At 64.9% G+C, this 41,184-nt stretch carries 39 protein-coding genes and 3 pseudogenes; 28 read left to right on the forward strand and 14 right to left on the reverse strand.

Annotation, left to right across the window (positions count from 1 at the left end; genetic code table 11):
* On the reverse strand, positions 1-1,087 hold a 1,087-nt coding region (locus GEV05_16690), incomplete at its 3' end, for an amidohydrolase family protein (protein MPZ44999.1).
* Here GEV05_16690 and GEV05_16695 point away from each other — a divergent pair.
* The 5 genes from GEV05_16695 (at position 1,032) to GEV05_16715 (ending at position 5,295) form a co-directional block, all read left to right on the forward strand.
* A complete protein-coding gene (locus GEV05_16695) occupies positions 1,032-1,523 on the forward strand; it encodes a cupin domain-containing protein (protein ID MPZ45000.1) in 492 nt (163 codons plus the stop codon). The genes GEV05_16690 and GEV05_16695 overlap by 56 nt on opposite strands.
* A 141-nt stretch (positions 1,524-1,664) precedes the next feature.
* On the forward strand, positions 1,665-2,486 hold the full coding sequence (locus tag GEV05_16700; GenBank protein MPZ45001.1) for a DUF1684 domain-containing protein: 822 nt from the start codon (positions 1,665-1,667) through the stop codon (positions 2,484-2,486).
* Between the two features lie 78 nt (positions 2,487-2,564).
* A complete protein-coding gene (locus GEV05_16705; GenBank protein MPZ45002.1) occupies positions 2,565-3,482 on the forward strand; it encodes an alpha/beta hydrolase fold domain-containing protein in 918 nt (305 codons plus the stop codon).
* A 117-nt stretch (positions 3,483-3,599) separates the two neighbouring features.
* Entirely contained in the window at positions 3,600-4,733 is a 1,134-nt protein-coding gene (locus GEV05_16710; protein MPZ45003.1) for a hypothetical protein, read from the forward strand.
* Positions 4,504-5,295 (forward strand): hypothetical protein, encoded by a 792-nt coding sequence (locus GEV05_16715; GenBank protein MPZ45004.1) that lies wholly within the window; start codon positions 4,504-4,506, stop codon positions 5,293-5,295. The genes GEV05_16710 and GEV05_16715 overlap by 230 nt, the downstream gene beginning before the upstream one ends.
* Before the next feature lie 68 nt (positions 5,296-5,363).
* On the opposite strand, the gene GEV05_16720 is transcribed toward GEV05_16715, so the two are convergent.
* A complete protein-coding gene (locus GEV05_16720) occupies positions 5,364-6,779 on the reverse strand; it encodes a hypothetical protein (protein MPZ45005.1) in 1,416 nt (471 codons plus the stop codon).
* A 52-nt stretch (positions 6,780-6,831) separates the two neighbouring features.
* Between GEV05_16720 and GEV05_16725 the strand changes: the two genes are divergently transcribed.
* From GEV05_16725 to GEV05_16750, 6 genes are all read left to right on the forward strand, one after another.
* Positions 6,832-7,305, forward strand: a complete 474-nt coding sequence (locus tag GEV05_16725) for a hypothetical protein (GenBank protein ID MPZ45006.1) — start codon at positions 6,832-6,834, stop codon at positions 7,303-7,305.
* A 304-nt stretch (positions 7,306-7,609) separates the two neighbouring features.
* Entirely contained in the window at positions 7,610-7,987 is a 378-nt protein-coding gene (locus tag GEV05_16730; protein MPZ45007.1) for a hypothetical protein, read from the forward strand.
* Positions 7,988-8,281: 294 nt separating this feature from the next.
* Entirely contained in the window at positions 8,282-8,533 is a 252-nt protein-coding gene (locus GEV05_16735; GenBank protein MPZ45008.1) for a hypothetical protein, read from the forward strand.
* Between the two features lie 30 nt (positions 8,534-8,563).
* Positions 8,564-8,839: a hypothetical protein gene (locus GEV05_16740; protein MPZ45009.1), complete on the forward strand. Its 276-nt coding sequence runs from the start codon at positions 8,564-8,566 to the stop codon at positions 8,837-8,839.
* A 13-nt stretch (positions 8,840-8,852) separates the two neighbouring features.
* Complete coding sequence (locus tag GEV05_16745) at positions 8,853-10,010, forward strand: hypothetical protein (GenBank protein ID MPZ45010.1); 1,158 nt, start codon at positions 8,853-8,855, stop codon at positions 10,008-10,010.
* 79 nt (positions 10,011-10,089) lie between these two features.
* Positions 10,090-10,995, forward strand: a complete 906-nt coding sequence (locus tag GEV05_16750) for an SMP-30/gluconolactonase/LRE family protein (protein MPZ45011.1) — start codon at positions 10,090-10,092, stop codon at positions 10,993-10,995.
* A 125-nt stretch (positions 10,996-11,120) separates the two neighbouring features.
* On the opposite strand, the gene GEV05_16755 is transcribed toward GEV05_16750, so the two are convergent.
* The 3 genes from GEV05_16755 to GEV05_16765 all read right to left on the reverse strand — a co-directional run bounded on the left by GEV05_16755 (position 11,121) and on the right by GEV05_16765 (position 14,922).
* On the reverse strand, positions 11,121-11,975 hold the full coding sequence (locus GEV05_16755; protein ID MPZ45012.1) for a TIR domain-containing protein: 855 nt from the start codon (positions 11,973-11,975) through the stop codon (positions 11,121-11,123).
* 3 nt (positions 11,976-11,978) lie between these two features.
* Complete coding sequence (locus GEV05_16760; GenBank protein ID MPZ45013.1) at positions 11,979-13,076, reverse strand: D-2-hydroxyacid dehydrogenase; 1,098 nt, start codon at positions 13,074-13,076, stop codon at positions 11,979-11,981.
* Positions 13,077-13,428: 352 nt separating this feature from the next.
* Positions 13,429-14,922: a phospholipase D family protein gene (locus GEV05_16765; protein MPZ45014.1), complete on the reverse strand. Its 1,494-nt coding sequence runs from the start codon at positions 14,920-14,922 to the stop codon at positions 13,429-13,431.
* A gap of 241 nt (positions 14,923-15,163) precedes the next feature.
* On the opposite strand from GEV05_16765, the gene GEV05_16770 reads away from it, so the two are divergent.
* Positions 15,164-16,405, forward strand: coding sequence for an MFS transporter (locus GEV05_16770; GenBank protein MPZ45015.1), 1,242 nt, complete (start codon positions 15,164-15,166; stop codon positions 16,403-16,405).
* Here GEV05_16770 and GEV05_16775 read toward each other — a convergent pair.
* Complete coding sequence (locus GEV05_16775) at positions 16,394-16,723, reverse strand: hypothetical protein (protein MPZ45016.1); 330 nt, start codon at positions 16,721-16,723, stop codon at positions 16,394-16,396. The genes GEV05_16770 and GEV05_16775 overlap by 12 nt on opposite strands.
* Positions 16,724-16,784: 61 nt before the next feature.
* Here GEV05_16775 and GEV05_16780 point away from each other — a divergent pair.
* From GEV05_16780 to GEV05_16795, 4 genes and pseudogenes are all read left to right on the forward strand, one after another.
* Positions 16,785-17,174, forward strand: a pseudogene (locus GEV05_16780) (LysR family transcriptional regulator).
* Entirely contained in the window at positions 17,092-17,592 is a 501-nt protein-coding gene (locus GEV05_16785; protein ID MPZ45017.1) for a hypothetical protein, read from the forward strand. The pseudogene GEV05_16780 and the gene GEV05_16785 overlap by 83 nt, the downstream one beginning before the upstream one ends.
* A 149-nt stretch (positions 17,593-17,741) precedes the next feature.
* Positions 17,742-18,302: an NADPH-dependent FMN reductase gene (locus GEV05_16790; protein ID MPZ45018.1), complete on the forward strand. Its 561-nt coding sequence runs from the start codon at positions 17,742-17,744 to the stop codon at positions 18,300-18,302.
* Between the two features lie 78 nt (positions 18,303-18,380).
* Positions 18,381-19,388: pseudogene (locus GEV05_16795) on the forward strand (catalase).
* A 189-nt stretch (positions 19,389-19,577) separates the two neighbouring features.
* Here GEV05_16795 and GEV05_16800 read toward each other — a convergent pair.
* From GEV05_16800 to GEV05_16810, 3 genes are all read right to left on the reverse strand, one after another.
* Positions 19,578-20,102: an SDR family NAD(P)-dependent oxidoreductase gene (locus tag GEV05_16800; GenBank protein ID MPZ45019.1), complete on the reverse strand. Its 525-nt coding sequence runs from the start codon at positions 20,100-20,102 to the stop codon at positions 19,578-19,580.
* Positions 20,103-20,214: 112 nt separating this feature from the next.
* Positions 20,215-21,450, reverse strand: a complete 1,236-nt coding sequence (locus tag GEV05_16805) for a tripartite tricarboxylate transporter substrate binding protein (protein ID MPZ45020.1) — start codon at positions 21,448-21,450, stop codon at positions 20,215-20,217.
* Positions 21,428-23,413 (reverse strand): NAD(P)-binding protein, encoded by a 1,986-nt coding sequence (locus tag GEV05_16810; GenBank protein ID MPZ45021.1) that lies wholly within the window; start codon positions 23,411-23,413, stop codon positions 21,428-21,430. The genes GEV05_16805 and GEV05_16810 overlap by 23 nt, the downstream gene beginning before the upstream one ends.
* A gap of 225 nt (positions 23,414-23,638) precedes the next feature.
* On the opposite strand from GEV05_16810, the gene GEV05_16815 reads away from it, so the two are divergent.
* The 9 genes and pseudogenes from GEV05_16815 to GEV05_16855 all read left to right on the forward strand — a co-directional run bounded on the left by GEV05_16815 (position 23,639) and on the right by GEV05_16855 (position 31,373).
* On the forward strand, positions 23,639-24,610 hold the full coding sequence (locus tag GEV05_16815; GenBank protein MPZ45022.1) for a hypothetical protein: 972 nt from the start codon (positions 23,639-23,641) through the stop codon (positions 24,608-24,610).
* An 87-nt stretch (positions 24,611-24,697) separates the two neighbouring features.
* Positions 24,698-25,558 (forward strand): branched-chain amino acid ABC transporter permease, encoded by an 861-nt coding sequence (locus GEV05_16820; GenBank protein MPZ45023.1) that lies wholly within the window; start codon positions 24,698-24,700, stop codon positions 25,556-25,558.
* Between the two features lies 1 nt (position 25,559).
* The gene (locus GEV05_16825) at positions 25,560-26,516 is read left to right on the forward strand and encodes a branched-chain amino acid ABC transporter permease (protein MPZ45024.1); all 957 of its coding nucleotides are present in this window, start codon (positions 25,560-25,562) and stop codon (positions 26,514-26,516) included.
* Positions 26,513-27,757 (forward strand): ABC transporter substrate-binding protein, encoded by a 1,245-nt coding sequence (locus GEV05_16830; GenBank protein MPZ45025.1) that lies wholly within the window; start codon positions 26,513-26,515, stop codon positions 27,755-27,757. Before GEV05_16825 ends, GEV05_16830 begins: the two co-directional genes overlap by 4 nt.
* Positions 27,754-28,500, forward strand: coding sequence for an ATP-binding cassette domain-containing protein (locus tag GEV05_16835; protein ID MPZ45026.1), 747 nt, complete (start codon positions 27,754-27,756; stop codon positions 28,498-28,500). The genes GEV05_16830 and GEV05_16835 overlap by 4 nt, the downstream gene beginning before the upstream one ends.
* A complete protein-coding gene (locus GEV05_16840) occupies positions 28,497-29,201 on the forward strand; it encodes an ATP-binding cassette domain-containing protein (protein MPZ45027.1) in 705 nt (234 codons plus the stop codon). Before GEV05_16835 ends, GEV05_16840 begins: the two co-directional genes overlap by 4 nt.
* Positions 29,202-29,309: 108 nt before the next feature.
* Positions 29,310-29,564 (forward strand): AbrB/MazE/SpoVT family DNA-binding domain-containing protein, encoded by a 255-nt coding sequence (locus tag GEV05_16845; GenBank protein MPZ45028.1) that lies wholly within the window; start codon positions 29,310-29,312, stop codon positions 29,562-29,564.
* A gap of 11 nt (positions 29,565-29,575) precedes the next feature.
* Positions 29,576-30,089 (forward strand): annotated as a pseudogene (locus GEV05_16850) (PIN domain-containing protein).
* Positions 30,090-30,362: 273 nt separating this feature from the next.
* The gene (locus tag GEV05_16855; GenBank protein MPZ45029.1) at positions 30,363-31,373 is read left to right on the forward strand and encodes a tripartite tricarboxylate transporter substrate binding protein; all 1,011 of its coding nucleotides are present in this window, start codon (positions 30,363-30,365) and stop codon (positions 31,371-31,373) included.
* Here the strand turns inward: GEV05_16855 and GEV05_16860 are convergent.
* The 3 genes from GEV05_16860 to GEV05_16870 all read right to left on the reverse strand — a co-directional run bounded on the left by GEV05_16860 (position 31,312) and on the right by GEV05_16870 (position 35,267).
* Positions 31,312-32,616 carry a hypothetical protein gene (locus tag GEV05_16860; GenBank protein ID MPZ45030.1) on the reverse strand — a complete coding sequence of 435 codons (1,305 nt, stop codon included), beginning with the start codon at positions 32,614-32,616 and terminating at the stop codon, positions 31,312-31,314. The genes GEV05_16855 and GEV05_16860 overlap by 62 nt on opposite strands.
* A gap of 157 nt (positions 32,617-32,773) precedes the next feature.
* Positions 32,774-33,772 carry a tripartite tricarboxylate transporter substrate binding protein gene (locus tag GEV05_16865; protein ID MPZ45031.1) on the reverse strand — a complete coding sequence of 333 codons (999 nt, stop codon included), beginning with the start codon at positions 33,770-33,772 and terminating at the stop codon, positions 32,774-32,776.
* A gap of 328 nt (positions 33,773-34,100) precedes the next feature.
* Positions 34,101-35,267, reverse strand: a complete 1,167-nt coding sequence (locus tag GEV05_16870; GenBank protein ID MPZ45032.1) for an MBL fold metallo-hydrolase — start codon at positions 35,265-35,267, stop codon at positions 34,101-34,103.
* A 327-nt stretch (positions 35,268-35,594) separates the two neighbouring features.
* On the opposite strand from GEV05_16870, the gene GEV05_16875 reads away from it, so the two are divergent.
* The 3 genes from GEV05_16875 (at position 35,595) to GEV05_16885 (ending at position 38,794) form a co-directional block, all read left to right on the forward strand.
* Positions 35,595-36,557 (forward strand): SDR family NAD(P)-dependent oxidoreductase, encoded by a 963-nt coding sequence (locus GEV05_16875; protein MPZ45033.1) that lies wholly within the window; start codon positions 35,595-35,597, stop codon positions 36,555-36,557.
* Between the two features lie 136 nt (positions 36,558-36,693).
* Positions 36,694-37,521 (forward strand): alpha/beta fold hydrolase, encoded by an 828-nt coding sequence (locus GEV05_16880; protein ID MPZ45034.1) that lies wholly within the window; start codon positions 36,694-36,696, stop codon positions 37,519-37,521.
* A gap of 40 nt (positions 37,522-37,561) precedes the next feature.
* On the forward strand, positions 37,562-38,794 hold the full coding sequence (locus GEV05_16885) for an LLM class flavin-dependent oxidoreductase (GenBank protein ID MPZ45035.1): 1,233 nt from the start codon (positions 37,562-37,564) through the stop codon (positions 38,792-38,794).
* 29 nt (positions 38,795-38,823) lie between these two features.
* Here the strand turns inward: GEV05_16885 and GEV05_16890 are convergent, their stop codons facing one another.
* Together GEV05_16890 and GEV05_16895 are read right to left on the reverse strand one after the other, a co-directional pair.
* Positions 38,824-39,825, reverse strand: a complete 1,002-nt coding sequence (locus tag GEV05_16890) for a tripartite tricarboxylate transporter substrate binding protein (protein MPZ45036.1) — start codon at positions 39,823-39,825, stop codon at positions 38,824-38,826.
* A gap of 223 nt (positions 39,826-40,048) precedes the next feature.
* Entirely contained in the window at positions 40,049-41,002 is a 954-nt protein-coding gene (locus GEV05_16895) for a tripartite tricarboxylate transporter substrate binding protein (protein ID MPZ45037.1), read from the reverse strand.
* Positions 41,003-41,184 lie beyond the last annotated feature (182 nt).

The raw sequence follows: 41,184 nt of genomic DNA on the forward strand, positions 1-41,184 counted from the left end.
GAGTCGTAGTGGAAGCGGCGTATGTAGTCGCGGAACGGATGTGCGAGCTCGACCGCCGCCGCGCCCTTGGCGATACTGTGGTCGATCCGCCCTGCGATGTAGGGAAAGCAGCCGCCGGAATGCGGCAGCACGATGTCGAGCGCAGGCAAGCGGTCGAGCACGCCGTAGAGGATGAACTTGGCGGCGGTGGTCGCGGTCTCGAACGGGAAGCCGAGCGTGTTGTAGATGAACAGCGGCCCTGCGAGGCGCTCCTGGCCACCGTAGTGGTTCTCCACTGCGTCGAGCGGATGGAACAGCAGGGGGTGTAGCGCAGCTCCTCGCAGCGCGCGAGCAGTGGCGCGTAAGCGGGCTCGAAGATGTAGTCACGCCCTTCGATGGAGTTGGGCAGATGCACCGCGCGCATGCCCGGCGCGCCCGCGACTCGGTCGAGCTCCTTCAGTGCCGCCGCGGGATCGCGGATCGGGAGCGCGGCGCCAGCCACGAAACGGTCCGGATACGCCTTGTGCGCTTCGATTGCGGCATCGTTGACGATGCGCGCCAGCCGGTTCGCCGCGTCCTGCGGCGCCCACTGCCACGGCATGCCGCCCGACAGCGTCAGCACGTGCATCTTCACCCCGTGGCCGTCCATCCATTTCAGGCGCGCTTCGAGGTCGAAATTGAGCGGGGAGAGCGGCCCGCTGGTCGCGTTGCGCCCGAGCTCGCCGATGTAGCGGACATAGGCTTCGGGCGTCCAGTGTGCGTGCGCGTCGATCGATCCGGTCCGGATAGCTGGCGTCATGGGGCAGGGTATCGGGCTCAAGGATGAGGGACGAAGGATGAGCCAAGTCGGCGATTTACTCCAGCCCCCGGCCGTGGAATCTTTGCCTCGCCTCCGAACCTGCCACGGTGGCGCAACCGGCAAGCTGTCGGCGGGTGGCGTCGATTCGCCTTGCGCCCGGCCTTGACCGTCGTACCCAAATGCCAGACGATCCACCGAGTCGCGGGCCAGCCTCGATTGTCCGGCCATCTCGCAGCGAACGGCGCCTGGCGACATGAATCTGCCATCACGGAGGACCGCCATGGAATTCGAATCGACGCTGCGGATCATCGACCAGTCACAGGTCAGGAAGCTGCCGGGCGTGGTCCAGGGCCAGACGGTGCAGCCTCTGGTTGGCGTGCCGGAGTCTCCGAGCGAGCGGGTGCGGGTGGCGGTCGCCACGTTCCAGCCGGGCGTGCACGAGGAATTGCACTGGCACCCGATCGAGGTCTTCTATTACGTGATCCGGGGCAGCGCGATCGTCCGCGATTATCACGGCAAGGAGTATCCGGTCGGCCCCGGAAACGCGATCTACGCGCCCGCGGGCATCGCCGGCTCGCACGAGTGGCAGGTCGGAAGCGATGGCCTGCAGCTGCTGTCCGTCCGGGCTGCGCTCGAAGGGCACAAGCGCATGCAGTTCACGGTCGACCGCGAGACGCGGCGCTCGTACATCGAGCTCGACGAGCTCATGAAGATGGAAGGCGTGAACTTCGACTCCCACTATTAGCATCCGCGTGCCGGGTGCGGCATTCGCCCCGAGCGGTACGTCCCTGCGGTAAAAGGGGACGCACACAGTTTCCTGTGCAGCCGCCGGGGCGAAAATTGCAGGGCGGAAATTGTGTGCGTCCCCTTTACCCAGGAGGTCCAGATGACCGAGAGCAATGATTCGCGCGCGAAGCACCGCGAGCATATTCAGCAACGAACCGAATCCGTCAGGGGAAAGCGCGGACCCGTCTCGTTCGTCTGGGGAAACCATGTGGCGAAACCGGGACAGCGTGTGCCGGGCGCTCCGGGGCTCTGGTCACCACTGCCCGAGGGGGAAGCCGGTCTCCTGGTCGAGGCGAGTGCCCGCGATGGGATCGTGATCGACGGCCGCACGGTCGACGGCAGCGCGAAACTGGTGTTCGGACCGGATCATCCCGATTCGGTCGCTTATTTTCCCAATGGCGCCGAGGGGATCGTTTTCAGCTACGACAAGAAGAGATTCGCCCTCCAGGTCTGGAACCCGGAGAGTGTCTGGGCACAGCAGTTCAGTCATATCCAGGCGTACGACTGGTCGACCGAGTGGATCGTCGAGGCACGTGTCGAGAAAGTCACCGACGGAAGGACAATCGCGATCTCCCATCACCGCAACCCGATCCCGGTGGAGAGGCCGGTGGCAGCGAAGGTGACGTTCGCCATCGATGGCGCGGAACAGACGCTCTACGGGACGCGCTACGGGGACACCTACATGTTCCACTTCACCGATGCGACCAGCGGCCATGCGAGCTACGGTTCCGGCCGCGCCGTGCACACACCAATGGATCGGTCCGGAGCCGTGAGCATCGACTTCAACTACGCGCGACTCCTTCCCTGCTCGTTCAGCAGAGCCTGGAATTGTCCGATCCCGTCGCTCGAAAACCGGTTGCGCGTACCCATCGAGGCCGGCGAGCGCTTCGCCGTCGACCACGATGGCGTGCCGATGCTCTAATGACCCGTCCAGGCCATTGCTGACGCACGCCGACGGATTGCGCTACACCTTGCTTCCACCCGGGTTGGCGGTGCCATAATGCCGCTTCCCCACAGCCGGCCGGCTGCACGGACAACCACTGGAGGAGCGACCATGACGACGAGCTACAACCCGTCCGCAAACTACGAGCTCAAGGTCCGGGACGTGGAATTCAGGAGCGCCCCGAAGCGCCAGTTGATGGCGCGGGTCTATGAGCCGCAAGGTGCGGGGCCCTTTCCCGTGCTGCTCGACGTGCACGGCGGCGCCTGGCACGACAAGGACCGTCTGGCCAACGTGCCGATGTGCGAAGCGGCCGCGAGGAGCGGAATCCTGGTCGTGGCGATCGACACGACCCTCTCTCACGAAGCCTCCTACCCCGCATCGGTGCAGGACGTGCACTACGGCGTCCGGTGGCTCAAGCACCGCGCGCCGGAATGGAAGGGCGATGCCTCCACGATCGGTGTGCTCGGCAGCTCCAGCGGCGGCCACGTCGCGGAGCTCGTCGCGATGCGCCCGCGCGATGCGCGTTACGGCGCATTGCCGCTTGCGGAGGCGCCGGGAATCGACGCGACGGTGAACTACGTCGCGACCCGCTCGCCGATCAGCGACTGCCATGCGCGCTACGAGCACATGGTGAAGACCGACCGCCCCGAGATGATCAAGAAGACCAAGCTGTACTTCGACCCGTGGGAGTCGATCTTCGAGGCCAATCCCGCGAAGATCCTCGAGCGTGGCGAGAAGGTCGTGCTGCCGCCGCTGCTCATCATGCAGGGCGAGCTCGATTCCAACGTGCCGTGGCAGATCCAGGAGAAGTTCGCGCAGGCCTGGCGCGCCGCGGGCGGCGAGTGCGAGCTGGAGATATTCGAGGGCTGCGAGCACATGTGGATCCAGGAGCCCGGCCCGCAGACCGACCGCGCGCACGAGGTGCTGAAGGCGTTCATCGCGCGCCAGTTGCGGGCGTTGAGGAAGGCCGCTTGACCCTCCAGAATCAGTCACCCCCGCGAAGGCGGGGCTCCAGGAAACTACGTTCTGGATCCCCGCTTTCGCGGGGATGACGAATCACTAGCGCAAGCTGACGCAGGACACCAGCACTCGATGAGCACCCGCGCCCCGATGCACGCCGGCGAGGCTGTCGCGGAGGCTTTGCGCGAGGAAGGCGTGGAGCGCGTCTACAGCGTTCCCGGCTCGCACATCCATCCGATCTACGACGGGCTTTCGCGCGTCAAGTCGCTCCGCTTCGTCACGTGCAAGCAGGAGCCCAACGTGTCGCTCATGGCGGACGCATATGGGCGCCTGACGGGCAAGCCCGGCGTCTGCCTCGTGACGGCGGGCCCGGGCGGCCTCAATTCGATGGCGGGCGTGGCGCAGGCCTACGGCGCAGCCTCGCCGATGATCCATATCGGCGGCGCGGTGCCGCTGCAGGCCGACAAGGAGGCCTTCCACGGCGTCGACGATCCGGCGTTCGTGCACGAGATGTTCGGCAAGATCACCAAGTGGAGCGCGCGCGTCGAGCGCATCCAGGACATTCCCGAGGTCATGGCGCAGGCGTTCCACATCGCCCGCAGCGGGCGTCCCGGCCCCGTGCACGTCGAGCTGCCGCGCGTGTCGGACTACAGCGAGCACATCCTGCAGGAGGCGCCCGCGGTGCTGCCCGCCTACCGGCCGGTGCCGACCGTGTGCACCCGGCCGGATCCCGCGTTCGTCGAGCGCTTCGCCGAAGCCGTGATGGCGGCACGCACACCGGTGATCGCCGCCGGCAAGGGCATCATCCGCCAGCACGCCATGGCGGAGCTGGCCGCGCTGGCGGTCAAGCTGCAGGCCCCGGTCGTGTTCGCGCAGGATGCGATCGGCGTCATTCCGGAGTCGCATCCCTTCTTCGCGGGCCACTTCCAGCAGTATCGCAGCCACCCCCTGTGCATCGAGGCGCTGAAGCGCACCGATCTCATCTTCGGCATCGGCCTCAGGGCCGGCACTGCCGAGCTGGCGGCTCTGCGGGCGAATGCGCCCGAGCGCAACCTCCTGCTCGTCGGCTTCGACGACAGGCCGGACGCGGCGAACGGCAACGAGGACGAGTGCGTCGCCGATCCCAAGCTCTTTCTCGCGGCGCTCCTCGAGCGGCTCGGAGCCTACGAGCGCCCCCGCGACGAGGCGGCTACGAACCGGATGGCCGCGGCAAAGGCGGCGCTGCGCGCAAGTCTCGCTGCGCAGGCGGAGCCGCACCGCAACTGACCAGCCGATCCATCCGGGCGTGCTCATGGAGTCGATGAACACGGTGCTCGGCGACGAAGCTGTCGTCGCGAGCGACGTCGGCAACTGCCAGATGTGGGCGCGCAGCTGGCGGCGCATCGCCACGCCGGAGTCCTTCATGCAGTCGGGCGTCTGGAACGCGATGAGCTACGCCCTGCCGACGGCCATGGTGGCGAAGATGGAGTTTCCGCAGCGCGACGTCGTGGCGCTCGCGGGCGACGGGGCGTTCCTCATGACGATCGGCGACCTGCCGACCGCCACCGAGTACGGCGCGAACGTGCTCTGCGTCGTCATGAACAACAACTGCTTCGGCCAGACCACCATGCAGCAGCAGACGATCTACGGGCACGTCTACGGGACGCTGTTTCAGAGCCCCGACTTCGCCGACATGGCAAGAGCTTGCGGTGCCGAGGGTATCCGGGTGAGCGATCCGAAGCACATCGAGGAAGCGCTCCGCCAGGGACTCGCGGCGACGAAGCGCTCGCCGGCGCTGGTCGAGGTGATGGTGCAGGACCATCCCTACCCGAAGCTCTCGATGGGGTGAGCAGCGATCGGGGCTAGGGCCGCAAGTCGCGATGCGTGATTCGCGATCAGCGGCCGGACCTGAGCACGTCACTTCTTTCGACTGAGCGTGAGCCCGACGAGCTTGTCTGCGCGCGCCTCGCGGTCGAGATTGCTGCAGGTCGCGATCATCTCCTCGAACTGCTCGGGCGGCATCGGAAGCAGCGGGACAACGCCACGTATGCGCCGCGCCTCTTCGTCGAAATCCCAGATGAACTCGCGGCCGGTCCCCTGTCTGGTGTGCACCTTGCCGTCCTTCATGTAGATCGTGATGCGCGGCCCGAACAGCGTCATCGTGTGCGACGGGATGAGCGTCGTCCGCTGCATGAGATCGAGAACCTCCGGGGCGACGTCGGAAACCGCCGGCGGCCCGCCGCTCATGCTCCAGGTCTGCGTGATCGGGAAGCCGCGGTTCACGATGGCGTAGGCCGTGAAGTAGGGCGTCATGCCCGGCTGCGGCGGCTGCGCGTCCTCGCGCCGGGCCGGAAAAGCCGGACTCGGGTACTGCGTCTCGAGCCAGTTCACCACGGCCTCTACGCGCTCCACGTCCTGGTGCCTGATGTCGTGCTCCTTGCAAAGCGCTGCGGTAACGTCGATGTGCGCGATGTTGTAGCCCGAAATGGAGTAGATGCGATACAGCGTTTCGAGAAAGATCCAGTCCTTGCCGAGGTTCTCCGCGATCTTCGGAATGCTCGTCTTCGTCAGGCCCTCGAAGTTGTACGTGAGCCGGCCCGTGTTACTGCCGGCAAACGCGTGGTAGAAACCGGCGTCGCCTTCGAGCACCGTTTCACCGCCGGCATGGCCGGCCTGGGCGAGCGCCACCGCGAGCATGGCGTTGCGCACCGCGGCGCCCTCGCGCAAGGCCTTGCCGCCGCTGCGCGCCGCTTCCGGATTGCCGCCCGCGAGACTCGCACAGAGCGCGATCGTGCTGTTGAGCTGCTCCGCGTCGAGGCCCATGATCTTCGCCGCAGCGATGGCTGCGCCGAAGAGGCCGAATACGGGTCCGGGATGGAAGCCGCGCGCCATCAGGGTCGCGATGAAGTCCGCGCTCATGCGCTCCGAGACTTCATAGCCCGCCACCACGCCCGTCATGAAGTCCCTGCCCGAGGCGCCGGAGACCTCCGCCGCTGCCAGCGCGCTCGGAATGATGCTCGTGCCTGGATGCGTGAGCATGCGGAAGGTGTCCCACTTGCCGCCCGCGAAGCCCATTTCGGAATTCGCGAACGCCGCGCCGCCTTTCGTCACCTTCGTGCCGTCGACCATGATGGTCGCGCCTTGCTCGACGCCGCGCTCCTCGTCCGCGATGAACTTGACGGCCTGCCGACCCGCCGGGGTTTGTGAGCCGACGAGCACGGACGCGAGGCAGTGCAGCGTGACGCCCTTGGCGCGATCGACGACGGCGGGAGGAAGATCCTCGTAGCGCAGCGCGCCGACCCACCGCGCCAGCTCACGGCTCAACGATGCCATGTGTTTTCTCCTGAAGACCACGATGTAGAGCGCACCGCGGACGCCGCGCGCCGTGGCATTATGGCACGCGCTCGACGCTGTGGCTGATCATCCTGATGGCGTTTCACACGAGAATGCGAACGAGCGCGGCGGCAGCATCTCATGGCGTCGGCGAGACCCGCGTCGCTCCAGCAAGGAAGAGACCATGACCACGCAAACACGTCCAAACTACGACCGCCCCCTCTTCAACTTTCACAACGTATCCGGCACACCTGTGATCATCGAGTGGAACTACAAGTACGCCGGGTCGGCATTCTGGATGACGGTCGCATGGGCCGAGGCGGCTGTCCTGGACCTCCTCGGCAAAGCCACCGGCAAATCGATCGGCGACCTGCTCGGCGGGCGAAAGCGCGATCAGGTGCCGGTCTACGTCTCCAGCCTCATTCGCGAAACAACGCCGGAAGAAGAAGTCGAGTGCTCTACAACGGCGGCTTCATCCGCAACCACCGCACGAACATCATCGCCCGGCACTACGGATTGCCGCTGACGCCGCATAGTCCTTACCTGGGTCCACGTCAGGCACTCTCGACGCACTTCTGCGCAACACTGTCCGAGCTGCCCATCGAGATGCGAGTACGCCGCCGCCCTGCCGGAGCACCCGATGGACTGGTACAGCCCTCAGATTGAGGTGAAGGACGGACTGGTTGCGGTGCCAACGGGGCCAGGCCTCGGCATCGAGTTTGCACCCGAAGTCGTGAACGGGCTACAGATTGCCGACTAGCATCGGATATGATCGGCAAGTCGGGTCCACTTCGTGACTGCTAGCCACCCTGAAATGACGGACTGAGGACATGCCGAGTAAAGAACCAGGTTTCGTGGAACGCCTGCAAACGGCGGCCAAGGCGAAGAAGGCCCAGCTCGAAAAGATGCGCGCGACGGCGCCGGCCGGCGGCGCACAGTCTTCCGAGCGGCAGGCCGCCCTGGTGGAAGCCGCAGCAGCCCGCAAGATCCGCACGGCGGACCGGAAGTACTCCGACCGGGTCGGAGCCCAAGAGAGAGAGGCGCAACGCGCGGCTGAGAAGGCCAGGCAAGCGCAGGCTGCCATCGAACAAGTCGCGCGCAAGGATGCCGAACGCGTCGCTCGAGCCGAGGCCGATGCAGCGCTCAAGGAGGACCAGAAGGCCGCGCGCGACGCCAAGTACGCCGCGCGCAAAGCCCGGCAGAGATGAGCCGTGGCACGCCCTGGAGCAGTGATGCCCAGGTGAGTCCGCTGAGGGTCGATTGCGGTTTCGTCAACTGAAGTCGCTGACCGGCCATTAGCGGTCCCTCGCAATTCGAGCGACCGCCAATGGCCGCATGCGGGTCATGCCTTTGGCGCGGTAGTCTTCGACGAATACCGGCAGCGCCTCGAAGTATGATTTTCTCGCCGACGGCAACCGTCAAAGCGCAGCGGCGCGCGAAAGGGGTCGCGGCGGTGGTGCTACCATGCACGCTTCCTTCCAACGCACCCACAGGAGCGATCCATGGACAAGCCGCTCGACGGTAGCAATCTGCCCAGCGAAATCGGCCAGCGCATCATCGACAAGCCCGAGCTGCCCGCGCAGGGCGTGCAGACCGACAACGAGGTGTATACGGAGGTCGTCTCGGGCGAGATGCATCTCAAGCGTGGCGTGTTCGGCAAGTTCGAAGTGTTCAGTGACGAGGCCGCGCGCATCGGCGGCACCGACAAGTACCCATCGCCGATGACCTACATGGCGATGGGTGTGGGCTTTTGATTGCTCACCCAGGTTGCGCGGTACGCGCACATGATGAAGCTCACGGTCGCAAGCGCGAGCTGCAAGGTCCGGTTCCGGAAACTCCTCGGCGGCTCGGTCATCAAGGGCACGGTCTTCAACCGCTGGGACGGCGTCGACACGCATCTCTCGATCGCAGCCGACGCGCCGGCGGAGAAGATCGCGCATCTGCTGAAGAACGCGAAGGCGGGCTGCTTCGCCGAAGGTCTGATCACGCAGCAGGTGCCGCTCGTGAGCACGCTCGAGGTTAATGGCAAGCCGTTCGAGCTCGAAGGCGTGACGAAATGAGGGGAGGGGAAGCATGGCAATGACACCGATCCGGCGCGTCGTCACCGGCAACGACGACCAGGGCCGCTCCATGGTGGTCCGGGACGGTCCCTCGCCGGGCGTGCACGAAGCGCAACTGCCCGGCGTTCAGGATGCGAAGATCGAAGGCCGCGGCCACACCGATTTCTGGGTATGGCGCGAGACGCCGCCGCCGCTCAATGGCAAGGAAGACGCCGGCACATGGAACGACGAGTTTCCGTGTCCCGTCGGCGGTGGACACCAACGCGTCGTGCACTGGCTGCCGAAGACGCCGCAATCGCCGCCGAACGCGCCCTACAAGGCGCCCGAGCAGCACGGCCGCACCTGGGATCGCGGCGGCGGCAATCACTACAACCGCTCGTACATGCACAAGACAAGATCGCTCGACTACGGGATCATGATCTCGGGCAGCCGCACGATGGAGCTCGACGACACGAAGCTGACGCTCTATCCCGGCGACGTGGTGATCGACGTCGGTGCGTGGCACCTGTGGGACAGCTCGGCGCAAGGCTGCCTGATGGCGTTCGACATGTTCGACTGCGAGTTCGCCGATGAATTCGGCACCGTGGTCGGAGATGACAAACCGATGCGGCCGCCGGAGAAGCAGAAGCTCCCACCCGGAGTAAGACCGCAGCGGCGCGTGGTCGCGATCGACCGCGAGGCCGGCAAGTCGAGCCTCGTCGGCGATACGTCGTCGCCCGACGTGCGCTTCGATCCCGCGCGTCCGGGCTTCGTGCTCCACCGCATGTGGGTCGTCAAGGATTTTCCGGCGAAGCTCGTGTGCGAGACGCTGCATCTGCCGAACGTGCTGATTCCACCGCCCAAGGGCTCGGTGCTGAACGTCTTCACGTTCCCGCCCGACGACGGGTGGCAGGGGAAAGTCGGCGAGCGCGAGGTGAGGGCTTATTTCGAAGCGGTGGGTGCGCCGCACGCGTGCACGTATTCAGCGGATGCGCCGCATCCTTACATGCAGAAGACGCGCACGCTGGACATCTGCATCGTGCTCGAAGGCCAGATCGTGCTCGTGCTCGACAAGGAGGAGGTGCTGCTCGAGCAGGGACAGTTCGTGATCAACCGCGGCGTGAATCACGCCTGGAGCAATCGCTCGGCCAAACCGGCGGTGGTGTCGGTCGCCTCCCACGACGGCAAGTAGCCGCGGTTAAGGGCTCGCCAGCACGAAGACGGCGCGGCTCGACCCTCGAGTAGGCGGCGTGACAAAGGAGTCAAAGGAAATGGCCTGGAAATTCGAACTGCTGCTCAAGCCCGGCACCGAAGAGCTCATCACCGAAGGCCCGGTATGGGACGGCGAGTACATCTACATCACGCAGATCCGCCAGAACCGCATCCTGCGCTACGACCCGCGCTCGAACGCGATCGAGCAATGGCGCACCGGCACCAACCGCACCAACGGTCTGGCATTCGACGAGAACGGCCGTCTCTTCGGCTGTTGCGCGGGCGGACGGGCGATCGTGCGCCTCGATCCCGACGGCAGGAATGTGGTCGTGGCCGATCGCCTCGACGGAAAAAGGCTTTCCACGCCGAACGATCTTGCCATCGATCGCAAGGGCCGCATCTGGTTCACCAATCCGGTCAACGAGGGTAACTGGGACAAGACGGAGGTCGAAGAGCTCGATCACCGTTCGGTCCTGCGCGCCGATCCGCAGAAGGATGGGAAGTACACGGTCACGCGCGTCACTTTCGATACCACGCAGCCGAACGGCATCCTGGTTTCGCGCGACCAAAAGACGCTGTACGTCGCGGAGAGCGGCTCGACCCGCGGCATCCCGAGGCAGTTGCGCGCCTACCCGATCAGGGAAGACGGCAGCCTGGGGCCGTACGACGCCCTCTTCACCTGGGGCGAGGATGCGCGCGGCGTACATCGCGGCATCGACGGCATGTGCCTGGACGCCGAGGACAACATCGTCGCCACAGCCGGCTACTACACCGCCGGCTCGGGCCCGATGCTTTATGTGTTCTCGCCGGCCGGGCGCGTGCTGGAGACGCACCCGGTGCCCGCCAACCGTCCCACGAACTGCTGTTTCGGCGGCCCGGACCTGACCACGATATTCGCAACCAGCACGAACGGACACTTCTTCAAGGCGCAGACCGATCGCGTCGGCTGGGCGATGTTTCCCTGACCGTCAGGCGCCAGGGGCCAGGCGTCAGGCGTAACTCGTCAGGTCTACGCTCGTCGTCCAGCTCCACGGCCATTGCCGTCGTGGCGGATGAGCATTCGCATGAGCCGCAGAACGATCTTGGCTCGTTAACGCGCCCGCGTCAGCGCCAGTGCGGCGCCGCGTTCGGCGTTCGCCTCGCGTACCACGCCACTCATGGAGCGCGTATCAGACCCCACGTTCAACGTTCCTTCGTAGCGGTGGGGCGAGCCGTATATCGTTTCGAGAAAAAATTCGACGCGCCGTCCATCCACCGTGCCGGCCCCGCGCTTCCACACCTGTTTCGAATCGTAGTGCGTTTCCTCTATGGTCAGCCGGCGGCCGTCTTGCAGCACGACCCAGAAGCTGCCATTCGGCAGCATCCATTGCCCGGATAGCTGAAGCGGTTGGTCATAGACGAGGTAGCCGGCGGCGCCGGCGATGGCGGCAAGCACGATGGCTGCGCCGGCGAGCATATAGGTGCGCCTGCGCACCAGCCGTCCTCCGGTCCACGCGCGCATGACCTTTGCGAGCCGTTCGACGTCATAGTCCCAGCGCGTATCGGACAGCTCTAATCCTTGCAGGCGTACGAGCGGCTTGAGATCGTCGGGCAAGGCGCTTTCCGAGGGCATTTTGGCGCCTTTGACCAGCACCGGTATGACGCGGATGCCGGAGCGCAGTCCGGCCGCTACTTCCAGTCGCACGAAATCGCTCGGGTCGCTAAGTCTCGGGCTGCCTCCCGCACCGCGCTCGGTGAGCCACGTGTCGCCGATGAGTACTACCAGCACCTCGCAGCGCGCGATCGCGGCGTCGATTGCGTGTACGAAGTTGCTGCCGGGAGCGATGGCCTCGACGTCCTGGAACACGCTGCCCTCGCCGAAGTGCTTTTCGAGGGAATCGGCAAGCCGTCCCGCGTAGCCGCTGGTATTGATACGGCGATAACTGAGAAAGATGGCAGTCACGATCTATCAGTAGCCAGCCCGCCGGTCCACCACTCCCAACAGCGGCTGGTTCTCGGCAAATCGACGCAGATTTTCGCACCAGAAATCCACCACTGCGTCGCTCATTTTTACCGACTCGGTGGCAATGTGCGGTGTGATGATGGTGTTAGGCAAGTCCCATAACGGGCTTTCCCTGGGGATAGGGTCCGCGGTCGTGACGTCGAGGCCCGCGCCGGCGATCCTGCCCGCCCGCATCGCCGCGATCAGGGCCTCCTCATCGATCAACGCGCCGCGCGACACGTTGATCAGACAGGCCGTGGGCTTCATGGCGTCAAACGCGGCTGCATTGATGATGAGCCGCGTTTCCGGTGTATGCGGGAGACACAGCACGACAAAATCGGCTTCGGGCAGCACGCTGAGCAATCCGCTTTTGTCGAAGGCGCGGTCGAGATGCGGAATTTCGCGCGGCGTGCGGGTCATGCCCAGAACCGTCATGCCGAAACCGATCTTGCATATGCGAGCGAGATTACCGCCGCCGCTGCCGACGCCCAGAATGGCGGTGGTCTGGCCATGCAGCGGCAACCAGTCCTGCCCTTCGCGCCGCCAGAGATGCAGTTGCTGATTTTTCAGATACACAGGCAAATTGCGCGACAGCGCCAGCATCAACAGCACCGCATGCTCGGCCATTAGCGGCCCCGGCGGGCCCTTGATGCAGGTGAGCGTTACGTGCTCGGCCGCAAGCAAGTCCGGCGGCACCGCTTGATCCACCCCCACCGTGGTGGTCTGCACCCAACGCAGCCGTGCGCCGGGCTTCGCCGCCTCGGCAGATAATTTCAGATAGGGACGACTGCCGATCACGGCGTCCGCTTGTGTGACCTGTCGGGAAAACTCGGCCTGATCATGAACGATGCGCACCTGCACGCGCGGATGCGCCTGATGCAATCGCTGAAACGCCGGCCCACCCAGGCGGCAATTTTCCGGCACCCCTACTATTGATCGTTCCGTATTGGACGACAGTCCAATACGGACGCGACGCTCCCCTCTCCCCCCGGGAGAGGGGTTGGGGGTGAGGGACGAGCGTGTCATGGAATAGGGAACGCTCGATAGAAGCAACAATGCGTCCATGAACGTCTCCTCCGGAAGCCTATGCGGAGCACGTCCACGCCCTTCGCCTTGACGATTTCCGCGATCGCCGGGGTCTTTGGATCCCAGCCTGCGCCGGGATGACGATAATATACGTAACGTTTCAGCTCGCGCTGGAACAGCTCAGTCAGCGGGGCGCGATCGAGCTGGTGCTGTTCCTGGGGAATTACGCTTCGCTCGCGCTGCTCGTCAATTCGTTCGACGGCGACCTGCCGCCGGAGAGGAAGGAACCGCTGTTGCCGGTGTGAGACCGTCGTTTACTCTTCGACTCCTTGACCCGCTTCGCGTCGGACCGCACCATGTGTGAAGCGACAGGCACGATGTACCTCCTTCATCATAGAAGCCATTCGATCGGTAGTAGCGAGATCAAATAGACTCCTGCCCGTTTCCAGACGCTCGTACCCGGCTCCGTTTCATGGCGTATCGACTTCCCCGCGTGCTGTTCCGTCCAGTACAACTCGTTCGTGTGCGACACGTGCACCTGATACGAATTCTGCGGAACTCTGGTATCGAACACCGTGCTGATCCTCTGTGCCAACGCAGGGCTGTCGATGATGAATCCGAGCTCCGTGTTGAGCTTCGCCGAGCGCGGATCGAAATTGAACGAGCCGATGAAAACGCGTGAACGATCCACCGCAAACGTCTTCGAGTGCAGGCTCGAGCCGGAACTACCCATAGCGCCTGCACTCTTGTTCCTGTCGATTTTCGGCGACAAACGACGCAGCTCGTACAAGGTGATGCCTGCATCGAGCAGTTGCTTGCGTCGCTTCGCGTAGCCAGCGTGAACCGGAGGCACATCGGTCGCTTCGAGCGAATTGGTCAGAATGCGAATGTTCACCTTGCGTTGCGCCAGCGCAGCGAGTGCATCGGCGCCCGCCTCGGTGGGTACGAAGTAGGCGGAGACGAGATCCACGTGCTGCGCGGAGCTACCGATGATGCTCCTCAGCCGCTCCGAGACGAGCGTCTCAGGCTCGGCTGAACCGAGCCCCTTGGCGGGGTCATCGCTGAGCATGTGCGTCACGGCCCATTCGAATGACAATTTGCCGTCGATCAGGTCACGGGCAAAAACAGAATCACGTACCGCGGCCACATACGATCCGGCCGCTGGGTCGCGCTCGACCACCGATGCAGCCGACGCGATTGCAGCGATCCGTGCGGGATCGGCTGGCGGCAGCAATCGATCGACCGGGTATGACGAACCACTAGCCCAATAGCGGTCGAAATCCTTCGACACTTCTCTCACCACCGGCCCGATCGCCATCACATCGAGATCGACGAACAGCACACCCTCGGTCGCCCCGAAATACTCATCGCCGACGTTGCGGCCGACGATGATCGTCGCCTGATTGTCCACGGTGAACGACTTATTGTGCATCCGCCGATTGAGGCGAAAGAAGTCGGTCAGATAACCGATCACCCGAGGGCTTCGGATCACGAACGGGTTGAACAAACGCACCTCGATGTTCGGGTGAGCGTCGAGCACGGCGAGCGTGTCGTCCAAGCCCTGGGTATTGTTGTCGTCGAGCAATAATCGCACTCGTACTCCGCGCTCCGCAGCGGCGTACAAAGCTTCGAGCAGCAACGTCCCTGTCAGATCGTGGTGCCAGATGTAATACTGAATATCGAGCGTGCGTTCGGCAGCGCGCGCCAGCAGCACTCGCGCAGCAAACGCGTCGCGAGCATTCGCCAGCAAATAGATTCCGGATTGTTTCGGATGCGCACTCACGAGCGGGGTGATCGCCCGTCCCAGTCGCGTTGCCGCGGTGTCGAGTACGACAGTCGAGGTCGTGCGGTTCTCCAGCGATGGCAAAGTGCAGCCGGAGAGCAGACCTGCGCTTACACAGGCAACGACAAGGCAGGTGGTTAGGTTCAAGGGGCGAGCAACGGTTCCGCAATACGCGTTGTAGCTGCGGCGTGCTGAGCGAGCGCATTGGCTGGCCAATCTTTCGGACGCTCTCAATGGACAACTCAACGACCGGCGCAAGGGTCCGATTCCTTACCCTGATTAGGCCTCTTCCAGAGAAATTTCACGTCTTCGCGCAAGCGGATGTACTTATCCTATACCAAGAATGCTAATGTGCTCCACAGGCTCTTTCCGAACCTGCCCTGTTATGAATTTAGTAAAGATGCAGAGGCAACACCGCAACGTTCTCGTGCTATCGGGTTGCCAAGCGACCCTGCAAGCCAGCAACGTGACGATGACCGTGGTGACCGGGCTCGCTGGTTTTGCGCTCGCGAGCGACAAATCCCTCGCTACCGTTCCGCTCACTTGTTATGTCATCGGATCGGCCATTGCCACCGTGCCCGCGTCGCTGCTCATGAACGACATCGGCAGGCGCGGAGGGTTTCAGGTCGGAACGATCATAGGCATGGGCGGCGCGGCGCTGTGCAGTCTCGCAATGTATCTGGCGCATTTCTGGGTGCTCTGCGCCGGGATGGCGGTGATGGGTATGTACTCGGCGTTCGGAAAATACTATCGCTTCGCCGCGGCCGACGCGGCCAAAACGGAATTCAGAGCCAAAGCGATTTCGCTCACGCTCGCCGGCGGCCTCGTCGGCGGGATCGTCGGTCCCGAAGTGGCGAAGCACACGACCGGACTTTTTGCGGGGCAGCCTTATCTCGGCCCGTATCTTTCCCTCATTTTCGTGTGCGCGATCGCCACGCTGCTGCTCACTCGCCTGGACATCCCGAAGCCATCGGCGCAGGAGCGTCAGGAGTCGAGGCGGCCGCTCATGCAGATCATGTCGCAACCGGTCTTCATCGTGGCGGCTCTCGCGTCGATGCTTTCCTACGGCATCATGAATCTGTTCATGACGTCGACGCCGCTTGCAATGCGTGCGCATGATCATCATTTCAACGATGCCGCATTCGTTTTGCAGTGGCATATGATCGCCATGTTCGGCCCTTCTTTTTTCACGGGCTCCCTTATCAACCGGCTCGGCGTGCTTAACGTGATCCTCGTCGGCTGCTTGCTGCTTTTGCTTTGTATCGTCGCCGCGCTGGCCGGCACCACGCTGATCAATTTCTGGGTGGCTCTTTTTCTTCTCGGAATCGGGTGGAACTTCATGTACGTCGCGGGCTCTGCGCTGCTGACGGAATGTCACACCCCCGCTGAGCGCGCCAAGACCCAGGCCGCCAACGATTTCATGGTCTTCCTGACGATGGCGATTTCGTCGACGGCTTCGGGCGTGTTGCTTCATAAGAGCGGCTGGGATGCTGTCAACTACGGCTCCATTCCCTTCCTTGTGCTTGCGGTAGCAGCGACGGTATGGCTCATCTGGCAGCGGCGCGCTGCCAAGTCACTCGCGTAACGGGTATGGCTCCGCAAGTGTAAACTCGGCGCCCGCTCTCGCCACCTCGCTGCCGAACCGATAGCTCGACACCGCCACGCCGCCGAAGAACGCGTGTTCGTGATAGATGCGATGTGCGGTTTCGCTCTCGGCCGCTCCCGCCGCCACCATGAGCGGAATGAGATGGTCTTCGTGCGGATGCGCGATGCGCGCGGCCGGCGCGCGCTGCCACGAGATCAGCCGCTCCTCCCTTGCCTGCGGATCGGATTCGGCCAGGGCGGCGCGGAAAGGAATGTTCGTGCAACCGAATGCATAATGCGGCATGGACCTCGACGACATCGCGGTGTTCGTGAAAGTGGTGCAGGCCGGCAGTTTCAGCAAGGCCGCGCGCCTGCTCGGTATGCCCAACACGACCGTGAGCGCGAAGGTCGCGCGCCTCGAGAAGCGTCTGGGCGTCACCGTCATCCGGCGCACGACCCGAAAACTGCACGTCACGTCCGCCGGCCAAGCCTACTTCGAGAGGTGCATGCGGGGCCTCGCCGAGATCGAGACCGCGGAGGCGGAGCTCAGCTCGAGCTCCGTCGAACCGCGCGGTGTTTTGCGGATCACGGCGCCAGGCGACGTGGCGCATGGCCTCCTGCCGCCGATTGCAGCGCGTTACGTCGAGGCGTATCCGCACGTGAGCCTGGAGATCATCGTCGCCAACCGTGTCGTGGACCTGGTCGGCGAAGGCGTCGATCTCGCGATCCGTGCTGCCCGGCTCAAGGATTCGAGCCTCGTCGCGCGCAAGCAAATGGCTGTCCTTCACCGGCGGCCTGTGGGCAAGCCGCGAGTACCTGTCCCGACGCGGTACGCCGAAGGCGCCTGTCGACCTCGAGAGCCACGAATACCTGATTCTCTCCAGGGTCGCGCGGCACGCCCTGCGGCTGAGCGACGGCCACCGGAAGATCGAAGTTTCGGTGAAGGGGCGCATGGTCACCGACGATCTCGACACGGTGCTGGCGCTTGCTCGCCAGGGTAGTGGCATCGCCGGCTTGCCGGACTTCCTGGCGCGCCGATACGCCGACGACGGCACGCTCGTGGGCGTGCTCCCGCAATGGAGCTGGATCACCGGCTCGCTCTCTTTCGTTTACCCCAGCCAGCCGTTTCTCCCCGCGAAGGTGCGTGCTTTCATCGATCTCGCGCTCGCTTCGTCGCGGCACGCGTAGGTGCAGTACGGCTGAGTGTGGCGCCGCTGGCCCGGCAGCAGGCCCCCGATTGTGCAGCGGGCTGCACAGACTTTCCTTCTTGCACCCGCTAATCAAAAGGACTTGCGCTCGGTATATTCGACTCGAAACCATTCATGAGGAGAGTCGAGATGATCAGAGTCGCCATCGTTACCGGAAGCACGCGCCCGGGACGTAACAACGAAGCGGTCGTCCGCTGGGTGCACGACATCGCAGGAAAGCGCAGCGACGCCGAGTTCGAGCTCGTCGATATCGCAGCCTACAACCTGCCGCTGCTCGACGAAGCGGTCCCGCCGAGCATGGGCCAGTACAGCCACGCACATACCAAGGCGTGGGCCGAAAAGATCGGCTCGTTCGATGCGTATGTGTTCGTCACGCCCGAGTACAACCACGGCACGTCCGGCGCGCTCAAGAACGCCATCGACTATCTGTTCCGTGAGTGGAGCAACAAAGCGGCCGGGTTCGTGAGCTACGGCAGCGCCGGCGGTGCACGCGCAGTGGAGCAGCTGCGGCTCGTCATGGGCGAGCTCATGGTCGCCGACGTGCGCGCTCAGGTGATGCTGTCGCTCTTCACCGATTTCGAGAATTTCTCGAAATTCAAGCCCGATCCCCGGCACGTAGCCGAGGTAAACACGATGCTGGATCAGGTCATCGCCTGGGGCCGCGCGCTGAAAACCGTGCGATCGAAGTAAGATTTTCGAAGGGTCTTTGCGGATCCACCGCGACCAAGCTGCAAGCACGGCGCGCAGCATCCACCGCGCGAGGTGCGCATGCAGTGGGATTTCTGGACCAACAATCCCGAGAGCGCGCACCAGGTGACTTATCTGATGGGCGAGCGAGGCCTGCCGCGCACGTGGCGCCACATGAACGGCTACGGCTCGCACACCTACATGTGGGTCAACGCGGCCGGCGAGAAATTCTGGGTGAAATACCACTTCCACACCCGCCAGGGCATGGCGTTCTTCAGCAACGCCGAAGCCGCCATCATGGCCGGGCGGGATGCCGACCACCACCGGCGCGACCTGTTCGAGGCCATCGCCCGCGGCGAGCACCCGAGCTGGCTGCTGTCGGTGCAGGTCATGCCATATACCGAGGCGAAGAGCTATCGCTTCAACCCGTTCGACCTGACCAAGACCTGGTCGCACAAGGACTACCCGCTGATCCCCGTGGGTACCATGACGCTGAACCGCAATCCCGAAAACTTCTTCGCCCAGATCGAGCAGGCGGCGTTCTCTCCGGGCAATACGGTGCCGGGCATCGGCCTGTCGCCGGACAAGATGCTGCTGGGCCGCGCCTTCGCGTACAACGACGCACAGCGCAACCGCATCGGCGCCAACTTCCACCAGCTGCCGGTGAACCAGCCCAAGGTGCCCGTCAACACCTACATGTTCGATGGCCCGATGGCCTACCATCACAGCGGTGCCGCCCCGGTCTACGCGGCCAACAGCGCCGGGCGTCCCTGGTCGGATGTCACCGGTCCCGCGGCCGAAGACTGGGAGGCCGACGGTGCGATGGTGCGCAGCGCCTACACGCTGCACAAGGAAGACGACGACTTCGGCCAGGCCGGCACGCTGGTGCGCGAGGTCTTCAACGACCCGCAGCGCGCGGCGCTGGTGGACCAGGTCGCGGGCAGCCTGCTCGGCGGCGTGCGCAGCCCGGTGCTGGAACGCGCCTTCGACTATTGGAAGAAGGTGGACGGCGACGTGGGCCAGCGCATCGAGCAGAAGGTGCGCGCCGGCAGCGCCACGAAGCCCGCGGAAGGCATGGGAAAAGGCTGACGGAAGCTTCAGCCTGCGCCAGGGTGACCGGAGCAGAAAGACAGAGCCGCAGCCTGCCGGATTGACGCGGCTTACTCGGCGCTACGTGCTCGGTGCCACCAAGCTGCACACCGACGATCACTGTCAGTGGCTGAATCTTGGCGCTGCTGCGCAAATGGCTCGAGTGCGATACATAGGAGATTTCTACCGTCAGGCGATGCGTTCAGGTTCCTTCGGCAGGCTCTTGCCCGGATCCCACGCGGCGGGCGCCCCCGCATCCCTTGCCGCCTCCACGGGAGGCAGAGACGGATTCCAGTGAGAAGCCAGGAAGCGCCTGCCGGTGACTTCGGACGCAGCGTCGGAAATGAGCCACCGCAACGGTGGCCCCATGACTTCGGGCTGAATCATTTTGGATCGGTCGAACGGTGCGCCCGGATTGGCCGACGTATTGGTGAGACCGCCGGGCGTGAGCACGTTGACCGTGACGCCAGTTCCTTTCAGTTCTTCGGCCATGATGCGAGTGAGCGATTCGGCGGCCGCCTTCGAAGCGCCGTAGGGACCGAATCCTGCGCGCAGCATCGAACCCAGGCTCGTGGTGACGTTGATGATTCGACCCCAGCGGTTCCTTGTCGCGGTCGACGGCAACCACGTCGACGCCATTTTGCAGCAGACCGATGACCATCGCACGTCCCAGCCCACGGCCTGCGCCGGTGACGATGGCCACCTTTCTTTCATCGCTCATATGCGCCTCCTCGTGTTATCGACGCGAAGCCCATCCGCCCATGCGACGTATTCCCTTGGGGTTGCAACGAAATTGCCGGACGTCAGGAGGCACCAGGCCTGCCGCCTACTTGCCCAGATCGAGCTTGTTCTCTCTGATCAGATCCGATCGCTTCTTCGTTTCGGCGTTGATGAAGCGCCCGAACTCTGCACGGCTCAGGTGCAGCGTCCGTCCGCCGAGCGGAGCGATCCGCTGCTTGAATTCGGGCGTCTGAACCGATGCCTGAACGGCCTTGAACAAAGTATCGACGATCTCGTCCGGTGTGCCGGCCGGCGCGAACACGCCGAACCAGTTTCCGGCTGCGAAGCCGGGAATGCCGCTTTCCGCTACCGTCGGCACTTCAGGAAGCAGCTCCATGCGATCGGGGCCGGTGACGGCGAGCGCCTTCAGCCGGCCGGCCTTCACGAAAGGCAGCGCAGTGTTGGCGTCGCCGGTCATCATTTCTATCTGACCGCTGACGACGTCGGTGATCGCCGGCGCGGCGCCCTTGTAGGGAACATGCTGCAGCTTGATGTTCGCGCGCGCCATCAGCAGTTCGCTTGTCAGATGCGGCGCCCCGCCCGTGCCGGAGGACGCAAAATTGATCTTGCCCGGCGCGCGCTTGGCCAGAGCGATCAGCTCACGGATATTGTTCGGTGGGAAACTGGGATTGGCGAAGACGACGAAGTAGATCGCGACCACGGGCGCCACGGCGATCATGTCGGTCGCCGGGTTGTACGGAAGCTTCTCTTGCACCGGATCGACTGAAACCGTGCCCGATGTTCCGAGCCCCAGCGTATAGCCATCCGGGCGCGCTGCGATCAACGTCTTCATCCCGATGGTTCCGGCTGCACCCGGCCGGTTGTCGATCACGACCGGTTGCCCGAGGCGCTTGGACATCTCCGAACCGAGCTGGCGCCCGATGAGGTCGGTCGCCCCGCCGGGCGTATACGGCACGATCAGATGGATCGGGCTGCGCGGATACGGTTGCGCGTGGGCGATGACACTGGCGGCCGCCGCACACGCGGCGAACAGTGCTGCGGCGGCGGACCGCAATGCCGGACGCCGCGACGCGCGCGGCTGCGTACACCTAGTCTTGATCTCGTTCATGTTCAGCCTTCTCTGTGTGATCGGGTTCGAAACGTTCCTAATGTACGGCCCCAGCGGAATGCCACCGTCGTTTTCTCTTAAGGACTTTTTGAACACGTCGTTCCCGCGGAAACGGGAACCCAGGAGCGTATTGAGTTTCCTGGGCCCCCGCCTGCGCGGGAGCGACGAGGTGGAGTCGATCAGATCTTCCTTACACGGCATGGCCTGCCGCATGTCCTTCGGCGGTGGCGGCCATGACGTTGCGCGCCATGACACAATCGCCGATCAGGCGTGTCTCGATGCCCGCCGCACGCAGCGCCGGCAGCAAGCGCTGATCGGGAAGCCGAGGCGTCGAATAGGCGAGAAAGGCGAGCGGTTCGAGAACGATCCGCTCTGCCGTGTAAACCTGCTCGATCTCCAGCGCGCCGCTTTCCATCCGTTGCGTCCAGCGCGGTTCGGACAGATGGGCGATCCGGATGCCTTCACGGCTGAGCCGGCGCAAGATGCCCTGGCGCGTGACCAGCGACGTCTCGTCCGCGATCGAGTGACGCGGCGTCACGATCCAGGTCTCGTCGAAGATTTCGCGCAGCCGCTGCGCCGAGGCATAGGTCCCCTCGGTGTGGTCCATGTCGAAGATCACCGCCACGCCGGGCTGACGAGCGCGCGCCCTGACGAGTCCGGCCATGGCCGAGCGCAGGTCGAGCACCCAGCCTTCGGCGCGCACCTCGTCGGGCAGCCAGCGCGGTGCGATCATGGTCGATCCGGCTGCAAGGATCACGCTCTCGGCGCCCGCGCGAAGGATGGCCTCGATGTCCGCTTCGATGCCGAGCTCGAACTTCGCGCCCGAGCGCTGGGCCGCTGCGTATTGATAATCGAAGACGCTGCTTAGCGCTTCGCCGCCAGGCAGGAGCGAGCGCAGCCGCACCTTCCCCCCGACATCACCCGAACGTCCGAAGACCGTCACCTGATGCCCGCGCTCGGCAGCGACCCACGCCGCTTCGAGACCGGCCACACCTGTCCCCACCACGACGACGCGCCGGCGCTTCGATGCTTTGGCCGGCCGGTAGTCGACTTCGTCGGGGAGCGCGACGCGCGGATTGTTGTCGCATGCGATCGGCGCCCCCGACACGTTGAGCCCCCAGCACGAATTGCAGGAGACGCAATACCGGATGTCGTGCGCGCGGTCTGCAGCCGCCTTGTTGACCCAGGCCGCATCCGTCACCAGCGGACGGCCCAGGCCGATCAGCTCGGCTTCGCCCCGTGCCAGGATGCCCTCGGCTTCGGCCGGATCGGTGATCCGCCCAAGGGCGACGACGGGAATCGGCGGGAGCGTCGGTCGCAACTGCTTAAGAAGCGGCATGTAAGGCGCGCGCGGGCTGTGCCCGTCGGGCACGTGCATTTCGAGCGAGCGGGCATGGCTGCCCTGGGCGAAGCACAGATACTCCAGCGTGCGTCCGCGCGCGAGCTCGCAGCCGATCGCCGCTGCCTCGGTGGGGCCGATGCTGCCGGGCACACCATCGTCGCCCGGCAGCTTCAGGCCGATGATGAAATCGGAGCCGCATGCCGAGCGAATGGCATCGACGATCTGCGCCACGAAGCGCGTGCGGCCCGCGCGGTCACCCCCGTATTCGTCGTCGCGCAGGTTGGACCACGGCGAGAGGAACTGATGAAACAAGTGACCGTGACCGCATGAGATCTCGACGCCGCTGAACCCGCAGCGCTGCACGCGCGCCGACGATTCCGCAAACTCCTCCACCATATTGCGAATCTCGTCTGCCGCCAGGACCCTCGGCACGCCCCAGCTCAGGTCGTCCGGCTGCGTCGTGGGCGAGATCGGATCGGAAACCCGTCCGGGCGTGTGGCGTCCCCGGCCGGGGTCCTGCAACTGTGCGAGCAGGCGGCAGTCGCGTGACTCCGCCGCGTCGGCCATGCGCTCGAGCCCCTCGACGTTCGCATCGTCGTACGCACGGATCTTGTAGTTCACATCCTGGTGCCTCGCCATGCTGAGCGGCTCCGTGACCATCAGGGCCGCCCCGCCCGCCGCTCGATTGGCGTAATACTGGATCAGCCGGTCCGTGACGCGCGTATCGATGCCCAGCCGCGTGGTCATCGACGCATGCACGACGCGGTTGCGCAGCCGCTTGCCGGCCATCGTCATGGGAGCAAGCAGGTGGGGATAGGCAGGATGTTCTTGCATCGGTGAGTTCCCAGCGAAGGTGTTGAACTATATCAGCCCTGCGCGCGCAGCCGGCCTCTCACTACCCTGGTAACTATGGTTGACCGCGTGCCAGACCGACGCTAGAGTTGAAACCGAAGGGGCCGCAACTCAGAATTCCTTTGCTCCGAAGATCTTGTCGTGCGGTCCGCAGTGCCCGCCATAGCAAGGATAGCGGCGGCCAGACCAAAGGGAGGGAACGACCCGATGACAAACCTAGATCGCTGCTACAACATCTTCGATCTGCGCGAGGCGGCGATGCGCCGCCTGCCCAGAGGGATCTTCGAATACGTCGACAAGGGCACCGAGGACGGGATCTCGCTCGAGGAAAACCGGGCGGCGCTTCAGCGCATCAAACTGCGCACGTGCTTTCTCAACGATTGGTCGAAGCGCGACCTGGGCTGGGAAGCTCTGGTGGTAACGATCGACCACGCGCCGGGCCGCGGGCGCGAGCACAACGAGCGCAACGGCTTCTCCTTCCCGTTCACACCCAACATGACGGCGGCGGTGGACATGGCGATGCATCCGGGCTGGATGTGGCGCGTGATGCGCAAGTACCTCACCCATGAAGGCATGCCCACGAACGCCAACTATCCCGAGCGCTACCGCTTCTCGGTGATCGACGGTAAGACGCGCGTGCGCCCGCAGCGATTCGAGGCGATGACCTGGGAACACATCCGGAAATTCAGCGACTTCTGGCCGCGCAAGCTCATCGTCAAGAGCATCTTGTGTGGTGATCAGGCGAGGGCAGCGGTCGATGCGGGCGCGGATGCTGTCGTGGTGTCGAATCACGGCGGACGCGCCTTCGACAGCGCCATAGCGACCATCGACATCCTGCCGGAGGTCGTGGAGGCGGTCGGGGATCGCTGCACCGTCATACTCGACAGCGGCATCCGCCGCGGCAGCGACATCCTCAAGGCGTTGGCCCTCGGCGCCAAGATGGTTCTGGTCGGCAGGGCAACGCTGTACGGCACGGCTTGCGGCGGGCAGGCAGGCGCCGCGCGGGCGATCAAGATCCTTTCGGACGAAATGGAGCGGGCCTTCGGCTACGTGGGTGTGCGGCGGATTTCCGAGATCGGTCCGCACATCTTCGCGCATCGCGATCTCGGGGTGGGAAGCTCCGCCCAGGCAACGACGCGTCCTCACGCCATTCCCGAACCGATCAGCAAATCGGCATAGTGATAGGGGGCGGACCGACCCCCTCACTCGGCCGCAGCGACGAATCGACGACCATCGCCGTGTAGAATCGTTGCAGGAGGAGGGCGATTGGATACGCATTTCTGGTTGATCCAGATATTCAACGGCGTTTCCTACGGCGCGCTGCTGTTCCTGCTCGCGAGCGGTCTCACGCTGATCTTCGGCGTGATGCGCATCGTGAACCTGGCGCACGGCGCGTACTTCCTGCTCGGCGGCTACGTGGCGCTGTCGGTGATCTCGAGCACGGGCTCGTGGCTGCTCGCGCTGCCGGTGGCCGCACTCGCCATCGCTTTGCTCGGGCTCGTCATGGAGCGTGTGTTCCTGCGCCCGCTCGGCTTCGATCCGCTGCGCCAGGTGCTGCTCACGGTCGGCTTCGCTTTCCTTTTCCAGCAGGCTGCGCTCGACATCTGGGGTGGCGACAACCTCATCATCGATCCGCCCGAGGTGCTCAACGGCAGCTGGGTGGTGGGCGGCCTGTACCTGCCGGTGTATCGCGTGTTCATGATCGCCTTAGCGGTGGCCATCGGCCTCGCGCTGTGGCTCGCCCTGGAGCGCACGCGCATCGGCGCGATGGTGCGCGCTGCGGTGGACGACGCCCAGATGGCGCGCGGCGTGGGCATCGATACTTCCAAGGTGTCGATGTTCATATTCGCCCTCGGCGCGTTTCTCGCCGCGCTCGGCGGAGTGGTCGGCGGCGCCTTCCTCGGCGTCTACCCGGGGCTCGACTTCGAGGTGCTGCCGATCGCCTTTGCGGTGGTGATCATCGGCGGCATGGGCAGCCTCGCCGGCGCCGCAGTGGGCAGCCTGCTGGTCGGCCTCGCCGACAACTTCGGCAAAGCGCTGCTTCCCGAGCTCGCCTACTTCAGCCTGTACGCGCCGATGGTGTTGATCCTCGCCATCAAGCCCACCGGCCTGCTGGGCAGGGAATGACATGAGTTCGGCCTACAAGATCCTTCTGGTGATTCTAGGCATCGTCGCGCTGGGGGCGCTCGCGCCCTTCGTCAACTCCTACATCCTGATCCTGCTCACCCAGGCGCTGGTGCTGGGCATCATCGCCATGAGTGTCGACCTGCTGCTCGGCTATACCGGGCTGCCCTCGCTCGGCCAAGCGGCCTACCTCGGCGTCGGCGCCTACCTCACCGCGATCCTCGCCAGCAAGCACGGCTTCGGCCTGGAGTGGGGCTTCTGGGTGGTGGCGGTGCTCGGCGTGCTCGCCGGCGCCGCCCTTGCGGCGCTGTTCGGCCTGTTCGCCATCCGCGCGAGCGGGGTGTACTTCCTGATGATCACGCTGGCGCTGGGCATGTGCATGTGGGGCCTCGCCTACCGCTGGAATTCGCTCACCGGCGGCGACAACGGCATGAACATGCCGGGGCGGCCGTCGTTCGGCATCGACCTTGCCGACGACCTGAATTACTTCTATCTGGTGCTGGGGTTCTTTACCGCCTCGCTCGCCGCGCTGTACGTGCTGGTGCGCTCGCCCTTCGGCCGCAGCCTGGTGGGAATCCGCGAGCGCGAGCTGCGCATGCGCGTCCTCGGTTACAACACCTGGCTGCACAAGTACATCGCCTTCATCATCGCCGGCGCCTTCGGCGGCCTCGCCGGGGTGCTGTGGGCCCACCTCACCGGTATCGTCAGTCCCGGCGACGTGATCCTCACCACCTCGGTAGACGTGCTGTTGATGGTGGTGCTCGGCGGGTCCGGCACGCTGGTCGGAGGGGCGATCGGCGCCGCGGTGGTGGTGTTCCTGCGCGAGTATCTCGCCACCATCGTGCCCTGGTGGCAGTACGTGCTCGGCGCGGTCTACGTGCTGACGATTCTCTATCTGCCGGGCGGCCTGATGGGTATCCCGGCGCACATCGGAAACTCGTCGAGGAGGGGCGGATCATGAGTTACACGCGGATGGTTGGAGCAATCGGTTTCGGCCTGGCGCTCGCCGCGAGCGCGCCGGCCACTGCGGAGGAGCTGCGTATCGGGTTTCTCGCGCCGATGACCGGCATCTTCGCCCAGATCGGCAAGGACATGGCCAACGGCTTCGAGCTGTACCTCGAGGAGCACAACGGCCAGCTCGGCGGGGCCAAGGTGCAGTTGATCGTCGAGGACACGGAGGGCAAGCCGCCGGTGGCGGTGCGCAAAGCCGAGAAGCTCGCGCGCCAGGATAAGGTGCACCTGCTGATCGGCGGGCTGCTCGCCTCGACCGGCTACGCGCTCGCGCCGGTCAGCACCCGCCTGAAGACCTTGTACCTGCTGTCGATCCCGGCGGCCGATGACCTCACGCAGCGCGACCTCCCCAAGTACCCCTACATCTTCCGCACGGGCTGGACCAGCTCGCAGCCGCACCATCCGCTCGGCCAGTGGGCCTGCGACCAGGGCTACAAGCGCATCGCCACGGTCGGCGCCGACTACGCCTTCGGCCACGAGGTGGTGGGCGGATTTCAGCGCGTGTTCGAGGAATGCGGCGGCAAGGTGGTGCAGAAGATCTGGCCGCCGCTGGGCACCAAGGATTTCGGGCCCTACATCCCGACCATCAAGCGAGACGTCGACGCGATCTTCTCGCTGATGGTCGGCCCGATGGCGCTGCAGTTCCCCAAGCAGCTGCAGGCCAACGGCATCAAGAAGCCGCTGATCGGCGGGGGCACCAGCTACGACGAGTTCGTCCTGCCCGCCATGGGCGACGAGGTGCTCGGCCACGTCTCCGCGCTGCAATACAGCGCGGCGATCGATACGCCGAAGAACCAGGCCTTCGTCAAGAAGTACCGCGAGAAGTACGGCAAGGTGCCCTCCTACTACTCGGAGAGCAACTACGCCACCGCGCAGATGATCGACGCAGTGATGAAGCTCGACAAGGGCAAGTGGCCGGGGCCGCAGCAGTTCATCAAGCAGATGTCCGCCCTCAAGATCGAGGTGCCGCGCGGCCCGGTGCACTTCGACGACATGCGCAACCCGGTGCAGAACATCTACATCAAGAAAGTGGAGAAGAAGGCGATGTTCGGCTACCCGAACCAGGAGCTGTGGAACACGGTCATCAAGACCTACCCGGATGTCAGCCAGTTCTGGAAGTACGACAAGAAGGAATACCTCAAGACGCCCCTGTACAGCCGCGACTACCCGCCCTGCAAGCATTGTGAATGAGCGCGGCTGCGCTTGAGCTGAGCGCGCTGTCGAAGAGCTTCGGCGGCCTCACCGCGGTGCGCGGGGTGACGCTGCGCGTGGAGCGCGGCGAGCGCAAGGCGATCATCGGCCCGAACGGCGCCGGCAAGACGACGCTGTTCAACCTGATCACCGGGGTGCTGCCCTCGAGCAGCGGGCGCATCCTGCTCTTCGGCCGCAACGTCACCGGCTGGCCGAGCCATCGGCGCACCGCGCTGGGCATGGCGCGTACCTTCCAGATCACCAGCCTCTTTCCCCGGCTGTCGGTGCTCGACAACGTGCTGCTCGGCATCGGTGGCGTGCGGCGCACCAAGTTCGTGATGTGGCGCTCGGCTGCCGGCGACCGGGAATCGCACGACAAGGCGCGCCGCCTGCTGGAGGAGGCGGGCTTCTGGGAGCGGCGCGATGCCGAGGTGCGCAACCTCTCGCACGGCGAGCAGCGCCAGATCGAGATCCTGCTCGCCCTGGCGAGCGATCCGCAGCTGCTGCTGCTCGACGAGCCCGCCGCGGGACTCGCCTCGGGCGAGTCGCGCGAGATGGCCGAATTCCTCAAGCGCCTCGATCCGGGCCTCGCAATCCTGCTCATCGAGCACGACATGGACGTGGTGTTCGACGTCGTCTCGCACATCTCGGTACTGCACTTCGGCGAAGTGGTGGAGGAGGGCAGCACCGCTGCGATCCGCCGCAGCGACAAGGTGCAGGAAATCTACCTCGGCACCGCATGAGCGCGATTCTGCAAGTCGAGGATATCCACACCTACTATGGCGACGCCTACGTGCTGCAGGGGCTGTCGCTCGCCCTGGAGGAGGGGCAGATCCTCGGCTTGCTCGGCCGGAACGGCGTGGGCAAGACCACGCTGGTCAACTCCATCGTCGGCTTCAACCCGCCGCGGCGCGGCCGCATCGTGTTCAAGGGCACCGATATCACGCAGATGTCCTCGTTCGAGACGGTGCGCGCCGGCATGGGCCTGGTGCCGCAGGGGCGGCGCGTGTTTCCCACCCTGAGCGTCGAGGAGAACCTGCGCGTGGCCGAGGGCGGCAATCGCCGGCGCGGCTGGACCCTCGAGCGGGTTTACGCGCTCTTCCCGCGCCTCGCGGAGCGCCGCCGCCAGCGCGCGCGCACGCTCTCCGGCGGTGAGCAGCAGATGCTCGCCATCGGCCGCGGTTTGATGACCAACCCCGACTGTCTGATCATGGACGAGCCCTCGGAGGGGCTGGCGCCGATCATCATCCAGGGCCTGTGGCAGGCGGTGGCCCGGCTCAAGACCGAGGGCCTGTCGATCCTGCTGGTCGAGCAGAACGCGTCCCTCGCCCTGCAGCTCGTCGACTACGTGCACGTGATCAGCAAGGGCCGCGTGGTGCACTCCTGCGACGCGCGCACCCTGCAGGCTGACACCGAGGTGAAGTCGCGTTACTTGGGGATATGAGTGGAGGGGCCGGGTGGTGCTTGAGCCGGTCCTACGCCCGTGATATACACTTTGGTATATACCAAAGTCTGGCGAGTCGGCGCACCATTTGCCCACAGGAGTGTCCCGATGCAAACCGCGAAGATTTTCAAGAATGGCCGAAGCCAAGCCGTGCGTCTGCCCGCCGAGTTCCGGTTCGAGGGCGACGAAGTACTGATTCGCCGCGACCCGCTAAGCGGTGACGTGGTGCTGAGCGCCAAGCCGGCATCGCTGGACGCGTTCTTTCGCCTGCGCGATCGGCTGCTGCAACAAGCGCCGGAGGAATTCGCCGATTTCCTCGACGAGCGCGATCAGGGCCGCCACGTCGTGCGCGACTGGCCATGACCGTGCGGGTGATGCTCGACACCAACGCTGTGGCTGCGCTGCTGAAAGCGCGCTCGCCCGCGCTCGAAGACTATGCGCGCAACCGGCCGATTTGCGTCTCGGTGGTCACCGAGGCGGAAGTGCTCTATGGCCTCGCTCGACGGCCGGCGGCCTCGGCATTGCGGCGTGTGGCCGAAGCGTTTTTGGCAGCGGTCGAGATCCTGCCCTGGAATTCTGCATGTGCCGCGACCTATGGTGCCCCTGCGGGCACAGCTCGAAGAGCACGGCAAACCGTTGGCCCCTCTGGACATGCTGATCGCATCGCACGCGCTGGCGATCCATTGCCCCCTGGTCAGCAGGGATGTGACCTTTACGCAAGTGCCGGGTCTGAACGTTGTCCAATGGTCGGGCGACGCGGTGCGCGATGCTCCGGCAGGGGCTTCGCGAACGGTGCGGAAGCCTCCGCCGGGCCGCGCCGAACAAGCGCCGGCCCGCTACCGCATCTCCCCGTCGCGCCCTCGCCCCAGTCATCCACGCGCCAAATAGGCGACAACTCGGGGACGCCGTTCAAAGCTATCTGAAAGAACTCGGGACCTACTATGCCGACACGACCAATCCGGTCGCTCCACCGGCCTCGGGCCAGGCCTCGATCAGCCTGCTGGTCGCAAGTGACAATCCGAGGAAGACCCGGCCGATAGCGAGGCTGATCCTGCCGCGGCCGAACAACTCGCGGCCGTGCACAGTGGCGCGTTGACCTGCGAGCGGATCGAATCTGAGCGACAATCCTCTTGGCGACCCGAGCAACGGAGGGGCAATCAGATGAAATCCGCATGGATCGCAATGGCGCTGGCGGGGCTTTCTGCGGCTGAGGCCGCGGGCCAGGGCTATCCCAACCGTCCGATTCGGCTGATCTCGCCCAACCCCGCGGGCGGCGCGAACGACGTGATCGGGCGCATCGTCGCGCAGAAGCTGAGCGAGGTGCTGGGCCAGCAGGTCGTCGTGGACAACCGCGGCGGCGCGGGTGGCACGATAGGCACGGAGCTCGCAGTTAGGTCCACTCCGGACGGCTATACGCTGTTCGCGGGCTCCCAGTCCAGCGTCACGGTCGCGCCCCACATCTACCGGAAACTCAGCTACGACGTGCGGCGCGATCTCATCCCTATTGCAACCTTCGCGGAGGTGCAGAACCTGCTGAACAGCACGACCACGTTCGCGCCCGCCACGGTCAAGGATCTCATTGCTCTCGCCAGGAGCCGGCCGGGAGCCATCCGCTACGCGAGCGCGGGCAACGGCTCGGCGAGCCATTTCGGCGGCATACTGTTCGCAAGAGCGGCCGGCATAGAATTCCTCCACGTACCTTACAAGGGGGGCGCGGCAGCGATCACGGCAGTCATCTCCGGCGAGTCCGACTTCAACTTCGGACCCATGCCTGCGACCACGGCGCTGGTGAACGCTGGCCGTTTGAAGGCTATTGCCGTCAGCGGCAACAAGCGCGCGGTCGCACTTCCCAACGTGCCGACGGTGGTGGAATCCGGGGTTCCGGGATACGTGGTGATCGGCTGGTTCGGGCTGATGGCCCCGGCCGGCACGCCCAAGGCAATCGTGGAGCGCCTGCAGGCGGCGACGGTAAAGGTAGTGAATAGCCCCGAAACCCGCCAGCAGCTTATCCGCACGGGCGCTGAGCCCTCGCCCATCTCACCGGCGGAATTCCCGAAATTCGTCCGGGACGAATACGAGCGCTACGGCAAGGTGATACGCGCGCGGTCGTTCAATCCAGCCCAGCAACCCTCGCGACCGAAACCACCGACGCTCCAGACCTCCGCGCCCTGAGCATTTGCCGAGCCTCTTCGAGCCGGTCGGCGTTGAGATAGGCCTTGAGCAGGGTGAAGTCGATCAGGTCGTGCTGCGCGCGGCTGCCGCCGATGCGCTCGCTCTGCTTCGCCAACGGGGCCAGTGCATCGATCGCCGCGTCATAGTCCCCGTGCTCGAACGCCAAGAAGCCACGCGCGAGCTTCGGCACGTAGGACTCGGACGCGTAGCGCCCTTCACGCGTCGCTTCGGCGATCTGCCGGGCGCGTGCATCGAGCGCGACGTCATCGCATATCACCGCATGGGCGAGCATGACATGCAGATCGGCGAGCCCGGCGCCAGGCCGCGGCAGTGCGCCGGTGGCATAGTCGCACAGTGCGCGCCATGCGGGCTCGTTGCGCGGATGGCCGGCGAGCTCCGAGCGCCACAGAAACGCTACGCCGTCCCACACCTTCTGCTGCGGTCCGCCCGGGTGCCGGTCGGGCGCGATGGCGTCGCGGTAGCGCTGCTGCGCCGCCGCCCAGTTGCCCGCGGCAAGCTCGATCAGCGCGAGATGCCAGCTCAAGTGCCCATTGAACGCGCCCTCACGCGGATACGTGGCGAGCCAGGAAGCCAGAAAGTCGCGACCCCAGTTCGCATCGCCGCTTTCGTAGCTGACATGCGCGACTCCGTGCGCGCAGTGTGCGTTCCTGGGATTGAGCATCACGGATCGTTCGATCTTCGGGCGTGCTTCCGCAACCCGGCCGTCCTCGCCCAGCGCAATTGCGTGATAGGAGAGGAACCAGTAATCGTCGCCGTAATGCGGGGCGAGGCGGTCCAGCAGCGTCGCGATCTCGCGCTTCTGTCCGATGCGGCCCGAACTGCCGATAAGCCCGTTGGGATTCGTGGCAATGGCAACCATCAGGGCATCGCGCGGCCACTGTGCGAGATGGTCATACAGCGCTCCGATGGCCGCGTCGGTTTCCTCCGAGAAGGCGAGGTCGAAGAACCGGATATGCCCTGTCTCCCGTGCGGACACGCCGGCGGACACATCCTTCGCCGCCGCCAGAGCCTCTCTCGCCGCCGCGGCTTTGCCCTCGCGCATGAAGATCTGCGCCTTGCCCGCATGTGAAAGAGCCAGTCCAGGGTCGCTGGCGAGAGCCCGGTCGAAGCACTCGACCGCGCCGGGATACATGGTGAGGGCGAGCTCGCAGCCCTCGACATAGGCGTCGCGTGCAGCGGCGGAGGTGGTGGACACGGGAAGGTCGTATCGATCTGCGAGCATCGGGTTTCTCCAAACTGAAGGTTTCAGAAAGAAACTCTACGCATCACGGAGAACAGCCCACCGCGGATTCCTGCTGGCGACGTGTGCGGCTCGAATGTGCAACCGCCTCCAGATGCGATCATGTGATGTCATGCAATGCCTACCCACGTGGCAGCAGTTACCGAGGTTCTATACCGGCCGCTTTCGCAAGCTTCCCGACGACATCCATCTGCTCCTGGAGGAGTTTCATGAGCTCGTGCGGCGCGCACGGCTCGGCATCCATACCGATGGCCGCCAGGTGCTTGACGATCTCGGGTCTCGTGACCGCACGGCGGACTGCCTCGTTCCAGCGATCGATCAGTATCCGTGGCGTACGGGCCGGGGCGAGCAGCGAGCCCCAGGAGGTCCAGTCGAAGCCTGGCAGTCCCGACTCCGCGATCGTCGGCACTTCCAGCAGACTGGCCGAACGCTTCAGCGACGAAACGCCGAGGGCGCGTATGCGACCGTCGCGCACGAGTTGCGCGGCGCTGCCGACCGGCGCCATGAAGAATTGGACGCGTCCCGCGGCGATGTCCGTAAGCGCCTCGGGTATGCCGCGGAAGCCCACATGCACGACGTCCATCTTCGCGCTGTACTTCAGCATCTCGCCCGCGAAGTGCGTTCCGCTGCCGCTGCCGCTGCCGGCGGAGGCGAAGTTCAGCGTACCCGGCTTCGCCTTCGCCAGCGCGATGAGATCCTTGACCGAGTGCGCACTGAGAGACATGGGCACCACCAGCAAGTAGGGCGCACTGTAGGTGCGCGTAATGCCCGCGAAAGATTTGATGGGGTCGTAGGGCAGCTTGCGCACGAACGGCGCGATGGGATGCGCAGTGGAACTCGAGAGCAGCGTGTAGCCGTCGGGTGCGGCTTCGGCGACGATGCGCGCGCCGATCGTCCCGCCGGCGCCGGGGCGGTTGTCCACGACGATCGGCTGACCGAACGAGTCGGCGAGCAGCGGCAGGATGAGCCGGATGTAGATGTCCGGCTGCCCGCCCGGGGTGAACGGGACGATGACCCGGATCGGGCGCCTGGGATAGTCGGCGGCGGAATTCCCGCTCTGCGCTGCCGCCGGAGCAATCGCGACGACGATCCCCGGTGCGGCAAGGCACAGGGCGCAGAAACGGAAACATGTCGGCATGATGGCCTCTTCGGTTAGCGATCGCGATCATCGAACGATAGGATCTCCAAGGCCGCCTCCGCAAGCGCTCTGGGCACGACCCCAGGTCGGACGGATGTGTCAGTGGCTGGAGGATCCGCCACGCGACGGGCACCTAGTACGACGAATTTCTAATTGCGAAACATTGTTCGCATCTGTGGTGATGTTGCACGACTAACGTGTCGCAATACTAGTGTGGTGAATCGTAAATTCGTTGTAATTCGTCATTCCCGCGCACGCGGGAATCCAGAACGAGACTCCGCCTGGACCCCCGCGTTCGCGGGGGTGACGAACTTCTGACTCAGGGCACCTAGCAGCCAGCGACGCACTTGCCCTGGCCGTCGAACTCCATCGTGCGCCCGCTGATGGCGAGGTGAGCAGGGTGCTTCAGGTCCTTGATGACCGCCGCCGTTTTCGATTTCGGCAGGAGCTTGCCGCCCTCGGTGGCGGGCTCGTTCACGTGCGTGAGGATCACCGACTCGGGGCGAACGAGCTCGTTGACGACATGCGCGCCGGAAATGAAGATGCCCGGGTTCACGCCCAGATTGAGCACCGCGAGATTGGCCTTGTGATAGTCGTGAATGACGGTCTTCATTTCCGAATGAATGCCGGTGTCGCCCGAGAGGTAGGCGACGAGCCCGTTGGTGAACTTGACGACGAAGCCCGTGGCGGGGCCGTATTCGTGTATGGCGCCGTCCGCTTTGAGGCGCTGTTGCTCCTCCTTCGAGAGCAGCGCGGGCGGGGCGTCGTTCACGTGCGAGGCGTACACGATCGTAATCTCCACCGCCTTCGACGCGCCTTGCGCTTGCGCGAAGAAAACGCCGCCCATGTCGATGCGCGAGCTGCACGCGCTCTTGACCGGAACGGTGGTGGTCCCGCCGGGCTGCGGGCAGAAGGGCAACGGTTTGCCGCTAATGGCCTGAACCTTCCCGCTCACGAAGCCGGCCATGGCGCGGGTCGTCACCAGCACCGCGTTGTGCTCCGTGACGACTTCGGCGGTGGTGGAGTTCGGCGCGGGCACCCGGCCCGAGCTCGCGCAGGTCCCGGCGCCCGGCGCCTTGAGCTTCAAGTTGCCGACGTGGTCGCCGTGCATGTGGGTCAGCAGCACGAGGTGGATCTCGCCCAGCCGCGGATCGTTGCCGCCGGTCACGGTGGGTCCTGCGTCGTAGAGGAAACGCACGCCGCTCGGATCCTCGAAAATGATCGCGCGATCGTTTGCGCACAGCTCCCCGGGGTGCGAGCCGACCGGGGTGATCTTCACGTTCTGGGAGAGCGCCGGCAACGCGGCGAGCGAAAGGGCGATTGCTGCACAGGCGATTCTCATGCGAGTCCTCCGGTGAGGCTGGTGGTTGGTATTGGTATCCCTGCAAGCCACGCCCATCCGTTGCGCCACGCCGCGGCTGTTTCGGAGGCTCATGGCCAGCAGAATGATAGGGCAACGGAGCTGCCTCGTGGCAAATGGGAATGGCGGATGCATCGAAAATCGGAATCGAGAATGACACGTCGAGCGCCGTCACGTTTCGATACGTGAACACGCGATCATGCGAGCAATTGCTTTACCATGAGCAACAAGCGCTATTTACGCGGTTGGGTCGGATTACTCGCGCGCGTGACTTTCGAGGGCAGCCAGGTACAGCGCATGGGATCTCGTTCGTCCGTCAGAACGACAACAGCGAGGTGATCATTCGTACCCCCGAGCAGGAGCCCGATACGCTCGACGAGCTCATGCACATGTCGGCGCGCTTCAAGACGAAGTTCTCCGTAGAGGACGACCAGGTAGTGTTCACCCATTGCGCCTGATGCGATGGAACGGGACGACGGGGAGAAAGCAATGGCAGAGAACATTCGTCTCGACGGCAAAGTCGCGATCGTCACCGGCGGCGGGCGCGGGCTGGGTCGCGCGATGGCGCTGGCACTGGCTGAAGCGGGCGCCCGCGTCGTCGCCGTGGATCTCGTCGCGGAGAACCTTGCGCGTGTCGAGCGCGCGGCGGACTCCGTCTCCGGCGCACTCGCCTGCGTTGCCGCAGATATCCGCAATGCGCGGGACTGCCAGCACGCGATCGCGGCTGCGCACGAGCGCTTCGGCGGGCTCGACATTCTGGTCAACAATGCGGGGCTCCTTCCCTCCTACGCCTGGCCCGGACGTTTCCTCGTCGGCGCTCCGCAGGCGAAGTTCTGGAATCTCGGCGACGACGTGGTACAGAACGTGATCGACACGAACTACGTCGCGCACGACCGCATGACGCGCTACGCAGTGCCCCACATGATCGCGAAGGGCTGGGGGCGGGTCGTCAACGTGACGACGCGGCTCACCACGATGAACCGCAGCGGCGGATCGCCCTACGGCGCCTCCAAGGCGGCGCTCGAGATGGCGTCCGAGATCTGGGTGAAGGATCTCGCGGGCACGGGTGTGACGGTCAACATCCTCAACCCGGGCGCGGCGGTCGACACGCCGGGCTTTGCCACGCCGGAGGAGAAGCGGGTGGCGACCGCGTCGGGGCGGCTGCACATGATGCATCCCGACCGGATGCGGGCCCCGATCGTGTGGCTCGTCTCCCACGCAACGGACGGGATCAACGCAATGCGCTACGACGCGGTGGCCTGGGACCCCGACCGCCCGGCCGAGGAGCAGGCGGCGTTGCACGGCCGGCCGCTCGGCTTCGAGTTGAAACCGAAGGCGAGCGGCGACGCGCACGAAGTGCGCGACGATCGCCCGGCGGCCGGTACGGCAGCGCGCTTCGGCGAAGACCGCTCCGGGCAGGCGTAAAGCAACCGGGAAGGTGTGGAGCGAGCATCGGTTTCTCCGCTACCAACGGTTGCGTAAAAATTATACGATTGCGGCTTCAACCGTCACGTCCCGGTTCTGCAGTTCGCAACGCCGGTGCGACCGCAAGGAACTCCGAATGTCCCCTGTCACCGCCCGGCCGGCCGCGGAGATCATATCTGTCGCCGGTGTCGAGCTCGAAGTCCTGCGCGCAGGTGCGGGCAATCCGCTGCTGCTGCTGCACGGATTTCAACACATCGATCCACGCCTGCCGATCGTCGACCTGCTTGCGCGTGACGCAGAGCTCATCGCACCGTCGCACCCCGGCTTCGGCCGCTCGTCGCGGCCGGCGGATTTCGGCACGGTCTACGACCTCGTTCATCTCTATCTCGGTCTTCTCGACACCCTGCCGCGCGGGCCGCTGACCCTGATGGGGCTCTCGTTCGGCGGCTGGCTCGCCGCCGAAGTCGCGGTCAAGGCCGGTCGGCGCATCGACGCTCTGATTCTCGTCGACGCGCTCGGCATCAAGGTGAGCGACCGCGAGACGCCCGACATCCTCGACGTGTTCAACACGCATCCGCAGGATGTCGTCGCCAGGAGCTGGCACGATCCGAGCAGCTTCGCGCCGAACTACGACGACATGGAGGACGAGGAGCTCGTCACCCGCGCCCGCAACTGGGAGGCGCTGGCCCGCTACGGCTTTCATCCTTACATGCACAACCCGCAGCTGAAGCGCTGGCTTGCCAATATCCAGGCGCGCACGCTGGTGCTGTGGGGCGCCTCCGACGGCGTGGTCGAGCCTGCCTATGGCGAGGCCTACGCCCGGCTGATTCCCGGCGCGCGCTTCGAAAGCATCGACCGCGCCGGGCATCATCCCGAGATCGAGCAACCCGAAGCGCTTGCCGAGCGTGTGCGAGCTTTCCTGAAACCACACCACCCCGGCGCTGCGCGCCACCCCGCCTCGTGAGAGGCGGGGAAGGGCCGTAACGAGAAGGCAGGCGAACACCATGGACGTCTGGTACCAGTGCGAAATACCGTATCCCCACGTGTCGCGGGATGTGCTCGATCGCGCGGCCTCGGTGCGCGCGAGCCTGCCCAACCGCTACTGCGATCCCGGGGTGGCTGCCGATCTGTTCGAGGAGTGTATCGACGAATTCCTGCTCGCCGATGAGCGCGGTCTCAACGTCGTCGCCATCGAGCATCACGCCGGAATCAACTCGCTGCTCGCGGCGAATCCGATGCTGGTGGGGATACTCGCGCGCCAGACGAGGAAGGCGCGCATCCTCAGTCTCGGCACGCTGGTCACGCTGCGCCCGGATCCGGTGCGCATCGCCGAGGAATACGCCACGGCGGACGTGATCAGCCGCGGCCGGCTGGAGATCGGCTTCGTCAAATCCGGCGGCAGCGAAGTGGCGTCGAGCAATGTGAGCCTGGTGGACAACGGCGAGCGCTACTGGGAAGCGATCGATCTCATCGCCAAAGCGCTCACCTCGCACGACGGGCCGTTCAGCTGGGAAGGCAAGCACTTCACCCACCGGCACGTGAATATCTGGCCGCCCGCCTTTCAGCGCCCGCTGCCGCGCATGTGGTCGGCCACGGGCGACGCATCGACGTCCGCGGATGTGGGCCGTCGCGGCATGGTGCACGCGCTGGTGTTGCGCGGCCCCGAAGGCACCCGCGCCGCGTTTGCGGCCAACCGCCGCGCTCGCGTAGAGGCCGGGCTGCCGCCGTCGACGACGGAGCGCTTCGCCTACGCGGCGCTGGTCGCCGTAGGCGAAACCGAAGACGAAGGCCTGCGTCTGGGCGAAAAGCTGCTGTGGTTTCTCAACACCAGCATGAAGTCGGCGCCGCAGTTCGGCAAATTCCTGCCGGGCGCTGCGCCGCCCGAAGCCGCGCCGATGATCTACCGCACCCGCCTTAAGGAGAGCAAGAGCACCGAAGCCCCGCAGGCGGCGGGCAACCTGAGACCGTCGCTCGGCAACAAGGACGCCCTGATGGCCATGACGCCCGAAAGAGCCGTCTCACAGGGCATTCTGTTCGCCGGTACGCCCGACACCGTCTACAGGCAGATGATGGATCTGTACGACTTCGTCGGCGGTTACGGCCACCTGGTGATGATCGGCCGCTCGGGCTTCATGACGCATGCGGAGACCGAGAAAAGCATCGATCTTTTCGCGCGCGAGGTGCTGCCGCGGCTGAAGGAAATCGCGCCGGTTGAGGCGGGTTTCAATCAGCAGTAATCGCGCGAGTCACTGCCCTCACCACGCAATTACGGCCGGGGCTTGCCGAGCGTGGCGCCACTTTGTTTGAGCATCTTGGTCCAGTGATTGCTATCTTTATCGAGGAATGCCTTGTACTCCTCGGGCGTGGAGCCCACCGCTTCCGCACCGGCCACAAGCATCAGCTTGGCGAGCTTCGGATCCTTCAGCGCCTTGACGAGCTCGGCATTGATTTTCCGGACGATGGCGGGCGGTGTATTGAGCGGCACATGCATGCCGTACCAGCCATAGAGCGAAAAGCCGGGAACAGTAGCGGAAACCGGCGGCACGTCCGGCATCAGCTTGGTCGGCTCGTTGTAGGTCTCGCCGAGCACGCGAATCCTGCCCGACTGCATATACGGCGGCAGCATGGGCACTGCGGGACAGAACACGTGAATCTCGCCGGCGATCAGATCCGTCATGACGGGAACTGCGCTCTTGTAGGGCACGTGGGTCATTTTGATGCCGTTGATGGCGTTGAATTCCTCCATGCACATGTGCAACGAACCGTACATGCCGGTGGACCCATAGCGCAACTGCCCGGGCCGCGCCTTGGCGTACGCGATCCACTCCGCGATGTTCTTGACCGGTGTCGATGCGTTGACCACGATTGCAAACGGCGTCGTGCCCACCAGCGTTACCGGACCCAGCTCGGTTGCGAGCATGTATTTCTGGTACATCAGCATCGCGATCAGGTTGGTCATCGTAAACATGCCAATCGTATAGCCATCCGGCGCAGACTTGGCCAGTGTTTCCACGGCAATCAATCCGGTGGCCCCGGGACGATTGTCCACCACGATGGGCCGGCCCCAGATCTCCGAAAGTTTGTTCCCCAGCAGGCGCCCGATGACATCCGGCGCAGAACCGGGGCCACTGGCCAGGACCATGCGCACGGGCCGAACCGGGTAGGCCTCCACATCGGCTGCCGAAGCAGCCTGCGCGTTGGGCTGCGTGACGGCCAGGCCAGAGACCAGTGCGGCACTTGCGACGATTGCGGACCCACGCATAGCCATCCTCCTTGGCGTTTTTCGAACCGACTCGCCCGCGCTCGAGGTCGCGGCGGTTGAATGCTACACCGTCACTGACACACCGTCGCATCGTATTGCCGGAAAAGGGGACGCACACAATTTCCTGTGCAGCCGCCGGGGCGGGAACTGTGGGGCGGAAATTGTGTGCGTCCCCTTTTCTCCCACGCGGCTTGACTGAGTGACGAACCGACCTTGATTTCTCGCCGCGTCACATCGGTTTGATGCCCGCGGCCTTGGCAACCTTGTTCCACTTCCCGATTTCCGAGTGCACCCAGCGCGTGAAGTCCTCGCTCGACATCGGGCTCGGGTCGCCGCCGATCTCGTGCAAGCGCTTGTGCACCTCCGGCATCTTCAGGACGGCGGTGATGTCGTCGCGGATCCGCTTGACCACCGCAGGCGGCGTGCCACGCGGCACGAACATGCCGAACCATGCGATGGCTTCGAATCCGGGAGCAGCTTCCGCCATGGGCGGCGCGCTAGGATAGAGCGGCGTGCGCTCCCGCGCGCAGACACCGATGGCCTTGGCGCGGCCCGAATTCAACGTCCCCATCACCGAGCTGATCGCGGCGATGCCGAGCGGTACGTGCCCGCCCATGACGTCGGTTTGGAGGGGCCCCGCGCCCTTGTAGGGTACCAACGTGATGTTTACTTTCGCAGTCGAGAGGAAGAAATGCGAAGGCAGCGTATTGCCCGGGGTGCCCAGCGTGAGCTCTCCGGGGCGGGCGCGGGCGAGCGCGACGAGCTCTTTCGGCGTCTTCACCGGCAGCGACGGGTGCGCGAAGATCATCTGCGGCGAGACCGTGACCAGCGTGACCGGCACGAGATCGCTCAGCGGATCGTAGGGCAGCCGCGCGAAGGTGGACGGGGCGTACGCGTACTGCGTGGAGCTGAAGAGTATGGTGTGTCCGTCGGCCGCGCTCTTCGCGACGTAGTCGGTGCCGACCGTCGAAGCCGCTCCCGGTCGCGGATCGACGATCACCTGCTGCTTCCAGCGCTGCGCGAGATGCGGCACCAGCACGCGCGCGGTGATATCGCTGCTCCCGCCCAGAGAGAACGGGATGACGATGCGAACGGCTTTGCCCGGGAATGGCTGTGCGAGTAGGGGACCGGCGGGAAAAAGCAGGAACGACGCGAGGAACCCAACCCAGTGCCTGGAAAGCATGGCTCATCTCCTCCTGAAGCCGCCTCCCGGTTGTTGTGGGAATGGCGGGGCGTTGTGGGAATGGCGGGGCGCTAGTGTAGTGTTGCATTCTTGATAGAACGTATTTGTGTCTCACGCCTCCAATGTACAGTGCGTGTGGAGCGGAGATGCGAATGCGAGTTGCGCTGCAGATTGTGCTGACC

The sequence above is a fragment of the Betaproteobacteria bacterium genome, from assembly GCA_009377585.1.
Classification (GTDB): Bacteria; Pseudomonadota; Gammaproteobacteria; order Burkholderiales; family WYBJ01; genus WYBJ01.

What these genes read in the sequence shown, in the direction of transcription:
- GEV05_16830 (MPZ45025.1), top strand. Translation starts at nt 26,513, where the DNA reads ATGAGTTACACGCGGATGGTTGGAGCAATCGGTTTCGGCCTGGCGCTC.
- GEV05_16700 (MPZ45001.1), top strand. Translation starts at nt 1,665, where the DNA reads ATGACCGAGAGCAATGATTCGCGCGCGAAGCACCGCGAGCATATTCAG.
- GEV05_16815 (MPZ45022.1), top strand. Translation starts at nt 23,639, where the DNA reads ATGACAAACCTAGATCGCTGCTACAACATCTTCGATCTGCGCGAGGCG.
- GEV05_16740 (MPZ45009.1), top strand. Translation starts at nt 8,564, where the DNA reads ATGATGAAGCTCACGGTCGCAAGCGCGAGCTGCAAGGTCCGGTTCCGG.
- GEV05_16880 (MPZ45034.1), top strand. Translation starts at nt 36,694, where the DNA reads ATGTCCCCTGTCACCGCCCGGCCGGCCGCGGAGATCATATCTGTCGCC.
- GEV05_16845 (MPZ45028.1), top strand. Translation starts at nt 29,310, where the DNA reads ATGCAAACCGCGAAGATTTTCAAGAATGGCCGAAGCCAAGCCGTGCGT.
- GEV05_16835 (MPZ45026.1), top strand. Translation starts at nt 27,754, where the DNA reads ATGAGCGCGGCTGCGCTTGAGCTGAGCGCGCTGTCGAAGAGCTTCGGC.
- GEV05_16885 (MPZ45035.1), top strand. Translation starts at nt 37,562, where the DNA reads ATGGACGTCTGGTACCAGTGCGAAATACCGTATCCCCACGTGTCGCGG.
- GEV05_16760 (MPZ45013.1), bottom strand. Translation starts at nt 13,076, where the DNA reads ATGGACGCATTGTTGCTTCTATCGAGCGTTCCCTATTCCATGACACGC.
- GEV05_16705 (MPZ45002.1), top strand. Translation starts at nt 2,565, where the DNA reads ATGCCGCTTCCCCACAGCCGGCCGGCTGCACGGACAACCACTGGAGGA.
- GEV05_16840 (MPZ45027.1), top strand. Translation starts at nt 28,497, where the DNA reads ATGAGCGCGATTCTGCAAGTCGAGGATATCCACACCTACTATGGCGAC.
- GEV05_16890 (MPZ45036.1), bottom strand. Translation starts at nt 39,825, where the DNA reads ATGGCTATGCGTGGGTCCGCAATCGTCGCAAGTGCCGCACTGGTCTCT.
- GEV05_16895 (MPZ45037.1), bottom strand. Translation starts at nt 41,002, where the DNA reads ATGCTTTCCAGGCACTGGGTTGGGTTCCTCGCGTCGTTCCTGCTTTTT.
- GEV05_16790 (MPZ45018.1), top strand. Translation starts at nt 17,742, where the DNA reads ATGATCAGAGTCGCCATCGTTACCGGAAGCACGCGCCCGGGACGTAAC.
- GEV05_16695 (MPZ45000.1), top strand. Translation starts at nt 1,032, where the DNA reads ATGAATCTGCCATCACGGAGGACCGCCATGGAATTCGAATCGACGCTG.
- GEV05_16875 (MPZ45033.1), top strand. Translation starts at nt 35,595, where the DNA reads ATGGAACGGGACGACGGGGAGAAAGCAATGGCAGAGAACATTCGTCTC.
- GEV05_16720 (MPZ45005.1), bottom strand. Translation starts at nt 6,779, where the DNA reads ATGGCATCGTTGAGCCGTGAGCTGGCGCGGTGGGTCGGCGCGCTGCGC.
- GEV05_16855 (MPZ45029.1), top strand. Translation starts at nt 30,363, where the DNA reads ATGAAATCCGCATGGATCGCAATGGCGCTGGCGGGGCTTTCTGCGGCT.
- GEV05_16730 (MPZ45007.1), top strand. Translation starts at nt 7,610, where the DNA reads ATGCCGAGTAAAGAACCAGGTTTCGTGGAACGCCTGCAAACGGCGGCC.
- GEV05_16715 (MPZ45004.1), top strand. Translation starts at nt 4,504, where the DNA reads ATGCGCCCGAGCGCAACCTCCTGCTCGTCGGCTTCGACGACAGGCCGG.
- GEV05_16735 (MPZ45008.1), top strand. Translation starts at nt 8,282, where the DNA reads ATGGACAAGCCGCTCGACGGTAGCAATCTGCCCAGCGAAATCGGCCAG.
- GEV05_16750 (MPZ45011.1), top strand. Translation starts at nt 10,090, where the DNA reads ATGGCCTGGAAATTCGAACTGCTGCTCAAGCCCGGCACCGAAGAGCTC.
- GEV05_16860 (MPZ45030.1), bottom strand. Translation starts at nt 32,616, where the DNA reads ATGCTCGCAGATCGATACGACCTTCCCGTGTCCACCACCTCCGCCGCT.
- GEV05_16770 (MPZ45015.1), top strand. Translation starts at nt 15,164, where the DNA reads ATGCTAATGTGCTCCACAGGCTCTTTCCGAACCTGCCCTGTTATGAAT.
- GEV05_16865 (MPZ45031.1), bottom strand. Translation starts at nt 33,772, where the DNA reads ATGCCGACATGTTTCCGTTTCTGCGCCCTGTGCCTTGCCGCACCGGGG.
- GEV05_16775 (MPZ45016.1), bottom strand. Translation starts at nt 16,723, where the DNA reads ATGTCGTCGAGGTCCATGCCGCATTATGCATTCGGTTGCACGAACATT.
- GEV05_16805 (MPZ45020.1), bottom strand. Translation starts at nt 21,450, where the DNA reads ATGCGGCAGGCCATGCCGTGTAAGGAAGATCTGATCGACTCCACCTCG.
- GEV05_16810 (MPZ45021.1), bottom strand. Translation starts at nt 23,413, where the DNA reads ATGCAAGAACATCCTGCCTATCCCCACCTGCTTGCTCCCATGACGATG.
- GEV05_16800 (MPZ45019.1), bottom strand. Translation starts at nt 20,102, where the DNA reads ATGAAAGAAAGGTGGCCATCGTCACCGGCGCAGGCCGTGGGCTGGGAC.
- GEV05_16710 (MPZ45003.1), top strand. Translation starts at nt 3,600, where the DNA reads ATGAGCACCCGCGCCCCGATGCACGCCGGCGAGGCTGTCGCGGAGGCT.
- GEV05_16825 (MPZ45024.1), top strand. Translation starts at nt 25,560, where the DNA reads ATGAGTTCGGCCTACAAGATCCTTCTGGTGATTCTAGGCATCGTCGCG.
- GEV05_16745 (MPZ45010.1), top strand. Translation starts at nt 8,853, where the DNA reads ATGGCAATGACACCGATCCGGCGCGTCGTCACCGGCAACGACGACCAG.
- GEV05_16870 (MPZ45032.1), bottom strand. Translation starts at nt 35,267, where the DNA reads ATGCATCCGCCATTCCCATTTGCCACGAGGCAGCTCCGTTGCCCTATC.